Annotated in this window: 60 protein-coding genes (1 of these 60 only partly in view); 34 read left to right on the top strand and 26 right to left on the bottom strand. The window is 48.6% G+C overall.

Annotated elements, in window-relative coordinates; translation table 11 throughout:
• Positions 1-58, bottom strand: the 5' portion of a protein-coding gene (locus tag ACKFKF_RS10670) for a tetratricopeptide repeat protein (protein ID WP_446867697.1). 1,892 nt of this gene lie to the left of the window's left edge; the window shows 58 of its 1,950 coding nt (coding positions 1-58); its start codon is at positions 56-58; the stop codon falls past the left edge of the window.
• A 1,203-nt stretch (positions 59-1,261) separates the two neighbouring features.
• On the opposite strand from ACKFKF_RS10670, the gene ACKFKF_RS10665 reads away from it, so the two are divergent.
• Complete coding sequence (locus ACKFKF_RS10665) at positions 1,262-2,485, top strand: sensor histidine kinase (RefSeq protein WP_446867696.1); 1,224 nt, start codon at positions 1,262-1,264, stop codon at positions 2,483-2,485.
• Positions 2,486-2,543: 58 nt separating this feature from the next.
• Positions 2,544-3,353 (top strand): DUF362 domain-containing protein, encoded by an 810-nt coding sequence (locus ACKFKF_RS10660; protein WP_446867695.1) that lies wholly within the window; start codon positions 2,544-2,546, stop codon positions 3,351-3,353.
• Here ACKFKF_RS10660 and ACKFKF_RS10655 read toward each other — a convergent pair.
• Together ACKFKF_RS10655 and ACKFKF_RS10650 are read right to left on the bottom strand one after the other, a co-directional pair.
• The gene (locus ACKFKF_RS10655; RefSeq protein ID WP_446867694.1) at positions 3,337-4,506 is read right to left on the bottom strand and encodes a fatty acid desaturase family protein; all 1,170 of its coding nucleotides are present in this window, start codon (positions 4,504-4,506) and stop codon (positions 3,337-3,339) included. The two genes, ACKFKF_RS10660 and ACKFKF_RS10655, sit on opposite strands and share 17 nt — an antisense overlap.
• A gap of 366 nt (positions 4,507-4,872) precedes the next feature.
• Positions 4,873-5,274 (bottom strand): fasciclin domain-containing protein, encoded by a 402-nt coding sequence (locus tag ACKFKF_RS10650; RefSeq protein WP_446867693.1) that lies wholly within the window; start codon positions 5,272-5,274, stop codon positions 4,873-4,875.
• A 483-nt stretch (positions 5,275-5,757) separates the two neighbouring features.
• Between ACKFKF_RS10650 and ACKFKF_RS10645 the strand changes: the two genes are divergently transcribed.
• A complete protein-coding gene (locus tag ACKFKF_RS10645; RefSeq protein WP_446867692.1) occupies positions 5,758-6,114 on the top strand; it encodes a hypothetical protein in 357 nt (118 codons plus the stop codon).
• Here the strand turns inward: ACKFKF_RS10645 and ACKFKF_RS10640 are convergent.
• The 4 genes from ACKFKF_RS10640 to hisC form a co-directional block, all read right to left on the bottom strand.
• Positions 6,101-8,638 carry a tetratricopeptide repeat protein gene (locus tag ACKFKF_RS10640; protein WP_446867691.1) on the bottom strand — a complete coding sequence of 846 codons (2,538 nt, stop codon included), beginning with the start codon at positions 8,636-8,638 and terminating at the stop codon, positions 6,101-6,103. The genes ACKFKF_RS10645 and ACKFKF_RS10640 overlap by 14 nt on opposite strands.
• 104 nt (positions 8,639-8,742) lie before the next feature.
• Positions 8,743-8,934: a hypothetical protein gene (locus ACKFKF_RS10635; protein WP_446867690.1), complete on the bottom strand. Its 192-nt coding sequence runs from the start codon at positions 8,932-8,934 to the stop codon at positions 8,743-8,745.
• Positions 8,935-9,028: 94 nt separating this feature from the next.
• Complete coding sequence (locus ACKFKF_RS10630; RefSeq protein ID WP_446867689.1) at positions 9,029-9,415, bottom strand: hypothetical protein; 387 nt, start codon at positions 9,413-9,415, stop codon at positions 9,029-9,031.
• A gap of 136 nt (positions 9,416-9,551) precedes the next feature.
• Positions 9,552-10,673, bottom strand: a complete 1,122-nt coding sequence (gene hisC / locus ACKFKF_RS10625) for a histidinol-phosphate transaminase (protein WP_446867688.1) — start codon at positions 10,671-10,673, stop codon at positions 9,552-9,554.
• Between the two features lie 413 nt (positions 10,674-11,086).
• Here hisC and ACKFKF_RS10620 point away from each other — a divergent pair, with 413 nt between their 5' ends.
• Positions 11,087-11,560 carry a hypothetical protein gene (locus ACKFKF_RS10620; protein WP_446867687.1) on the top strand — a complete coding sequence of 158 codons (474 nt, stop codon included), beginning with the start codon at positions 11,087-11,089 and terminating at the stop codon, positions 11,558-11,560.
• Positions 11,561-11,570: 10 nt separating this feature from the next.
• Here ACKFKF_RS10620 and ACKFKF_RS10615 read toward each other — a convergent pair whose 3' ends face one another.
• From ACKFKF_RS10615 to ACKFKF_RS10605, 3 genes are all read right to left on the bottom strand, one after another.
• Positions 11,571-12,311, bottom strand: coding sequence for a glutamine amidotransferase-related protein (locus ACKFKF_RS10615; protein ID WP_446867686.1), 741 nt, complete (start codon positions 12,309-12,311; stop codon positions 11,571-11,573).
• A gap of 1 nt (position 12,312) precedes the next feature.
• Entirely contained in the window at positions 12,313-12,540 is a 228-nt protein-coding gene (locus tag ACKFKF_RS10610; RefSeq protein WP_446860623.1) for a hypothetical protein, read from the bottom strand.
• A 356-nt stretch (positions 12,541-12,896) separates the two neighbouring features.
• Entirely contained in the window at positions 12,897-13,445 is a 549-nt protein-coding gene (locus ACKFKF_RS10605; protein ID WP_446867685.1) for a hypothetical protein, read from the bottom strand.
• Positions 13,446-13,671: 226 nt separating this feature from the next.
• Between ACKFKF_RS10605 and nrdJ the strand changes: the two genes are divergently transcribed.
• The 4 genes from nrdJ to map all read left to right on the top strand — a co-directional run bounded on the left by nrdJ (position 13,672) and on the right by map (position 17,749).
• On the top strand, positions 13,672-16,002 hold the full coding sequence (nrdJ, locus tag ACKFKF_RS10600; protein WP_446867684.1) for a ribonucleoside-triphosphate reductase, adenosylcobalamin-dependent: 2,331 nt from the start codon (positions 13,672-13,674) through the stop codon (positions 16,000-16,002).
• Between the two features lie 124 nt (positions 16,003-16,126).
• On the top strand, positions 16,127-16,405 hold the full coding sequence (locus ACKFKF_RS10595) for a hypothetical protein (protein ID WP_446867683.1): 279 nt from the start codon (positions 16,127-16,129) through the stop codon (positions 16,403-16,405).
• Positions 16,406-16,452: 47 nt separating this feature from the next.
• On the top strand, positions 16,453-16,869 hold the full coding sequence (locus ACKFKF_RS10590) for a hypothetical protein (RefSeq protein WP_446867682.1): 417 nt from the start codon (positions 16,453-16,455) through the stop codon (positions 16,867-16,869).
• Between the two features lie 118 nt (positions 16,870-16,987).
• Positions 16,988-17,749, top strand: coding sequence for a type I methionyl aminopeptidase (map, locus tag ACKFKF_RS10585; RefSeq protein ID WP_446867681.1), 762 nt, complete (start codon positions 16,988-16,990; stop codon positions 17,747-17,749).
• 8 nt (positions 17,750-17,757) lie between these two features.
• On the opposite strand, the gene ACKFKF_RS10580 is transcribed toward map, so the two are convergent.
• Positions 17,758-18,786 (bottom strand): CHAD domain-containing protein, encoded by a 1,029-nt coding sequence (locus tag ACKFKF_RS10580; RefSeq protein ID WP_446867680.1) that lies wholly within the window; start codon positions 18,784-18,786, stop codon positions 17,758-17,760.
• Positions 18,787-18,971: 185 nt separating this feature from the next.
• Between ACKFKF_RS10580 and ACKFKF_RS10575 the strand changes: the two genes are divergently transcribed.
• Together ACKFKF_RS10575 and argJ are read left to right on the top strand one after the other, a co-directional pair.
• Complete coding sequence (locus ACKFKF_RS10575) at positions 18,972-19,763, top strand: alpha/beta hydrolase (protein WP_446867679.1); 792 nt, start codon at positions 18,972-18,974, stop codon at positions 19,761-19,763.
• Positions 19,764-20,185: 422 nt separating this feature from the next.
• Positions 20,186-21,427, top strand: coding sequence for a bifunctional ornithine acetyltransferase/N-acetylglutamate synthase (gene argJ / locus ACKFKF_RS10570; protein ID WP_446867678.1), 1,242 nt, complete (start codon positions 20,186-20,188; stop codon positions 21,425-21,427).
• A gap of 364 nt (positions 21,428-21,791) precedes the next feature.
• On the opposite strand, the gene ACKFKF_RS10565 is transcribed toward argJ, so the two are convergent.
• A complete protein-coding gene (locus ACKFKF_RS10565) occupies positions 21,792-22,391 on the bottom strand; it encodes a DUF4126 domain-containing protein (RefSeq protein ID WP_446860614.1) in 600 nt (199 codons plus the stop codon).
• A gap of 139 nt (positions 22,392-22,530) precedes the next feature.
• Between ACKFKF_RS10565 and ACKFKF_RS10560 the strand changes: the two genes are divergently transcribed.
• Positions 22,531-23,817 (top strand): Glu/Leu/Phe/Val family dehydrogenase, encoded by a 1,287-nt coding sequence (locus tag ACKFKF_RS10560; RefSeq protein ID WP_446867677.1) that lies wholly within the window; start codon positions 22,531-22,533, stop codon positions 23,815-23,817.
• An 86-nt stretch (positions 23,818-23,903) separates the two neighbouring features.
• Here ACKFKF_RS10560 and ACKFKF_RS10555 read toward each other — a convergent pair whose 3' ends face one another.
• A complete protein-coding gene (locus tag ACKFKF_RS10555) occupies positions 23,904-24,323 on the bottom strand; it encodes a hypothetical protein (protein WP_446860612.1) in 420 nt (139 codons plus the stop codon).
• A 387-nt stretch (positions 24,324-24,710) separates the two neighbouring features.
• Between ACKFKF_RS10555 and ACKFKF_RS10550 the strand changes: the two genes are divergently transcribed.
• The 5 genes from ACKFKF_RS10550 to ACKFKF_RS10530 all read left to right on the top strand — a co-directional run bounded on the left by ACKFKF_RS10550 (position 24,711) and on the right by ACKFKF_RS10530 (position 29,736).
• Positions 24,711-26,714: an amylo-alpha-1,6-glucosidase gene (locus ACKFKF_RS10550; protein WP_446867676.1), complete on the top strand. Its 2,004-nt coding sequence runs from the start codon at positions 24,711-24,713 to the stop codon at positions 26,712-26,714.
• Positions 26,715-26,937: 223 nt separating this feature from the next.
• Entirely contained in the window at positions 26,938-27,615 is a 678-nt protein-coding gene (locus ACKFKF_RS10545) for a LabA-like NYN domain-containing protein (RefSeq protein WP_446860610.1), read from the top strand.
• Positions 27,616-27,789: 174 nt separating this feature from the next.
• Positions 27,790-28,512 carry a pyridoxine 5'-phosphate synthase gene (locus ACKFKF_RS10540; RefSeq protein ID WP_446867675.1) on the top strand — a complete coding sequence of 241 codons (723 nt, stop codon included), beginning with the start codon at positions 27,790-27,792 and terminating at the stop codon, positions 28,510-28,512.
• A 90-nt stretch (positions 28,513-28,602) separates the two neighbouring features.
• A complete protein-coding gene (locus ACKFKF_RS10535; RefSeq protein ID WP_446860608.1) occupies positions 28,603-28,929 on the top strand; it encodes an MgPME-cyclase complex family protein in 327 nt (108 codons plus the stop codon).
• Positions 28,930-29,067: 138 nt separating this feature from the next.
• Positions 29,068-29,736, top strand: coding sequence for a hypothetical protein (locus ACKFKF_RS10530; RefSeq protein WP_446860607.1), 669 nt, complete (start codon positions 29,068-29,070; stop codon positions 29,734-29,736).
• A gap of 16 nt (positions 29,737-29,752) precedes the next feature.
• Here the strand turns inward: ACKFKF_RS10530 and ACKFKF_RS10525 are convergent, their stop codons facing one another.
• The 3 genes from ACKFKF_RS10525 to folD all read right to left on the bottom strand — a co-directional run bounded on the left by ACKFKF_RS10525 (position 29,753) and on the right by folD (position 32,177).
• The gene (locus tag ACKFKF_RS10525; protein ID WP_446867674.1) at positions 29,753-30,217 is read right to left on the bottom strand and encodes a divergent PAP2 family protein; all 465 of its coding nucleotides are present in this window, start codon (positions 30,215-30,217) and stop codon (positions 29,753-29,755) included.
• A gap of 77 nt (positions 30,218-30,294) precedes the next feature.
• Positions 30,295-31,221: a geranylgeranyl diphosphate synthase CrtE gene (gene crtE / locus ACKFKF_RS10520; RefSeq protein WP_446867673.1), complete on the bottom strand. Its 927-nt coding sequence runs from the start codon at positions 31,219-31,221 to the stop codon at positions 30,295-30,297.
• A 101-nt stretch (positions 31,222-31,322) separates the two neighbouring features.
• Positions 31,323-32,177, bottom strand: coding sequence for a bifunctional methylenetetrahydrofolate dehydrogenase/methenyltetrahydrofolate cyclohydrolase FolD (gene folD / locus ACKFKF_RS10515; protein ID WP_446860604.1), 855 nt, complete (start codon positions 32,175-32,177; stop codon positions 31,323-31,325).
• Between the two features lie 215 nt (positions 32,178-32,392).
• Here folD and ACKFKF_RS10510 point away from each other — a divergent pair, with 215 nt between their 5' ends.
• The 3 genes from ACKFKF_RS10510 to recG are packed head-to-tail and all read left to right on the top strand — an operon-like array spanning position 32,393 to position 35,754.
• A complete protein-coding gene (locus tag ACKFKF_RS10510; protein WP_446867672.1) occupies positions 32,393-32,800 on the top strand; it encodes a hypothetical protein in 408 nt (135 codons plus the stop codon).
• Positions 32,797-33,273 carry an NUDIX hydrolase gene (locus ACKFKF_RS10505; RefSeq protein WP_446867671.1) on the top strand — a complete coding sequence of 159 codons (477 nt, stop codon included), beginning with the start codon at positions 32,797-32,799 and terminating at the stop codon, positions 33,271-33,273. The genes ACKFKF_RS10510 and ACKFKF_RS10505 overlap by 4 nt, the downstream gene beginning before the upstream one ends.
• 24 nt (positions 33,274-33,297) lie before the next feature.
• Positions 33,298-35,754: an ATP-dependent DNA helicase RecG gene (gene recG, locus ACKFKF_RS10500; RefSeq protein ID WP_446867670.1), complete on the top strand. Its 2,457-nt coding sequence runs from the start codon at positions 33,298-33,300 to the stop codon at positions 35,752-35,754.
• Between the two features lie 155 nt (positions 35,755-35,909).
• Here recG and ACKFKF_RS10495 read toward each other — a convergent pair whose 3' ends face one another.
• Together ACKFKF_RS10495 and ACKFKF_RS10490 are read right to left on the bottom strand one after the other, a co-directional pair.
• A complete protein-coding gene (locus tag ACKFKF_RS10495; protein ID WP_446861340.1) occupies positions 35,910-36,134 on the bottom strand; it encodes a DUF6887 family protein in 225 nt (74 codons plus the stop codon).
• On the bottom strand, positions 36,124-36,309 hold the full coding sequence (locus tag ACKFKF_RS10490; protein WP_446861345.1) for a DUF6888 family protein: 186 nt from the start codon (positions 36,307-36,309) through the stop codon (positions 36,124-36,126). Before ACKFKF_RS10490 ends, ACKFKF_RS10495 begins: the two co-directional genes overlap by 11 nt.
• Before the next feature lie 95 nt (positions 36,310-36,404).
• On the opposite strand from ACKFKF_RS10490, the gene ACKFKF_RS10485 reads away from it, so the two are divergent.
• Positions 36,405-36,944 carry a peroxiredoxin gene (locus ACKFKF_RS10485; RefSeq protein ID WP_446867669.1) on the top strand — a complete coding sequence of 180 codons (540 nt, stop codon included), beginning with the start codon at positions 36,405-36,407 and terminating at the stop codon, positions 36,942-36,944.
• Positions 36,945-37,066: 122 nt separating this feature from the next.
• On the top strand, positions 37,067-37,510 hold the full coding sequence (locus ACKFKF_RS10480) for a hypothetical protein (RefSeq protein WP_446867668.1): 444 nt from the start codon (positions 37,067-37,069) through the stop codon (positions 37,508-37,510).
• A gap of 22 nt (positions 37,511-37,532) precedes the next feature.
• Here ACKFKF_RS10480 and ACKFKF_RS10475 read toward each other — a convergent pair whose 3' ends face one another.
• Positions 37,533-38,372: a prephenate/arogenate dehydrogenase gene (locus ACKFKF_RS10475; RefSeq protein WP_446867667.1), complete on the bottom strand. Its 840-nt coding sequence runs from the start codon at positions 38,370-38,372 to the stop codon at positions 37,533-37,535.
• Between the two features lie 113 nt (positions 38,373-38,485).
• On the opposite strand from ACKFKF_RS10475, the gene ACKFKF_RS10470 reads away from it, so the two are divergent.
• On the top strand, positions 38,486-40,069 hold the full coding sequence (locus ACKFKF_RS10470) for a pentapeptide repeat-containing protein (protein WP_446867666.1): 1,584 nt from the start codon (positions 38,486-38,488) through the stop codon (positions 40,067-40,069).
• Between the two features lie 129 nt (positions 40,070-40,198).
• Here the strand turns inward: ACKFKF_RS10470 and ACKFKF_RS10465 are convergent, their stop codons facing one another.
• Complete coding sequence (locus ACKFKF_RS10465) at positions 40,199-40,345, bottom strand: hypothetical protein (RefSeq protein ID WP_446867665.1); 147 nt, start codon at positions 40,343-40,345, stop codon at positions 40,199-40,201.
• Between the two features lie 221 nt (positions 40,346-40,566).
• On the opposite strand from ACKFKF_RS10465, the gene ACKFKF_RS10460 reads away from it, so the two are divergent.
• The 10 genes from ACKFKF_RS10460 (at position 40,567) to ACKFKF_RS10415 (ending at position 50,266) form a co-directional block, all read left to right on the top strand.
• Positions 40,567-41,160, top strand: coding sequence for a DUF1517 domain-containing protein (locus tag ACKFKF_RS10460; protein ID WP_446867664.1), 594 nt, complete (start codon positions 40,567-40,569; stop codon positions 41,158-41,160).
• Between the two features lie 87 nt (positions 41,161-41,247).
• Positions 41,248-42,102 carry a hypothetical protein gene (locus ACKFKF_RS10455; RefSeq protein ID WP_446861332.1) on the top strand — a complete coding sequence of 285 codons (855 nt, stop codon included), beginning with the start codon at positions 41,248-41,250 and terminating at the stop codon, positions 42,100-42,102.
• 397 nt (positions 42,103-42,499) lie between these two features.
• Positions 42,500-43,534, top strand: coding sequence for a phosphate acyltransferase PlsX (plsX, locus tag ACKFKF_RS10450; protein WP_446867663.1), 1,035 nt, complete (start codon positions 42,500-42,502; stop codon positions 43,532-43,534).
• A gap of 41 nt (positions 43,535-43,575) precedes the next feature.
• On the top strand, positions 43,576-44,574 hold the full coding sequence (locus tag ACKFKF_RS10445) for a beta-ketoacyl-ACP synthase III (protein ID WP_446867662.1): 999 nt from the start codon (positions 43,576-43,578) through the stop codon (positions 44,572-44,574).
• A 334-nt stretch (positions 44,575-44,908) separates the two neighbouring features.
• A complete protein-coding gene (locus ACKFKF_RS10440; RefSeq protein WP_446867661.1) occupies positions 44,909-45,286 on the top strand; it encodes a hypothetical protein in 378 nt (125 codons plus the stop codon).
• Positions 45,287-45,303: 17 nt separating this feature from the next.
• Positions 45,304-47,628, top strand: a complete 2,325-nt coding sequence (locus ACKFKF_RS10435) for an NACHT domain-containing protein (protein ID WP_446867660.1) — start codon at positions 45,304-45,306, stop codon at positions 47,626-47,628.
• 352 nt (positions 47,629-47,980) lie between these two features.
• The gene (locus ACKFKF_RS10430) at positions 47,981-48,238 is read left to right on the top strand and encodes a YgiT-type zinc finger protein (RefSeq protein ID WP_446867659.1); all 258 of its coding nucleotides are present in this window, start codon (positions 47,981-47,983) and stop codon (positions 48,236-48,238) included.
• Positions 48,239-48,400: 162 nt separating this feature from the next.
• Positions 48,401-49,282: an ACP S-malonyltransferase gene (fabD, locus tag ACKFKF_RS10425; RefSeq protein ID WP_446867658.1), complete on the top strand. Its 882-nt coding sequence runs from the start codon at positions 48,401-48,403 to the stop codon at positions 49,280-49,282.
• A 24-nt stretch (positions 49,283-49,306) separates the two neighbouring features.
• Positions 49,307-49,945 (top strand): lysophospholipid acyltransferase family protein, encoded by a 639-nt coding sequence (locus tag ACKFKF_RS10420; RefSeq protein ID WP_446867657.1) that lies wholly within the window; start codon positions 49,307-49,309, stop codon positions 49,943-49,945.
• Positions 49,946-49,960: 15 nt separating this feature from the next.
• Positions 49,961-50,266, top strand: a complete 306-nt coding sequence (locus ACKFKF_RS10415; RefSeq protein ID WP_446867656.1) for a DUF2288 domain-containing protein — start codon at positions 49,961-49,963, stop codon at positions 50,264-50,266.
• A 210-nt stretch (positions 50,267-50,476) separates the two neighbouring features.
• On the opposite strand, the gene ACKFKF_RS10410 is transcribed toward ACKFKF_RS10415, so the two are convergent.
• The 5 genes from ACKFKF_RS10410 to murG form a co-directional block, all read right to left on the bottom strand.
• Entirely contained in the window at positions 50,477-50,947 is a 471-nt protein-coding gene (locus ACKFKF_RS10410; RefSeq protein WP_446867655.1) for a hypothetical protein, read from the bottom strand.
• Positions 50,948-50,961: 14 nt separating this feature from the next.
• Entirely contained in the window at positions 50,962-51,168 is a 207-nt protein-coding gene (locus ACKFKF_RS10405; protein ID WP_446867654.1) for a hypothetical protein, read from the bottom strand.
• A 101-nt stretch (positions 51,169-51,269) separates the two neighbouring features.
• On the bottom strand, positions 51,270-51,677 hold the full coding sequence (locus ACKFKF_RS10400) for a hypothetical protein (protein WP_446867653.1): 408 nt from the start codon (positions 51,675-51,677) through the stop codon (positions 51,270-51,272).
• Positions 51,678-52,041: 364 nt separating this feature from the next.
• Positions 52,042-52,518, bottom strand: coding sequence for a hypothetical protein (locus ACKFKF_RS10395; protein ID WP_446867652.1), 477 nt, complete (start codon positions 52,516-52,518; stop codon positions 52,042-52,044).
• Positions 52,519-52,579: 61 nt separating this feature from the next.
• Positions 52,580-53,698, bottom strand: a complete 1,119-nt coding sequence (murG, locus tag ACKFKF_RS10390) for an undecaprenyldiphospho-muramoylpentapeptide beta-N-acetylglucosaminyltransferase (protein WP_446867651.1) — start codon at positions 53,696-53,698, stop codon at positions 52,580-52,582.
• A 350-nt stretch (positions 53,699-54,048) separates the two neighbouring features.
• Between murG and ACKFKF_RS10385 the strand changes: the two genes are divergently transcribed.
• Both ACKFKF_RS10385 and ACKFKF_RS10380 read left to right on the top strand, forming a co-directional pair.
• Positions 54,049-54,399: a hypothetical protein gene (locus tag ACKFKF_RS10385; protein ID WP_446867650.1), complete on the top strand. Its 351-nt coding sequence runs from the start codon at positions 54,049-54,051 to the stop codon at positions 54,397-54,399.
• A gap of 159 nt (positions 54,400-54,558) precedes the next feature.
• Positions 54,559-55,425: a nuclear transport factor 2 family protein gene (locus ACKFKF_RS10380; RefSeq protein WP_446867649.1), complete on the top strand. Its 867-nt coding sequence runs from the start codon at positions 54,559-54,561 to the stop codon at positions 55,423-55,425.
• A gap of 8 nt (positions 55,426-55,433) precedes the next feature.
• Here the strand turns inward: ACKFKF_RS10380 and ACKFKF_RS10375 are convergent, their stop codons facing one another.
• The gene (locus tag ACKFKF_RS10375; RefSeq protein WP_446867648.1) at positions 55,434-55,760 is read right to left on the bottom strand and encodes a hypothetical protein; all 327 of its coding nucleotides are present in this window, start codon (positions 55,758-55,760) and stop codon (positions 55,434-55,436) included.
• Between the last annotated feature and the right edge of the window lie 193 nt (positions 55,761-55,953).

The raw sequence follows: 55,953 nt of genomic DNA, 5'->3' as shown, positions 1-55,953 counted from the left end.
GACCGATCGCGACGGCGCTGCTTTTGTACCACTGTTTTAATCGCTGAATCACACTCATATTTTAGAAGTCTTTCGGTCAAGCTTTCAACTGTAGTCGTCGTCAATTACACTCGGAGATCACCCAGAGAATTGTGATCAAAAGCTGTTGTTCTAATAGAAGCCAATCCTGGTTGAACTGTCATCTGAGATTGTAGCCATTAGCTTCTCATTTATCGTTTCACTCACACTTTATGCGCCCTCGATCGCACAATAAATCCTTGACATCTTCACAATCAATTTCATTCCCGATAAGCGATGTGATTCTGACGGCTCTTGCCTTTCTATCTTGATTTTGATCTCTGTAGCCAGATAGCCCCAGCCTTCCAAGACCAACCCATCCGACGCGAACAAGAACACTCTCAACGTAGAAGCGGCTGACTGGGAGACCTGTCAACCCGACTGTAAACGAATGAATTAGCGCGATCGTTCAGCAATGGAACTACCTGTGGTTTAGGGTGGTTTTTACAAATAGCCTTGTTGCAAAATACACACTTATACCAAATCAACGGTTACTTGCTACAGATCCTCGCCTCTAAATCCCCCAATTCTGGCTACGGTGTACACATAAGTCGTTGTCGCTTCGTTTCAGTCGGTTTCAGCCCCCTAAATCCCCCAGGTTGGGGGACTTTGACAAAGGAAAGATTTCCAAAGTTCAAAGCCAGGACGACGGCTCAAAGTCCCCCATTTTTGGGGGATTTAGGGGGCGAAGGATCTCAGCAATGACAGATTGATCGACTTGGGTGTACACGGCAGCCAATTCTGGGGGGCTTTGACTAAGTTTGACTGATGAATTGGTTGCAGCTTATTTTCAACTTGGTATTACATTCTCGATTTCTTAGTAGCGTCGGGAATTTTTGCTTTCATCTGCGATCCTGAACGAAGGTGGTCACTTCAATCTATCTGACCTTGGCGATCGCCCATTCTGCACTGAAGAAAAAAGGCTAGAGCGCACGCAAAATTGGAACTTCCTACAGGACGATCAGCAACGCCTGATCACTAGAAATCCAAAGATTAGCGAGAGTGCTTCATCGCATTAATTGACCGCAGATCAGGACATTTTTAGCCAAAAGGTTGATAATTCGCGTCAAAAACATCTATCTTAAGCTAGACTCTACACTTGCCCTCTGGAGAGGTGTATGATTGACTTCTCTCTATCTCTTTATATCGCTCCCCAGAGACAGCTCATCAGGTCAGCTATTTTGCCGCCAGCGAGAATTGAATGATGACTGATATTAGCCAACAACTCACAGAAAAAGCGGATAAGATCGTCGAAGAATGGGTGAAAGCGGTTTCTCAAGATCGACGCATTCAAAGTACCGATCGCTTATCGCCCACCGCTGTCCGCGACCACATTCCGGTAGTGCTAAAAGCGCTGTCAACCGTTCTCTCGCGCACCGAAGAAAGTAACGTCGAGTCTCTAGCAAAGGCTAGCTTAGAGCATGGAGCGCTGAGGGCAGAACAGGGGTTTGACCCGACAGAGATTGCGCGAGAGTATCACTTATTGCGATCAACGATCGTTTCAGCGTTGCAAGACAATCTTCTCAGTGATTCAGTTACGAATGTGATTCGGGCTTTTGTATTGATCGATGCTGTGATCGATGAAGCGATCGCCCAGTGTTTCAAAAGCTATGTGCGAGAGCGGTTACAAGAACTAGAACAACTCCAAACCCAGTTAACGCTGACCAATCAAGAATTAAATCGTCTCGTCAGTGTCAGCCAAGACAATCTTTCTTATCTCGCCCACGAACTCAAAACACCGCTCAACTCCATTATTGGCTATTCAGAATTAGTACTACGTCAGCAGAAAAAGTCTGAGGTCAAAGATAGCATTCCTACACTGGATCACCTTGAGCGAGTGCTTCGCAACGGTCGGCAACTGCTGCACTTAATCAACAATGCGTTAGAACTGTCACGCTACGAATCTGGGCAAATGCAGCTTAATCTGACGCGGGTTGATGTGCGATCGGTGATTGATGCGGTGTTAGAAGTGATTCAACCGCTTGCCGATGCTAAAAATTTGCAGTTGATTGTCGATGTAAAGGCACCGATTTTGATGGTGACCGACGCGATGCGCCTACAGCAAATCCTGACCAATCTCTTGAGCAATGCTGTCCGCTATACCGAAAAAGGAACCATTACGATCGCTTGCCAACTCCACGATTGCGATTGGTCAATTACCATCCGTGATACTGGGATTGGCATTTCTCCTGAAGACCAGAGTCGAATTTTTGAGCCTTATGTCCGAGTCGTATCAGCCGATCACTCTCACGTCCCTGGTAGTACTGGATTGGGACTGGCGATCGTCGCTCGATTAGTGAAGCTATTACAGGGAAAGATTTCTCTCACTTCAGAAGTCGGAGTTGGTTCAACGTTTGTGGTTTCTTTGCCGATCGCTGTTAACGAGTCAAAAAAAGTCCTTTGTACAGGGATGAGGGATGAGGGATGAGGGATGAGGGCTCTGAATTGAGTGCAATGATTGGTTTGTGATATTCAGTTCAATTTGTATGCCGACTCAGATTTCTGCGCCTGTTCAGACTGCATCTGCTAAAGATTTTGTTTATCAGCCCCCTGCGATCGCTCACAATGCCAAACGGATTTTGGTAAAACCCAATCTTGGCTATCCTATTGGGCCGCCTGTGACGGTGAGTATGGGCGTTTTGAGGAGTGTGCTGTCGGCGTTGCGGCTGGCGAGTCCCCAGGCTGAAATTTTGATTGTCGAGGGCGTTTGCTCTCCCGTTAGTCTGGCTGATATTGCCGGAAAGAATGGACTATATGCGCTTCTCGATGAGGGAATGCAGCTATTGGACGCAGATGCGCTGTCGATCGTCGAGTATCCCAATCTTTGTCCGACTCCGGTTCGGTTTCAGACGATGTGGGCCCCTGCTCTTTTGCAAGAAGTCGATTGTCGCATCACTGTCGGAACCTTTAAGCGCACGATACTGAAAGATCAGCCTCTCATTTCTGCGTCACTAAAAAATCTCTACGGACTCTTTCCTCGCGCCAAATACAAAGCCAGGAGCGCCAATTCACGCGGACAACTGCATCGCCCCTCGGTGCCGCAAATCTTACAGGATGTCTATTTTTGTATTGGGCATCTGTTTGATGGAGCTGTGGTGGATGCCGATCGCCGTTTGATGAGCCACGATTGGAAACCTGACAAGGGAACCGCGATCGAGGTTGGCAAAGTCTTTTTTGGGGACGATTTGGTAGCGGTCGATAGGGCTGCTTGTCAGGCGACTAAAGAACCGATTCCTGACTATTTAGAAGCCATTGAGCAACATAGAAAACAGGCGCAGATTACTCAACCTGATTGAGCGGACAGGAAATAGAGGCTTTCCCTGACCAATTTGTAAAGGTATTGCTATCTCGATAATGACGAGGAGTGTGCATCAACAAGCGCCAAGCTTCTCCGGCGTTCAAGAGATTATATCGCTCAGGATAATGAGCTTTCAATAGTTCTTGAACCATCGGATAGTAATCAGAATTCATGCCGGGGAAAATGTGATGTTCTGTATGGTAAGAAAAGTTTAAATGCAGTCGATCGAATAGCTTAGGAACTCGCAGCGAAACGGTATTAACAAGTGGATCATTCACACTCGTCATCTCACACAGCAAATGGTTGGTGAAGATGTAAAACATCGCTCCAGCATAACCAATGGCGATCGGAAGAAAATAGCCCAGCAGCAGTTGCTTTAAGTCAAACTCTAAATAAGCAATCACGCTGAAATGAATGGCAATGAGTACAAAATATTCCTGTGCGATCGCCCACCGTTCTTTTGGGCTGACCGTCAAAGCAGCCGGAACATACTGAACCGATTTGCGATTAAACAAAACAACAGCCGTAAGATTGCGAAATCCATGAACGCCCCAAGCGCTGACCATTCCCATCACTAAACCCAGGGGACTCACCTCAGAAGAAGGCACAAACTGATTTTGAATCCATTTGCCCCAGGTGTTGGGCTGCTCATAGGTGTAGCTGCGATCGGGATCAGCGATCGAGTTTGTTTTATTGTGGTGTTCTCGATTGTGAACGGATTTCCAGAGGGTAGGTGGCATCCACCAAACTGCAAGTGCCAGTAGCGTAACCCCATGACTAAGACGAGAATTTTTGATCACGCTGCCATGCATCAAAGCATGAACACTAAATAGCAAGGCAATCACACTGTTGCCCATAATCAGCGCGATCGGTAAAAACAGCCCTAGTAAGCGAATGTCCCAATCATTGAGCGTGGCGGCGATCGTCCAGCCTACTATCAAAATGACTAAATTAGCGAGCAAAATCGTTAGTTTGCCTGGGTCAGGAGCGAATGCTTCATCTGGAAGAAGAGGGCGCAACGCTCTAGCATACTTTGCCTGGTGGATGAGCGGTTCGTGAATCAAAGTTCTCAACTTATTGATAGCCTTAAATGCAGTGGAAACTTCTTGCTCAATCGGTTTAGTCTTTTCAGAAGCAGATCTAAAAAGCAAAGCTAGAGTCTGTTTAAACAAGTTTGGGGCAGCAACCTGATTTAGCTGCCACCCCATCAATAGAGTTCTATAGCAATCCTATTTGAGTTGTGAGCGGCGGCTAGTGATGAGGGGTTAGTCGTAGATCGCTAAGAACTAATCGCCAAAAACCCGCCCTTTAAGGACTCTCATACCCAATCAATTTGTGAACGCTACAGATCCTTCGCCCCCTAGATCCCCCATTCTGGGGGACTTTGAGAATCCGAGACTTCTTTGGCTTGAAGTTTCCCACAAGTAGGGGATTTAGGTTGCTCTCCAAGATCTGTAGCACTCAAATATCAATTTGGCATTACAACTGATTTAGGACTGCTAGATACGATCGCCCAACTATGCAGGAATCAGCACAGTATCAATGACGTGAATCACGCCGTTATCAGCCGCAACATCCGGTGTTGTCACGGTGGCATCATTGACTTTGACACCACTGGAAGCATCAATCTTCACATCTGAACCTTGGACAGTGGTCGCTGACTTCAGCTTTACCACATCAGCCGCCATCACTTTGCCTGAAACAACGTGGTAGGTGAGGATTTGCGTCAGCTTGGGGATATCCTTGAGCAGTGAATCTACGGTGCCTGCGGGAAGTTTAGCAAACGCTTCGTCAGTCGGTGCAAAAACGGTAAATGGGCCAGCGCCTTTGAGGGTATCTACTAAACCAGCAGCCTTAACAGCAGCGACTAGAGTGCCAAATGAACCAGCACCAATGGCAGTATCAACAATGTCTGACATAAATTTACCTAGCTTGTGTGTCTGTAGCAAAGGTAACGTAATTTTGTAAAGAAAAGTGTCTAATTGCTCATGTAACTGTCTTAAGACATAGAAATTGCAAGGATTGGCTTCTAGCGCAGTTAGCGAGGCTAAGTCATCAGGTTGTATTTCAGATGTTTTTAGTTAAAAACATAAAAGAGCGCTTTAAAAAGATCCGTGTTTTCGCGAGTTTCTTAATTTTGGTTTAAGGATTTTAATCAGAAGCTTATGTAATGTTGACTATCTATGATCGCTTAAACTCCCTCTACACCAAGGTTCCAGAAGTTAAGCTGGACAATATAAAGATTGTCTAACGGCTTCCCGCATCTCAGTGTTTTGCAGTTAAGGTGTGACAAATGTAACTGAGAATTTCCCCAATTTACAGAAAAAAGAGAGAAAAATTAGTTACGCCCCTAGGTGCTTTACCATTACCCATCGCGCTCATTTACCGAATTGTTCTCTGCCATGTCACATATGCGCCGCCATTTTACGCCTGCTACTCGTTACTACATTCGCAAACTTTTACAACAAAACCTCGATCGACTGATCTTTCCAATGTTGGACAGGGGCATCAGAGCCGACGACACCAGCAATGTAAGAGAAATTTTGACCAGCTTATATGTCAAAGAATCAAAAGTCGATTCGATGATCCTTGAGTTAGAACGGCTGGCTTTGCTGCATCAATCTCTCAATCAAGCGAGTGTCAAAAATCAGCAGGATTTGCAAAAAACGGAAGCTCAAATTTTTGGCTTGTTAGGCTGCGAAATCAAAGCCTCTTTTTTAGAAACGCTGACGATCGGCTTTCAGTTTACGCACCGCTAACCAGTTGTCGAAAGGCCACTTCTCCCGAAATTGTGTCAAACGATCGGTCGGTGGCCGCTTCTTTTTGGTAGCTTGGGTTGAGGTCGATCGCTTGTTTTAGACTCTCGACGGCTGCATCAATTTTGCCTTGTCGGGCGTAACAGGTGGCTTTGTTATAGTGAGAACGCGCATAGTCTGGCTTGATTTCCAACGCTTTATTGAAACTGGAAATGGCTTCCCGATCGCGCCCTAGTTGAATCAGCGCCACTCCCCGTTTGTCCCATGCTTTATAGGAATTGGGCTTGAGCCGCACGACTTCGATAAACGAGGTAATCGCTTCTTGATGCTGGTTTAACTCCTCTAGCGCCAAGCCACGATTCATCCAGGCTACCGAGTCGTCAGGTTGAAACTGCACCGCCCGATCGAACGACTCAAACGCCGCTTGATTGCGTCCCAACATTCCCAACGCCACGCCTCGATTGACCCAGGCCTCCGAAAATTCGGGCTTTTGTTTCGTGGCTTTTTCATAGGACGCGATCGCCTCTTGATAGCGTTTTTGACGACTGAGCATAAGACCATGACTGACCCAGGCTTTGTAGTGAGTGGGCTGAAGTTCGATCGCTTTGGTAAATGCATCAAACGCATCTTTGTCTCGACCCACTTTTTGCAGCGCCAATCCTTGTTGATACCAGATGTCTGCGTTGTCGGGCTGAATTTCGAGGGCTTGCTCATATTGCACGATCGCCGCTTGATACAGTCCTTCCGAAAACAGCGCATTCCCCCGATTTAAGCAAGCCTTTGTATCGACAAACAGATTGGGATGAATGGATTGCAGCAGTTCGATTTGTTCGGCGAGAGCCTGAGTTTTTCTCTGAACTTTGGTAACGGTGGCTTCGGAAACGGGAGAAGCTTCGGCAAGCTGTTGTAGGATGAGTTCTTTTTGCTCTTGGGCGGTTGATTGCAGTTCTGTCAGTTGGGCTGAAAATTCGGATTGTAGCTGTCTGAGAGTCTGTAGGGTGGATTCTTTTTCAGTGTTGGTCTGCGATCGCAGTTGCACGACTTGATCAGAGAATTCGGACTCGATCGTTTCTAAGCGTTTGAGAATCAGGTCTTTTTTCTGATGAAACTGTGTCTGAGCTTCTGCTTGAAGTTGAGCAAGCTGAGGTTCAAAATTGGACTTTAGCGTTTCTAAGTTTTCTAAAAGTGAATCATTGCGGCGTTGGGCAGTTGATTGAAATTCTACTAATTGAATATTGAATTCCTGTTCCGACTTTTGTAGATTTTGAATTAGCTCCGACTTTAATTTATCCAGATCTTCTAGTGATAAATTCTTCTGTTTTTCAGTAATTTCTTTGAATTCAGAAATTCTAGTGTTGAATTCTTGTTCCGACTTTTGGATATTTTCAAGAATGTTTTCTTGCTGTTGTCGGATTGTTTCTCTCAACATTGTAACTTCAGGAGTCACTTCAGCAACCAGCGTTTCCAGATTCTCTAACATAGCATCTCGACGCTGTTCAACAACCTGTTGAGTTTCTGTCAATCGAGCATCCAAAGTCTGTTCAGATTGCCGGAACTTTTCGAGAAGATTTTCTTGCTGCTGTTGAGTCATTTGTCGCAGGGTATCCAGTTCTGGAACAAACTCGGCTGCAATCTGGCTCAGATTCTCTAGCAGATCGCTTTTACGTTTCTCGATCGTCGCTCTCAGCGTTGCCAATTCTGTGTCAAACTCTTGCTCAGACGATTCTAAACCCTGCAAAACTCGCATTTGTTGGTGCTCAACCGAGGACTGGAGCGCGACAAGCTGAGGCGCAAATTCTGAAGCCAACAATCTCAAAGCGCTGAGCGTCGAATCCTTTTGCTGCTGTGCTGTTCCTTGCAGTTCCACAAGATTAGATTCAAAGGTTTGTTCTGACTGATCGATCGACCGAAGCGATCGTTCCTGACGCTGTTGGACTGTTTCCTGCACTTGAGCAAGCTGAGTCACAAATTCAGCATCTAATTGCTCTAATTTTTGCTGATAGCTTTTGAGTTGAGTCGCAAAATCTGTGAGAACTTGGCTTTTTGACTGAGACAGCTCGGCTCCCAATCCTGAGAGATTCTGCTGTTCGCGATCGATGTTTTTTTGTAGTCCACTTGCCGCATCCTCCACTGAGTCAGCTACCGCTTCCAACTCGTGCAAAATAGCTGTCGCATCTTCTCGCGTCCGCAAAATCTGCCCCTCTAGCGCCTCTAATCCTGCAACCTGACCTTTGACCCGCGTCGTCACTTCTTGAATGACTGCCCGACGTAGAATCCAGAGGGTGGCGATCGCGCCTCCGACCAGCAAAATCAAAATAGTCAGCAGAATATTAAACAACGCCGTCATCTGAGCCAGAGACTGACTGACATCCGCTTGACTAGAAGGCTGAGACGTTTGCGCCACCTTGATTTGAGAAGATGGCTCTGAGGGTGTCGCGCTCACCACTTGACCTGACAGACAGCAAAGCGAAAGAACCACCCCACTTTGCCAAAGAACTGTAGAGAACGCTGGATTGCGGTACTTCATTGAGAAAATCCTCGTCTGTCAGCCAATTTTAATTGATTAAATCACCTCTTCCAGGGTAATCAAAATTTGGTCAGATGCTCGAAATCTAGAGCGGGGACTTACTCTCAGTCGGTCTCATCCAAACTCTCTGCACCCTCCACTTGAAATTTGAGCAGGCGATTTTCGTAGCGACGATTGCGACGGCGACCTTTTGCGGGTGTGGCGCGTTTGCCATCGCGTTTGTCGTGGACGATGTGATTGAGGTCTTGGGCATCATCCCAGTCCTGCAAATCGCCGGGTGAGGTTCGCTTAGTCATGAGTTGGCTGCCATTTCATCAAAAGAAGGCAGAACGAAGTGCTAAACGTCCTACCTTTCTCCGTAAGTTTTACAGGAGTCTGCATCATGGCAAACTACTCTGCTGCGGTCTCTTCTGACGTTTCTTCTGCCACGGCTTCTGGCTCAGGTTCGGGAGCGGGGGCAGCGGGTTTGACGGGTTTGGGGCCGCGCATCAGTGCCAAATTAACAGGCTGTTTTGATTCTTCACGATCGCCCCGTTTGCCTTTGCGGTCTGAGCGACGGTCTCCCCGGTCTTCGGTACGATCGGAAGAACGATCGGCGGTGCGATCAGCGCGTTTGGGGGCGGGCGGCGGCGTAGAAGATCTGGGTGCAGAATTTTGGGGCGCAGAATTTTGAGATTCTGAACTGTGAGACTCTGAGCTTTTAGACTCTGAAGGTTGAGAACTGTCGCCAGCAGGAGCGGACTGACGTTCAGATTTTTTGATGGGACGTTCTACCATGTTAATTTTTGTTGACTACTTTGCACGATACCTTGTTTTGGCACCTCCTGAACCGCTTTTTGGGCACTTAACTTTTGCGCGACTTTACGGTTATGCAGAAGTTTGGATTTTAGAGGCTAGATCCTGGATTTTCAGTCTAACGTCCAATGTCCAAGGTCTGGCTAAGAGCTTTGACTAAAGTTTCATTTTGCTCATGAGTGCCGATCGTGATGCGGAGTTTGTCGTCTAGTCCAGGTTGGTTAAAGTAGCGGACGAGAATGTTTTGAGCTTTGAGGTGTTGGTAGAGAAATTCTGCATTGGGCTGGGGAGGCTGTACCAGGAGAAAATTGGCTTGAGAATCCCACACTCGAAAGTTGAGGTGTCTCAGGTCGGCTGCGAGTCGAGTTCTAGAAGCTTTGATGCGATCGACACAAGCATTTTTGTAGCCCTGATCGAGAATGGCGGCCGCTCCGACAGTACAGGCGATCGCGTCGATGTTGTAGCTGTCTTTGACTTTGAATAGTTGACTCAACAGGTGAGGCTGTCCGATGCCAAAACCCAGACGCAATCCCGCGAGAGAATAGCCTTTGGACAAGGTTCTGATCAATAAAACATTCTCAAATTCTTTGACCAACTCTAGAGCATTCGTCTCAGCAAAATCGACGTAGGCTTCATCAATTACCAAAATGCCCGTCAGATGAGCGGCTAGTTTTCGCAGATCAGCGATCGCCACTCCATGCCCCGACGGGCTGTTAGGCGAAGCGACAAAGGTAACGGCTCCCTGAGCAGCAATCAAGCTTTCTAGCGACAATTCAAACCCTTCCCCGTAAGGAATCTCGACCACTTCGGCGGCTTGAATGGTAGTCAGCGTTTGATACAACACATAGGTCGGCGTGGGGTAGACCACTTTGCGTCCCGGTTCTGTACAAGCGCGAATCACGATATTCAACAAGTCATCGCTACCGTTACCTACAATGATTTCATCGGGTGAAATGTCTAACACCTGACCTACCGCTTGTCTAAACTCATTTCCATAAGGATTGGGGTAACGTCTGAGCCATTCACCGTCGATCGCGCTTAAAGCCTCGATCGCTTTGGGTGACGGAGGATAAGGATTCTCGTTGCTGTTGAGCTTGATGATTCCGCTCCCGTGTTTGGGCTGTTCACCAGGCTTGTAGCCAGCCATTGCTTGAATGTTAGAACGAAAATAGTCAGCCATTGCGATCGGGTGATGAGTTTGACTGTAGACATTGGACTGTAGACATTGGACTGTGGACACTAGACAGGGGAGCATTTGAAGTTTCTAGTCTAAGAGGATGTTTGAAAAGTGTTTCTTCTAACGTTTCAGAGTTTCGATCCCCCTAAATCTCCCTTCAAAAGGGGACTTTGAGCCGTCGTCATGGCTTTGAACTTTGGAAATCTTTCCTTTGTCAAAGTCCCCCAAACTGGGGGATTTAGGGGGCTGAAGCCGACTGAAACGAAGCGACAACGACTTGTGTGTACACGGTAGCTTTTTTAAGGGGGGCTAGGGGGATCTCCAGACGATTTGATACGTTTCAAGCATCCTCTAAGGTTTACAGTCTAAAGTCTCTGGTCTAAAGTCCGAATAGATATTTTCTTGGCAGGATGACAGTCAGTAAATCATACTAGCTCTGTTGAATATATTATTGAGCGCTCATCAAAGGTAAGCAAATGTTTCTGAAATTAGGGTCTCGGCTGTTGTTGACCTCGATCGTACTCACAAGCCTGATCACGCCTGTCTTAGCACAAGTTGAAAATTCCACTTCTTACAGTCAACAGAATGTTGCACAATCTAAACAAGTCAATGCTGATAAACGTTCTTACACGCTAAAAAATGATGACTGGACGATTACGATCGGTAACACGAATTCGTGGTCAGGTGTGAATGGCACTGGAAACCTCACTTACCGGGGCTGTGATACCCAAAATCGCTGCCTCAACTTAACCGGGGGACGAGTCACCTGTCGCGACGGAATCTGTCGAATTGGCTGGCGAAATCGAGACTACTCCTACGTTTTAGAAGAGCCGATGGACAACCCCGATCTCCCCACAGCGCCCGGATCTAGAACCGTTCTGATTGTCCGCAAAGGCGCAAAAGTAATCCTACGCGCCACAGGATTTACCAGCGTTGCCAATAATCGTTAGAACGCGATCGTCAGGCCAAAAGAATACGATCGACAAACTTCTCAATCAGTTGATTGGCGATCGGTGTTTCTTGCAACTCGCTCAACATTTGCTCTAAAACTTCTGGGTGATCAAAATAGCGATTTTGGTAGCGACGAATTCGGATTGCCAACTCTTGAGCATTCATTTCGGGGTGAAACTGAAACGCATAAAACGGTCTGTCTGGAATCTTGAAAGCGTGATAGGGGCACTGATCGGAGGATGCGAGTAAAACTGCATTTTGAGGTAACGCGATCGCTCGTTCTTTGTGTCCTGATACGGCCCAAAATCCATCCGGCACATCACAAAACAATAAATCATGCGCGGCCGCTGGCGTTAACCAAAGTGGATACGTTCCCACTTCCATCTTGTCTTTGTCTACAATCACTTTTCCACCCAGCGCTTCTACCACTGCCTGAAACCCAAAGCAGGATGCAAAAACAGGAATGCGCTGATCGACACAGTGAACCAAAAGACGCTCGATCGCAGGCACAAACCTGTACACGTCAGGCTGAGTCACCGAAGCGTCGCTAGATCCGCCCACAAACAATGCATCAAACCCATCGAGCTGCGTTACCTCAAACTCAGGCGTTTTATAAACATCCAGCACCGAAAACTGATGAGCTTCTAAGCGACTGTAATGTACAAACGCATCAAACTCTTCCTGTCGAGTCAGGCTGTCATGACGAATTTGCAGCAGCAGAATCTTTAAGTCAGACCGATGTTTTGTCAAGCTACAATGCCTCAAATTGTGCAGTAAACCCCTCTAACAACAGGCACTCATCTTGAAATGATTCGGCCTCATCCACATTCTCGATCTGAAACTCCATAATGCGCCGCTCGTCGTCTTTCATCTTCTTGCTAGAGAGCGATTTTGCCCCATATTTGGCGACGATCGCATTAAAGTCTTTAGCATAGGTACGCCAACTATCCGCAGAACAGTAAACAATAACTCGCCACATAAAAACTTCTGTAAAAGGACGAGTCTATTGTCGCATTTGCGATGAGAAAATTTTGGACTCCCAACTTTGGACTTTGGTTTAATATCAGCTTGATCTTTCATAGCTATAGACTCTCAAACTCCCCTCCCTACGGCTTCCCCCCTAATCGAAGGTGTGATTTTCTGGCTCCCCGCCTGACTAAGGAAGGGTTGGGGGAAATCGAAGATCCATTGCATCTAATGCATCTAAGAAGTGATTTGTGTAACGCTCTGATTTGTGTAACGTTCAAATGGCCCTATTTGTAATGCAAAAAGAGCCGACTAAATTCATCAAAAAACGATCGCTAAATCAACCTATAAATCAAATCAAAAGCTGATCTAACGAATAGATTCAACGACTTTGACCGCTTCTTGTGGACTAATATTGCGGCAGCGATTCAGTGCTGGGTTAACATCTGCCCCTGTAAATCGATAAAACGGGCCGCTTCCTATCCAGTTTGACAATAGAGTAGACCGATTGGCCGAACCAAATCTGCCCAACTCCAGCGTGGTTTTGCCATAGGTCAGATTGTTCACTGGAAAGCTTTTTTCACCCGATGGCAGGTCGCCAATTCCGCCGCTAGTGGCTTCGATCGCAAAGCAAAAATCTTGTGAAGTGTCGCGACCAGACTTGCGATAAATCATCAGATACCTTAGTCCGCCAATTCTCGCGTTGCGTTGGGCGTTGACCTGAATTTCGTCTAATCGAAACCCCAAAGGCACGTAAGAGAGGGACGCAGCCTTGAGTCCGGTGGCTTTGAGAATTTGCAGTTGGGCTGGGCTAAGTTGAGCGTCTGGGTTCGGTTTAGCAGATTGAGCGTGGGCGGTTCCAGTCGTCATCACACTGAGGAAGATCGCTGCCTTGACAAAGTTCTGATAATTTTTCATCTTCTGCAAAAAGTTTAGGATATCCGATCTATTCCTGGAGTGGATGCTGTTTTCGGGCGTTTTTTGAAAATAGGTTTATACTCGATCGACAAGTTAAGTTAGTTCACTTGAACTAGCGAATGATCACAAAACCTGATCAATTCCTTGCCGAATTTAAGAACTACATATAGAGTAGTAAGACATCTTTTTGTCACCCCAACGCTATATATGAGACAGGGAGTCCCAAATGGTTCGAGACATTGAACGAATTAGACCCAGAGACCTTTCAGATCCAAATGTCCAAACTTCAGGACAGCTAAACGGGCAGTTTCCCCCATCGGCACCTGCTGCAAACCCTGTCTTTTATCGTACCTACAGCCGCAAAATTGCTGACGATCGCCGTGAATCTTGGCAAGAAGTCAGCGATCGCACCATTCAAGGACTCGCCGAACTGGGACAGTTTACCGCAGAAGAGCGCAGTCTGATCGAGAAGATGCAGCAGTCGATGCGCTGTCTACCGTCTGGACGCTGGCTGTGGGTGGGCGGAACGGGCTGGATCGCTAAACCCGAAAACTTCTCAGGCTCCTACAATTGCACCAGTACCAATGTGACCGACTGGCGATCGTTCGGCTTGATGATGGATCTGGCCATGATGGGATCGGGGACAGGTGCCGTTTTAGAACCCAAGTACACAAGCCAACTTCCAGTCATTCGCAATCGCTTGAAGATTCGATCAGTTAGTGAAATTGGGTCTCAGCCTGTCGATCAGCGTCAAGACCAGACAGAACTCTTTGTCAAAGGCAATCAGGTGACGATTCGAGTCGGTGACAGTCGTCAGGGTTGGGTGGCTTCTTACCAGAGCTTATTAGAACTCTCAACCGACGATCGCTTCACCAGTGATGTAGAAATCATCGTTGACTTGAGCCATGTCCGCCCCGCAGGTGAGCGCCTCAAAGGATTTGGCGGTGTGGCTAACCCTGTCCGGTTACCGGGACTATATGAACGCTGTGCTACGGTTCTCGATCGGGCGATCGGTCGTCAACTCACGTCTGTCGAGTGCTGCATTCTCATTGACGAAGCCGCCGCCTGTGTCGTGGCCGGCAATATTAGGCGCTCAGCGGGGATGCGTCAAGGCAGTAGTGAAGATGTAGAGTTTGCGGGAGCGAAAGATAACCTTTGGCAACAAGATGCTGAGGGCAATTGGCGAATTGACCCCGATCGCGATGTTCTTCGCATGGCCAATCACACTCGCGTCTATCATCATCAGCCCACTGAGCAAGAATGTATCGATGCCGTTCGCAAGCAGTTTTACTCCGGGGAAGGCGCGATTCAGTATGCACCCGAAGCGATCGCTCGCTCTAACGCAGATATTCTCACCACACTGGAACTAAAGACTGAGTTTCTACGGGCTTATAATGCAGGTCAAGGGCAACAATGGATACAAGAACATTATCCAAAAATGCCGACTCAAGAATTAGAACATCGGCTGGGACGCTACGGACTTAACCCATGTGGGGAAATTTTGGGAGAAAATTTTCACTGTAACCTTTCTGAAGTTCACCTCAATCAGCTTGATCCGTTTAACTTCAACGAACAAGAAGAAGCCTTTACAGCGGGTGCGTTGTCGGTTGCGGCATTGTTGAACCACAAGTTTAATGAGCCTCGCTATCAGTATTCTCGTGAGCTTGATCCGATCGTCGGCGTTTCCTTCACCGGACTTTTCGATTTCTTTGTGAATGCTTTTGGCGTGGAGTGGCTGCGCTGGTGGGAGGCGGGTAGACCTGATACGGTCACGGGCTTACAGTTCAAACAAAAAGAACAGGAGTATCTAACGCGCTGGCGAGAAATCGTGCATCAAGTAGTTGGAGAGTATTGCGATCGTCACAACCTGCGTCGCCCCAATCGCTGCACCACCGTCCAACCTGCCGGAACCAAATCGCTGCTAACGGGCGCAAGTCCTGGATGGCACCCGCCCAAAGCCCAACGGTTCATTCGTCGGATTACGTTCCGCAAAAACGATCCGGTAGCGATGGCTTGTCTAGATTATGGTTACAGCATTGTCCCTTCCCAATCTGACAAAGACGAAGCGGGTAACTTGCTGAATGATCCGTTTGATCCGCGCTGTACTGAGTGGTTAGTTGAAATTCCGGTCGAAGTGCCTTGGGCCAGCATTCCAGGAGCCGATGAGATTGAGATCGAAAAGTTCTCAGCGATCGCTCAGATGGATTTCTATTTGCAAGTTCAGCGCTACTACACGGCTCACAATACCAGCGCAACTATTGAACTTCGCGAAGATGAGATCGAAGCGTTGGCATCTCGAATCTATCAAGCGATCGACCAAAACGAAGGCTACATCAGTGCTGCATTGTTAGCGCGATTTGATGCACCTTTCCCCCGGTTGCCGTTTGAGAAAATCGATCGAGCCACCTTTGAGCAGCTTCAACAACAAGTGCTTTCACGCCAGAAGACGACCGATTTCTACACGGCTCTGACTCGCTACGATTCGGGTGAAGTGGTCGCCGAAGGGCCCGCCGGATGCGATAGCGATAAGTGCATGATGCCTGAGAAGAAAGGTTAGAGCGATCGGTTTTGTAGCCAGGAATATTGGTATTAGGGTGGAGGTTCTCAATGAATGCTTCACTCTTTTTTGTAGAGAGCGATCGCTAATAAAAACCGTCTACGCAGCAAATGCTTACATCTCTATGACCTCAGACGATAGCTATCTCGACCCCTACGAGAGCATTCTATTCAACAGCTATACAGAAACTGAGATTGAAGAGATAGAAAGCTTAGTGACAGCTTGGGACAAAGCCACTTATCCGACTGTAGCAGCCAGCATTGTCAGACATGCCAACAAACATGGTTTTCAAAACGATTATCTAAGATACTTAAGGAAAGCGGCCAGCTTCAACAAAAAAGGCGCTCGTAAAAAGGACTTGCCCGATCGCGCGGTTCGCTGGAACAAAGGAAATCAGTTTTGATTGAGCGAGACGGCAAAATTGTCACCTACGGCGAGAATGATTAGCGTATGCAAAATCTAGAATCGGTACTGCCAAAAGTGAGTGATTCTGCACTCAAGCAAATTCGAGAAATGTCCGATCGCTTAGACAGTCACTACCAAACCATGAAAGCTGAACGTCAAGCGTTAGCCGAGTGGGAAGAAACGCAAGAATTCTCAATTTTGGGTTTGCTTGAGCTTTACAGTGGTGATGTTCAAGGATATGCCGAACAAGCCTTGACAAACTATCCTTTAGACAACCTGCAATCTGTAATTGAACATCTCAAGCGATCGAATCTGCTCGAAAATCCTGACTTTGCAACCTGGTACTTTTCTGATACAGCCTTTCCGATCGTCAGACAGTACGCAGAGTTGATCGACCATCTTCGCTTGTTGCTGCTGGAATATTTTAGCCAACCCCTTCAGACAGCTACTGAGAAATTCTGAACCTTGAGGCGAGTATTTTAGCGATCGAGGTCCCATCGCGTTAGATAATTGAGAGAAGTCGATCGGGCGCAGGCAGGTGGTCAACCCGTCCTCGACTATCAAAGCTAAAATAACTCCTATGGAACAAGAAGTCATCACCCTCCTCTCTAGCCGCGAAATTGACAAAATGCGTCGTGCCGGACACCTAGCCGCACAGCTACTCGACCACCTCGAACCCCTCGTCAAACCCGGCGTGACGACCCTGCAACTCAATGACGAAGCCGAACGCTGGACACAGGCACACGGAGCCAAAAGCGCACCCCTCGGCTATCACGGCTTTCCCAAATCGATCTGCACCAGCGTCAATGAAGTTGTCTGTCATGGCATCCCCAACGCCAAACAAATTCTCAAAGACGGCGACATTATCAATATCGACGTAACCCTGATTCTCGACGGCTACCACGGCGATACCTCCAAAATGTACCTCGTCGGCGAGCCGTCCCCTTTGGCCAAACGACTCGTCGAAGTCACCGACAAATGCCGTCATCTAGGGATCGAGCAGGTCAGACCTGGCGCAAAAATCGGCGACATTGGGGCAGCCATTCAGGAATATGCAGAGTCTCAAGGGTTCTCCGTAGTGAGAGATTTTGTGGGTCACGGCATCAGCAATATTTTTCACACCGCGCCTCAGATTCCTCACTATGGCAAACGCGGCACGGGTAAAAAGCTGCGTCCCGGAATGGTCTTTACGATCGAACCCATGATCAACGAAGGCACCTGGGAAGTCGAAGTTCTCAAAGACAAATGGACGGCCGTCACCAAAGATCGTAAACTCTCAGCCCAATGCGAACATACGCTCGTCGTCACGGCAACCGGGTATGAAATTTTGACGCAGAACTAGACGCTGAACTAAGAGAAAGTAGATCCTGCTACCTGGGGAGCATTACATAACTGTCGCAGACTGGATCGAAACTCTGCATCTAGATAGTGACTTTGCAGAGTTTGCCACTGTTCGCAGGCATGAGCAACATTGCGATCGAGATGTCGAGCCACCGTCGGACAAGTCTCTGTCAGAGAAACCTGTAGCTGAGTCGCTAGATAATCTTGCAGCACTGCGCTGTCTTGAATCTGCCCCAACACTTCTTGAATGGTCTTAAATTCGTCAACCTGAGCAGCGTAGCGATCGTCATAAAAATCGACAAACAGTTCGGTTTGATAGCGTACCCGCTTCATCTGTTTGCGAAGATCGTGCAGCGTTGAGCTGTGTTGATTGAGAAATTGCCCGATCGTCTCAGGCTGTAGTGGAGGAACTGTGGCTTTGCCATTTTCAAAGGTGACCCCGACGAGCCAAGCAGGATGCAGCAGCGTTTTGCTAATCAACGGCAACAATAGATCAGGTAGCACTTCTAGAATCGGCAGTTGAGCGATCGCATCGTATTTAGGCTTGTCTAACCAGTGATCAAAGGCATCTTTGAGATCTTGGTATTTACTACTTTTTAGGGTCTGTTTTAGCTGGTCAAAATCCTGTTTGCGCTGCTTGTGCATCTTTTTGAGCAACGTGGTCAATTTTGACTGTTCTGCTTTGGGCAAATCTGTTTGCTGTTGAGCTTCGAGCGCTGCGGTCAACACATCCAGATCGCGAACCGCTCCAAGGGTTTGAGCAATTTTGGAAAGACGACGATCTCTTTGAGTTACCCGCAAGGGGTCGCTGGCGGCTGTGGGCAACTCGATCGCAAACCCAAACACTTGAATTGCCGTCCGCAACCGTCGAATTCCCACCCGCATTTGATGCAAATATTCTGGATCTTTGTCTTGCAAAACGTCTAATTCGTGTTTGACAAATTTTTTGAAATGTTTAGCGATCGCCTGGTAAGCAAAGTTCTCTAGCGTTTCCTCTTGAGCAGGCTTTTGCATTGGCTTCTCTAGGGTTGTCTTCATAGCTGTCGGTGTCTATCATCATCTAACAGGATAAGAGAACGCTAACCTCTTAATCTTCCTGCTAATGGGATAACTCCTTAAAAACAGGGGAGAATTAAAGACTGATTGGAGAATTTATTAGTTAGAACTGATTAGTTAGAGTTTATTAGTATTTAAGACAAGAATAGGGATATGTGAGACTAGCGATGCAGCTTGAACTGATTGTCCGATCGCCTGAAGGTAACAAAAGTGGCCAAAGTGTTCTATTTATTCACGGTGCCTATCATGGCGCATGGTGTTGGGAAGAACATTTTCTAGATTATTTTGCTCAGTCGGGATATTTTGCCTACGCGCTCAACTTGCGAGGACATGGAAATAGTGACTCAAGCTCTCAAAAAGTTAGTTTTAGTGAATATTTGGAAGATATCGATCGAACAATACAAAAAATTGAGAAACCGACCATTCTAGTAGGTCATTCACTGGGTGGGATGCTGGTTCAAAAATATATTGAAAAAAACTCTGTGCCTGCCGCAGTCATCATGTCTACAAGTACACCGTCAGGATTGCGTGCCGTAGGACTTCGCTTTCTTCGCCTTTATCCTGCTAAAACAATTCAAATGCTGTTGACTTCTAACCCAGATGTTTTGTGGCATTCTTCACAAGTCATTCAAAGCTTTTTCCTACCCAACAAGCTAACCGAAGAGGAAAGAAATCAATATAGTCAGAAAATTGTAAATCAATCTGAATCCGGATATTTAATGTTAAAAGAGCTAACGTCTCTAAAGTTTAATCGCCCTGTAAAACCTCAGCAGGTATTAGTCATTAAGGGTACAAAAGATCCCTTAGTTCCAGACAAGGAGTGTACAAAGATTGCTAATATTCACCACACAAAGCCTATCTTGCTAAGCGACCTTTCTCACAATCTAATGTTGGGAGAAGATTGGAGGATTTCGGCAGACATCATTTTAGAATGGCTCCAATCTCAAGGTCTAAATTAGGGTTACATGCCTGGTTGACCTAGGATGAGTTCAAAACTGGTTGCAGTCGCGGAACTCGATCGCCACAGACCGAAACATCCTCTTTTGAAAGCGCTACCATAAAACGAGCAGATTTACACTCAATCTAGAAATTCAGATAGCACCTAGCACATAATTTCTACCGAAAAAACACTGGTTTTTATTTGTTCTGTGAAATTTTCGCGAGAAAATTATGTAATTTTGACAAAGAATTGCTTGAGGGGTTTCACCCTACACCCCAAAGGTGACATACTGTGTTCAGTAGATGCACCCTGATGACAGGGGGAGTTGCGAGATGCGACCCTCCCTTTTTTCTTATCTATCGGCTTTCTGAAATCATCCTCTACCCCTTTGACTTGATATAATCCGCTCTCATGGCTCGATAAGGGAAGGGAGATAGGATTATGGCAGATTGGCAGCAGGTTTCGGGTGGGGTGACAGCCCCCAAGGGATATCGATCGACAGGCATCACCGCAGGACTCAAGCCGTCCGGTCTCCCTGACTTAGCACTGATTGTCTCTGATGCAGACGCGATCGCTGCCGGGGTATTCACCACTAGCCAAACGAGAGCGCCTGTCGTCGATTATTGTCGAGAACGCCTTCAGGCAAAGTCGATCGCCCGCGCTATTCTCTGCAACGCCGGACAGGCCAACGCCGCCACCGGGACTCAAGGCATGATCGACGCGCTAGAATCTGCCCAACTCGTGTCTCAAGCCTTAAACATTTCCTCAGATTTAGTCTTGCTGGCCTCGACGGGCGTGATCGGGCAGCGGATTAAAATGGATGCCATTCGATCGGGCATTCCCCAACTAATTGCCACCTTGAGCGAAACGGGTTCGGAGACGACCGCTAGAGCTATCATGACGACGGATTTAGTCCCCAAAACGATCGCTTTAGAAACGATGATTGGCGATCGTCCCGTCCGGATGGGAGGCATTGCTAAAGGGTCAGGCATGATTCACCCCAATATGGCAACGATGCTGTCTTTTGTCACTTGTGATGCGGCGGTGTCGTCCCAACTGTGGCAACAAATGCTGAGTCGAGCCGCCGATCGCAGCTTCAATCAAATCACCGTTGATGGAGACACCAGCACCAATGACACGCTGATTGCTCTGGCCAATGGTCAGTCTCGCACTCCCGCTATTACCGAAATGGGAGCCGATGCCGACAAGCTAGAAGCGATGTTGACAGAAGTGTGTACCTACTTAGCGAAAGCGATCGCGCGGGATGGTGAAGGTGCCACCTGTCTGATCGAGGTGCAGGTTTCGGGGGCCCCAGACGATGATGGTGCTCGGCAAATTGCCAAAACGATCGCAGGGTCTTCTCTCGTCAAGTCCGCAATTTTTGGTCGCGATCCCAACTGGGGGAGAATTTCGGCCGCTGCGGGACGGGCAGGCATCCCCTTTGAGCAAAGCGAACTTCAGATCAAGCTGGGCGACTTTTTGATGATGCAAAACGGACAACCTCAAATGTTTGATCGTCCTTCTGCCAGCGAGTATCTCAAACAAGCCGCCGCCGGGGCCTATCTGCAAGAAGACACCGTTCTCATCTCAGTCAGTGTCGGCAACGGATCAGGAAGCGGCAAAGCTTGGGGCTGCGATCTTAGCTACGACTATGTGAAGATCAACGCAGAATACACGACGTAGGAAGGGATGAGGGATGAGGGAGAACTTCGTTCCGCTTCGCGATGAGGGATGAGGGATGAGGGAGGAGGGATGAGGGATGAGGGAGAACTTCGTTCCGCTTCGCGAGGAGGGATGAGGGATGAGAAAGGTGAATTGACGTTAAGACTCAGAATTCTTTGGAATTGTTGAATTCAATGTAAATTTAGGCTCAGTTCAACGAACTCCTTCGCTTCAGCCTGACATTTTAGGGCAAGCGATCGACACAATCTCTCCAAAAACTCCTAAAGAACTTGAGAGACACATCAAGGAACTAAGCCCACGGTGAATCTTCATCCTACAGACTAGCAAGACCAATTCCTCCCTCCTCCCTCCTCCCTCTTCCCTCCTAATCCGGGTCTTGCAAATACCGCCGAGGATTGCCCTTTTGTCCTGGTTGCGCTTGCTGACGATACCAGCGCTGCCAATTTTTGGAGCTGCGAATCGCTAACCAGAGTAACAGTAGGGCAATAATTCCCCCTTGGCGGGGCGCATCAAAGGCAAATAGTACCAGCGCGACACACAGAATATCTTGGAAAAAAATAATCCACAAAGGTAAACCGCTCAAACGGTAAAACCAGCCAACCTGCACCAGTTGTAAGACTAGCGCCAGCAAGCCTCCCACTGCCCCCAACAGATTAGACAACCAGCCGGGAACATCTGTTGCCTGGGCGATCGCCATTCCCATCATTGCCCCCACCATCGGACTGAGCAAAAGTTGAACGATTTGTAGCGATCGCTGTCCAACGCGATTCTTTGATGCGAAGATTTCCAACAGCGACCAACTGACCAGCACACCCAGCACGATCGGCGGCGACAGACGAGACAAAATGGGCACCCGCGACCACAACTCTCCTCCAAAGACGAGACCAATGACCAGCAGCGGTAGGGCAATTCTCATTCCTGCGGCCGCCGACGCAGAGAGAACGGCCAGGAGAAGTTCAATCATGGGCTAAGAAGGGTTATCAAGAGGGGCAGACAGTTAAAGCCGTTTGGGGGCGACGAACTTCAGGAATCGTTTCTTCATCATGAAGGAACCTCATCTATCTTTGCATTTGCTTTCTAGATAAGCCGGAAAAATAACAGTTATGGCAGATTCTCTCTTATCGGATGCGGCTCGACAGTTAGAACGGGCACTAAAGTACACTTCGGTTTCTGAGGATACGATCGAGTCGCTCAAATTTCCCAAAGCCAGCCTTACGGTTTCGATTCCGGTGCGAATGGATGATGGGTCGCTGAAGGTGTTTCAAGGTTATCGGGTTCGTTATGATGACGCTCGCGGGCCAGGTAAGGGAGGCGTGCGCTATCATCCCAACGTTTCGCTCGATGAGGTGCAGTCTCTATCGTTTTGGATGACGTTTAAGTGTGCGGCGTTGAGTTTGCCGTTTGGGGGCGCAAAAGGGGGCATTACGGTCAACCCCAAAGCGTTGTCTCGACTTGAATTGGAGCGGTTGAGCCGGGGGTATATTGACGCGATCGCTGACTTTATTGGCCCCGATGTCGATATTCTGGCTCCCGATGTCTACACCAACGCGATGGTTATGGGCTGGATGATGGATCAATACAGCATTATCAAGCGGCAGCTTAGTCCCGGCGTGGTGACGGGCAAGCCGATCGCAATGGGAGGCAGTCTAGGACGGGAAGCGGCGACGGCGATGGGGGCGTTTTATGCGATTGAAGCAATTTTGCCGAAGTTCGATCGCGTTCCACAAACCACAACCGTCGCTGTTCAAGGGTTTGGCAATGCGGGAGGGACGCTGGCGGACTTGCTATTCAAAGCGGGCTACAAGGTGGTGGCGGTCAGCGATTCTCAAGGCGGAATCTATGCCAAAAATGGGTTAGATATTCCCAGTGTGCGCCAGTTCAAAGATTCGACTCGTGCAATGAAAGCCGTTTATTGTGAAGGGACGGTCTGCAACATTGTGGATCACGAGGTGATTACCAATGAAGAACTGTTGGCGTTAGACGTGGATATTCTGATTCCTGCTGCCTTAGAAAAGCAGATTACAGAAACAAACGCTCCCGCAGTCAAAGCCAAACTAATTTTTGAAGTGGCCAACGGGCCGATCACCTCTGCCGCCGATCCCATTCTTGAAGCTAAGGGAATTTATGTCTTTCCTGACATTTTGATCAATGCAGGAGGCGTAACCGTCAGCTACTTTGAATGGGTGCAAAACCGCAGCGGCATGTACTGGACGATCGGCGAAGTCAACCAGAGCCTTCAGCGCAAAATGATCGACGAGACAGAACAAATCTGGACTATCGCGCACACCCACTCCATCCCCATGCGGACGGCCGCCTACGTTCACGCTTTAAATCGACTAGGAGAAGCGATCGATGCCAAAGGTACCCGCCTCTACTACAACGCCCACTAAAGATACAACGCCCACTAAAGGCAATAGACTCAAGACATAGGACATCAAATGCTGTTCTGCCTGGAGTCTAAAGTCCAGAGTCCCGTTTAATTTTGAGGTGCGATCGACAAGGTGTAAGGATTGCGTCCCTGGGCACGATCGCCCACATAGACTTGATACTTTCCTTTTGTCCAGCGTCCTGGAATTTCGATTTTGCCACCCGATAGGCTATCAGCTTGCACACAGAAGTTTTGCCCTTGCGATCCGGTAATTAGTAGCGTCGGTTCGCCTGATCCCTGAAGGCTAAAGCGAAGATTGGCATCAGCCGTCACCTGGATAACGTGATTGGGCGTATTGTTAATAAACCCTGCACAGCTTGCATCTTTTTTAGGGCCGCCAGAAGTTCCATTCAGGGTCATGGTTTGCGAGTTTGGAGCGATCGCAACTGTTTGACTCACTGCAAGATTTCCTATTGCCAAAACAGCGGCCAGCGCAGTCGGAATTGTTGCCCAACGAGATAGTTTCATCGATTTCACCCCCAACAGAGACGAGACTTAATAGATTTAGTATCGCAAGCCACGAAAGTCCTTAAGAGCCGAGTTGTTACTGTTTGTGAAGTGTCACGGGGAAGGAGCGCCAAGCCTTTACACAATCAGGGTTTTCATACCAGTTCATACTTTGATGCTGCGGACTTTAGACTCTGGACTCTGAACTTCAGATTTTGGACTTCAGATTTTGGACTTCAGACTTAGACAAAACAGCATTAGAGCCTAACGCACATTCCTTTATTTCTTAAGACGACCAAAGTTCTCGGAGGTTTCTAATGAAAACATCGTGAAGGCTAAAAAAGATTACGCTATCTGAGATGAAAACACGATATTAGTTTTGAGTAGAAGCTTCCTAACCCCATCCCCATGAACGACCTCGACATTCGAGAATGGCTACTCACTAACGGGCTAGGCAGCTTTGCCAGTGGCACCATTTGTGATGCGCGTACTCGCACCTATCATGGGTGGTTGATGGCGGCGCTTGATCCCCCCGATCGCTGCACGCTACTGCTTTCTCACATTGATGCCAGTCTAGAAATCGCTGGATTTGTCTTCTCACTGGGGACAAACTTTTGGCATGACGGTACGGTGTCTCCAAAAGGGGAAATGCTGCGATCGTTCTCGCCTGATCCGGTGCCGACCTGGGTTTGGCAACAAGATGACTGGGCATTGACTCGTCAGATTCTCATGCCCTACGGGTTACAAAAGCAGGATCAAGAAGCGTCTGGTTTACCTGAGTTTAGTCATCGTGTGTTGATGCAATATCGCTATCAGGGGCAAAAAGCAGCGGTTTTGAGATTGCGTCCTTTGATCGGCGATCGCCCCCTTCATCAACAGCAACACCAATCCCCTGATCTGAGCTTTTCTCAACTGGTCGAGCCACACCATCTGAGTTTGCAATCGATGCGGCCGGGTCAAGTCGGAACCCCGTGGCAACTTTGCTGGAGTCAAGGACAATATCAGCCTGACAGCGTTTGGTACTGGAATTTTCACTATCCCGAAGAAACTCAACGCGGTTTAAATGATTGCGAAGATCTCTATAGTCCAGGATACATTTCAACCAGACTGCACGCCGGAGAAATGATCACATTAGAAGCAAGCGTAGGATTGACAGCCGAATCACTAAAGCTCACCAGCGAAACGTTTGATCGCGAACTCCAACAACAAACCGATCGGATTGCACCCTTGACTGACACAGCCTCATCAAACTTTCAGAAAAAACTATTAGAAACGAGCGATCGCTTTGTCGCCTTTAGAAGCACAACCGGAACGCCAACGCTCATTTCGGGTTACCCCTGGTTTAGAGATATCGGACGCTTTACCTTAATCTCACTTCCTGGATTAGCCCTGACGACACAACGCTATTCACTGGCGCGATCGCTATTAAAAACACTCGGACAATACTGCTATCAAGGGCTGATTCCCAATGGCTTTGCCGAACCTGACGGAAAGCCCATCTACAACAGCATCGACACCTCACTCTGGTGGATCGAAATGCTCGGACTCTATCTAGAAGCCAGCCAAGATTGGGACTTTCTCACTCAACAGTACGGCGTAGTCAAACAAATCTACAAATCTTTTACAGCCGGGACGCTTTACAACATTCGCATTGATGCCTCCGATGGACTGGTGATTTGGGATGATGCCACGATCGCCCTCACCTGGATGGATGCCCGCGTCCACGATCGACCCGTCACTCCCCGTCGAGGCAAACCGATCGAAGTGAATGCGCTCTGGTATTCTGCGTTGTGTTGGGCCACTCAGTGGGCTACGGCTTTGAGTCAATCGGATACCACCAATGCTGCCCTCGTCAACCAAGCCCGTCGCTATGCCGATCAAGCCAGTCAGGTAAAGCAGTCTCTTCAGCGATTTTGGAATGCTGATCGCAGCTATCTATTTGACGTGATCACCCCAGACGATCGCAGCGACCCAACCCTTCGACCCAATGCAGTTTTGGCCCTGTCGCTTCATCACTGTGCGTTTTCTTCAGACCAGGCAAGACAGATTTTGCAGGTGGCCCGCGATCGACTCCTGACTCCCTATGGCTTACGAACGCTTGACCCCACTGATCCCAATTATCAAGGACGCTATGAAGGCGCGGTCTGGACGCGAGAATTGGCTTACCATCAGGGCACAGTTTGGAGTTGGTTACTCAGTCCTTTTTTGCGGGCATGGAATCATTTTTATGCGGATTGTCCCCTGCCATTTGATTGGCAGCCGTTGCAGACTCATCTAGAGCAGCAGGTTTGTTTGGGCGCGATTTCAGAATTGTTTGATGGCGATGCACCGCATCTACCGAGAGGAGCGATCGCCCATGTCGGCACCATTGCCGAACTTTTACGCTGCTTAGACGAATGCACAGACTTCTAACCAAGTTTCATTTCATCCAAAAATGTTGCGATAAATCAAGAGTGATTGCTGGGTTGATCAACTCAAGTCAATTGTCAGGAAATCATGTTAAAAACTAAAAGAAATCTTAAATTCTTCTGCTTTTGAATCACTGCGCGGTAGAGAGCCTTTCCCATCGTTTTACTTGAGCTTGATCGCCCCAAAACCAGGAGCAATCCGCAAACTCATTCACCCGGAGGCTGTTATGTCGGGACTCATTCCCAGACCTCAGAGAGAGCGTCACTTGCCTAACTTAGATCATTGGAATGAGCCGTTTGAGCCAGAAGTAGCGGCTTCTAGCAGGGTGACGAATGCCTCTCAGGAGCACGACCGCGTGGTGGTGTTGGTCGATGGCTCTAATCTGTTTTATGCAGCATCGGTCTTGAGTGTTGGCATCGATTATGCAAAACTTCTGCAATTTTTAGTTGGGGGGCGGCGACTGGTACGGGCTTACTTTTACACCGGAGTCGATCGCAGTAACGAAAAACAACAGGGATTTTTACTCTGGATGAGCCGCAACGGATATCGCGTCGTTGCTAAAGAGTTAATTCAGTTTCCAGATGGCACTCGTAAGGCTAATTTGGATGTTGAAATGGCGGTCGATATGTTGAGGTTGTCAGGTTGTTGTGACACGATCGTTTTGCTTAGTGGAGATGGAGATCTCGCTTATGCAGTCAATTCGGTTAGTTATCGGGGCGTGCGGGTCGAGGTGGTGAGCCTTTACTCAATGACCAGTGACAGCTTGATCAATGTGTCTGACCTCTACACCGATCTGGCAACCATCAAAGACCAAGTTCAGCGAGAGGAAAGCGATCTCTCCGAGTTACCCTCCAGGGGTCGCGAATCTCAGTCACCCACCTGGCTAAATATTCGTCGTGATTGAGTTCGATTTGCTCTTGTTTATTAATGTGAATTTGATGGACGCGGCTTCGGTGTTGACGGCTTCTGCCCCCCAAGCTGCCAATTTTGGGAGACTTTAAGAGTGACTTGAATTGATCGTTTTAGCTACGATCGTAGATGCACTAAAATCAAGATCGAGCCTTTTGGAGAAAAGAAATTGCCTACTCTCGGCGTTAACATTGACCACATCGCCACTATTCGTCAAGCACGACGCACTGTAGAGCCTGACCCCGTTGCGGCCGCCGTCCTCGCAGAACTAGCCGGGGCCGATGGCATCACCGTTCATCTGCGCGAAGACCGTCGCCACATTCAAGACCGGGATGTACGGCTGTTGCGTCAAACGGTGAGAACTCATCTCAATCTAGAAATGGCAGCGACCGATGAAATGGTGGCGATCGCCCTCGATATCAAACCCGATTACGTCACCCTCGTCCCCGAAAAGCGTCAAGAAGTCACGACCGAAGGCGGATTAGACATTGCAGGGCAGTGCGATCGTATGCAGCAAGTCGTCGCCCAACTCCAAGACGCTCACATTCCGGTCAGTTTATTCATTGATGCAGATTCTCACCAGATTGCAGCCTCCGCCGCCACAGGCGCAAAATTTATCGAACTCCACACCGGACAGTATGCCGAAGCTCACAGCGAGTCCGATCGCCAAAAAGAATTAGAACTCTTAGCCAAAGGCTGTGAACAAGCGATCGCCGCTGGCCTGCGCGTGAATGCGGGACACGGTTTGACTTATTGGAATGTTTTTGCGATCGCAGGTCTCCCAGGCATGGAAGAATTGAATATTGGACACACGATCATCAGCCGGGCCGCCCTGGTCGGGTTAGAACGAGCCGTGCGCGAGATGAAACAAGCGATTCGAGGAGAACTTTGAACATGAAGATCTTGGCTTAGAGATTCGTTGAACCTCACACTCAAACCGCCCAACTCATCCTTTTGCCCTCCAAGCTACAAATTTAAGCAAATGACGACTTACTATTACGTTTTGGCCAGCGAGAAATTTCTCATCGACGAAGAACCGATCGCAGAAGTGATCAAAGAGCGAACTCGCAACTATCGAGAAAACGAAAAGGAAATTGATTTTTGGCTAATTCGTCAGCCTGCCTTTTTGGAAGCGCCCGAATTGGCATCCGTCAAAGCTGGCTGTCCCCAACCCGCAGCGGCGATCGTGTCTACCAATCCTCAATTCATCACCTGGCTAAAACTGCGATTAGAATACGTGATCACCGGGCAGTTTGAGGCTTCAGAAACCATTCCTCAACCGCTTGCGTCACTGTCTTCTGTCTCATAGGCGCTTCGGATTTTAGAGATTAGATTTTAGAGATTAGATAGAAGCTCATCGGTAAAATCACTCAAACCCGTCCGACTAAATTTGAAACAAATCGCCTGAGACCGTCTAAAATCTAGAATCCAAAAGTCAAAACTCACTATGACTCGATCGTTACAGGTATTTCTCACAGTTGCAGGGTTGGCGATGACTGCCACAAGCACGATGGCGCAGACCTCCTATCCTCAGTGTCAGCCCCCCAAGTCCGGCGAGTATCTGTTATTGGTTCTCAACAAAACTTCAGAAACCCAGTCCAAAGTCCGGAGTGTGTTGCCCAACAATGCAGATGCGACGGTCTGTAACTACCTGGAAAATGTGGTGACTCGTGTGAGTGGCTTTAGTTCGGTTGAGACGGCTAACTCGTGGGCCCAATACCTCACCCAAACCGTTGGACTCCAAGCCTTTGTCGCCCGCTCAACTCAGACTCCGACAGCGACTCGCCCCCCCGAACCTGCACCTCTGTCGGCCAAAGCCTCTGATCCATCGACCTACAACCCTCAACCGCTTGGGACTGGATATGCCGTCTTGGTCAGTTACTTTGATCGTCCAGAATTGGCGGGGCAAGTCCAGCAGGCATTGAGCAAAGAAGTGGGTCTGGTCTCTTATGGTCAGCGTCCCTATCTGTTAGCCATTCAAACGACGGATCAGGCGATCGCTAACTCAACTTTACAGAAACTCAGCGATCGCGGCTTTTGGGCGATGGTTGTCGATAGCCGTCGCGTCACCCTTTTGAGATCTGCGGTGAGTGTGCCTGCGATCGGCGGCAGATAGCTTTACTTCAAATTATTTACTTTAGATTAAAGACAAACTCGGCGACACAAGAAATCGCAATTCCCAAAATCGAGCCGACAATCACCTGAACGGGCGTGTGTCCGAGCAGTTCTTTGAGCCGTTCTTCAGTAAATTGATGTTCGCCCTGAAAGAATTCGTCGATCATCTGGTTGAGAATTTGTGCCTGCTTTCCGGCTGCCCGTCTCACACCCGCCGCATCATACATGACGATAATGGCAAACACGGTGGCGATCGCAAACTCACTGCTGGCCCATCCCGATGTCTGCCCGACTCCTGCCGCTAGCGCTGCTACCAACGCCGCATGAGAACTGGGCATTCCACCACTTTCGACCAAAACCTTCAAGTTAACCTTCTGATTGACGACTAACTCAACCAATAGCTTTGTAGCCTGAGCAATCAAACACGCGACGAGAGCGATCAGCAGCACTCGGTTGTCTAAAATGGTGCCAAAGTCCTGCATAGGGGGGAGGGATGAGGGATGAAAGGGTTTGGTGGGTTGTTCAGTTGGTTTGAATCGGCACTTTTTATCGGTAGTTCTTAGTGGGTTCGGGCGGTGATAAAGTCCGCGATCGCCATCAGAGGTAGGGCGCGATCGCCAAATCCTGATACGTCTGACTTGGCCTGTTCGACGAGTTGTTGGGCTTGCTTTTTGGATTCGTCGATGCCCCAAAAGCTGGGATAGGTAGCTTTTTGAGCGCGCAGATCTTTGCCGACTGATTTGCCCAATTCTTCTTGAGTGGACGTGATATCTAAGACATCATCGACGATTTGAAAGGCTAGTCCGATCGCTTGAGAATATCGAGTCAATTTCTGAACATCTGTTTCGGAGGCCCCGGCTAAAATAGCGCCACTGACCACCGAAGCTTCGAGTAAAGCGGCCGTTTTGTGGGCGTGGATGAAATTGAGCGTCTCAATCTTGACATCACAAACGCCTTCACAATGGAGGTCAACGGCCTGTCCGCCGACCAGCCCCGCAGCCCCGACGGCCCGCCCCAATCGAGCAATGACTTTGACGAGACGATCGGCAGGCACGTTCTGAGTTTCTTCCGCAATATGCTCAAAAGCGTAAGCCAGCAGCCCATCGCCCGCCAAAATCGCCACCGCTTCGCCAAAAACTTTGTGGTTGGTCAATTTGCCCCGCCGATAGTCGTCATCATCCATCGCAGGCAAATCGTCATGAATCAGCGACATCGTGTGAATCATTTCTAACGCGCAGGCGGTTGGCATCGCCATATCGATCGTTCCTCCTGCCAATTCGCACGTTGCTAGACAGAGGATCGGCCGTAGCCGCTTTCCACCGGCCAGCAGAGAGTAGCGCATCGCTTCGTAGATCTGCTCAGGGTAGACGATCGGAAGCGAGCGATCGAGGGCCGCTTCTACCTTTTTTTGTCTTGCCGCGAGATAAGCCCGCAGATCAAACTGAGGCGCTTGTTTAGAAAACTGTGTTCCGTCCGTCACCACCATTAGAGTCCCTCCTACTGAGCCTTGCTTCCCATTGGGCAAATTTTGCATTAGAGATTTTATAAAAATGAGAAAGGTGAAAATTAGTTTTTAGTTCTCAACCCTCAAAGCTTTTGCGAATAGCTCCACACTGTATTGTGCAACAGCATGGTAACAGTCATCGCACCCACCCCACCCGGAACAGGCGTTAAGTATCCTGCGACCTGCTGCACCGCATCAAAATCGACATCTCCAACCAGACGACTTTTGCCCGTCGCGTCAGTTACGCGATTGATCCCCACATCGACCACCACGGCTCCCGGTTTGACCATTTCGGCTGTGACCAGGTTTTGCCGACCGACTGCTGCGATCAAAATGTCAGCACTTTGGGCGATCGCCGTCAGGTCATGAGAGCGAGAATGGGCGATCGTCACCGTCGCATCCGCCTCCAACAACATGAGTGCAATGGGTTTCCCCACCAAAATACTACGCCCAATGACGACCGCTTGTTTGCCTTTACAATCAATTTGATATTCTTCGAGCAGCTTCATCACGCCGGCGGGTGTACAGCTTCTCAGCCCCGGTTCGCCGCGCAGCAGTCGCCCTAGATTAAAGGGATGCAACCCGTCTGCGTCTTTGTCGGGATTGATTTGATTGAGCAGAGCGACACTATCGAGGTGATCGGGTAGCGGCAGTTGTACCAGAATGCCATCGACGCGATCGTCCTGGTTTAATTCTCCGATCGTTTGCGCTAATTCTGCTTGAGTCGTCTCGATCGGAAAGTGTTTGCCAAACGAGGCGATCCCCACGGCTGCACAGGCGCGTTCTTTGTTTCGCACATAGGCGGCGCTGGCGGGATTGTCTCCGACCATCAGTACAGCCAAACCGGGAGGACGATTTTGAGCTTGCAGGGTTTGCACCTGTTGGGCTAACTCGGTCTGCATTTTTTGGGCGAGGGCTTTACCGTCGAGGAGAATCATGGGGATGAGGGATGAGGGATGAGGGATGAGGGATGAGGGATGAACTTAGAATTGGGAGGTTTGGCTGAATGCGGGTGATCTTCCGCTCAGTTTGGCAGATTTGGACTACCTTGTAATGGGTTGCTGGATTTGACTTTGGGTGTGGCGATTCGATCGCCAGCTTTGATTGTAGATGTCCCGGATTGTGAGTTAAACCATTTGAGGCGGTGGGGGTTATGCGATCGCTCTTCTCGGTCTTCTCTTGTGTTGGGCTGGTTTTTTTGGTGGGTTGTGGGTCTCCTCAAGCGTCTGAGCCAGTTCAACCGGGGGCGGTGTTTTCTGTGTTGGATTTTGGTACGACCAAGATCAGTGAGATTCAAAAGGGTAAAACGAATTATACGGTGCGGTTGCAGGGCAAAATTGTCGCTCAAGCGCCGCTCCTGGGTCAACGGGCTTTTGAGCTTCAAGATGCGACGGGGAAGATTTGGGTTGTGACAAAAGAAAAGCTGCCAGTGGCGACTGAGGTGAAAGTGACTGGAAAAGTTCGCTATCAGAGTATTCTGCTAGACGGTCGGGAGTCGGGCACGGTCTATCTTGAGCAACAGGGAGCCGTTGAGGTCGTTTCTGTGGGTAAAACTTCATGAATCGGATTGACGACTTTGCAGCCGCACCAGATGAAACTCGCGTCCAGGTCGCGATCGCCATTCTTACTCGTGAGAATCAACACTGTGAAAATCAATTTCTAATGCAGCTACGCGATGATGTGCCCAATATCGTCTATCCCGCTCATTGGGGCATGTTTGGCGGACACTTGGAACCCGGAGAAACACCCGAAATCGCCGTCCAGCGGGAAGTAGTCGAAGAGATCAATTATGTAATGCCGATCGTTCAGCGGTTTGGCTGCTATGTCGATGAGAAGGTGATTCGCTATGTATTTTATGCGCCGCTCAAGGTGGAGTTGTCAGAGTTGACGCTGATGGAAGGCTGGGACATGCAGCTACTGACTCGCGAAGAGATTCGGCGAGGGGAACGGTATAGCGATCGGGCGCAGCAGATTCGACCGTTGACTCAAGGGGCGCAGCGAATTTTGTTAGACTTCATCGAGCAGGCAGATTAAAAGTAGTACAAATTGTCTAATTCGATGGATCTGGTGAAGTTGCAAAAGGCTCTTGCAGTTGAGGCGGAGCATGGATTCAATAACCTGGAGGGGAATCGTTACCACTTCAATGAATTTTTGCGCCTCAACTTGAGTGAACCTGCGGCAGATCTGTCTGTCGATCGCCAAAAGTGTCAAGAAATTGCCCAAAAGTTTGCAGGTTACGCCGATCTATCTTTTTCTGAACGACAGCATTTGGTGGCTGAGACCAGACGATTTCTGTATCAAGTTCACAAAGACACCACTCACAGCAAAACGGCAGAATCTTCCCATTCACCAGACCCAAAACCCCCGATCAAAACGCCCAAAACGGCTCCGGTTGCGGAAGTTAATCGCGATCTTTCTCTCGACCAAAAATTAACGTATCTGCCCGGAATTGGCCCAAAAAATGCCGAGAAACTGGCGAAGTTGGGGCTGTACACGGTGCGGGATGTGCTGTATTACTACCCGCGTGACCATGTGGACTATGCGCGTCAGGTGAGCATCCGAGAATTGCAGGTCGGCGAGACGGTGACGTTGGTGGGAACGATCAAAAGCTGTAGCTGTTTTACCAGTCCGCGCAACAGTAAGCTGACGATCGTCGAACTTGTGATTCGTGACAGCACAGGTCAGATGAAGATCAGCCGATTTTTTGCGGGAGCGCGTTACAGCAATCGAGGCTGGCAAGAACAACAAAAGCGCCAGTTTCCTGTCGGGGCCGCGATCGCTGCATCCGGTCTGGTCAAAGAAACCAAGTTTGGTAAAACGCTCGAAGATCCGGATTTGGAAATTTTGGATCACTCAGGCGATGCGATTGATTCCCTGACAGTCGGGCGGATCATTCCTATTTATTCGCTGACCGAAGGGGTGGGTGCTGATCTGGTCAGAAAAACAGTCGTCGCCTCACTTCCAGCCGTTTCCAAACTTCAAGAAGCGCTGCCTCCCGGACTGCTTGATCACTATCAGTTGATTGGATTAGCGGAAGCGATCGCTCACATTCACTTTCCCCCTGACAGCGAGAAGCTGGCGGCGGCTCGACGGCGGTTGGTGTTTGACGAATTTTTCTATCTGCAACTCGGTCTGCTCAAGCGACGACAAGAACAGCAGCAGATTCAGAAAAGCGCGATTCTGGCTCCCCAAGGCGAACTGATTCACCGATTTACGGAGAGTTTGCCCTTCCAATTTACAGGCGCACAGCAGCGAGTCATCAACGATATTCTGAATGATTTGCAAAAGCCCAGTGCGATGAATCGATTAGTTCAGGGCGATGTCGGATCGGGAAAAACGGTCGTAGCGGTGGTGGCGATTTTGGCGGCGATCGAGGCAGGCTATCAAGCCGCATTCATGGCACCGACTGAAGTTTTGTCAGAACAGCATTACCGAAAATTGGTTGGCTGGTTCAATTTACTCAATCTGCCTGTGGAGTTGCTGACAGGTTCGACCAAGGCCGTCAAACGTCGCGAAATTCATGCCCAACTCGAAACGGGACAGTTGCCGCTTTTGGTGGGGACTCACGCCCTGATTCAGGACACTGTGAACTTTCAGCGATTGGGCCTGTGTGTGATTGACGAGCAGCATCGATTTGGCGTTCAACAACGCGCCCGACTCCAGCAAAAAGGCGAGCATCCCCACGTTTTGACCATGACGGCGACTCCCATTCCTCGCACGTTGGCCTTGACCCTGCACGGCGATTTGGATGTGAGCCAGATTGACGAATTACCTCCCGGCCGCAAGGCGATTCAGACCACTGCGCTGATGGGACGCGATCGCCCACATGCCTACGATTTGATCCGGCGAGAAATTGCTCAGGGTCGCCAGGTTTACGTCGTCTTACCGCTGGTCGAAGAGTCTGAAAAATTGGATTTGAAGTCGGCGATCGAAGAGCATCAAGAACTTCAAGAAAAAGTCTTTCCCGAATTCAAAGTCGGCTTGCTGCACGGACGCATGACCTCAGCCGAAAAAGACGAATCGATCACCAAATTTCGCGACAACGAAACTCAAATTCTCGTCTCAACCACCGTCGTCGAAGTCGGGGTAGACGTTCCCAACGCTACCGTCATGCTGATCGAACACGCCGAACGATTCGGATTGTCACAATTACACCAGCTTCGAGGGCGAGTCGGTCGAGGGGGATCTCAGTCGTTCTGTTTGTTAATGAGCAGTTCTAAAGCAGAGACGGCAAGACAGCGATTAAATGTATTAGAACAGTCTCAAGACGGCTTCTTTATTTCTGAGATGGATATGCGATTTCGCGGGCCCGGTGAAGTGTTGGGAATGCGTCAATCAGGGCTACCAGATTTTGCTTTAGCCAGTTTAGTCGAAGATCAAGACGTTCTAGAAGTGGCACGAGAAGCCGCCGAAAAAGCGATCGCCAAAGACCCCAGCCTCGATCGTTTCCCCGCCATGAAAGCCGAATTGAACTATCGATATCAGCGCCTAATGGGTGGCGCAATTTTGACTTAAAGTTAAGCCTGTTTTGGTTTCTTCTCAAGAATTGGGCGAATCATTTCAAGCTGCTGATGCCATTCCTCTTCGGTTTTTGGAGGATGAAATAAAACAGCTTCCGAATCAGGACTGCGCCGAGAAAAAAAGGATTCGATCGCGTCCCTCTGTTTTGATTAGGGCGTATCTCTCTGTTTTTTCAATTGCTTTTCAAGCTCTACCTTGAATACTTCCTCTTGTTGCTTCCATTCTTCTAACGTTTTAGGTGGAGAAAACCAGGTTGCTTCTGAATCAGGACTGCGCCGAGCAAAGAAAGCTTCCATCGCGTCCAAGTCATGTCGGTTTTGGAGAATGTAAGCTCTCAACTCTTTCCAGGACATCGCATCGTAATTAGGCTTCATTAACAAACCTCCACTGTCCATCACGGGGAATAATGATTTGAAGTTCTTCACCTGCGAAGATATAAATCTCACCTGTAAGCTGATTAAATCGAAAGACTTCAATGTTTTTGAAGTAGTTTGACAGCATCTGACAAATGTAGACGCTGGTAAAGTTCTGTTCAGCAGTCGGTAAAATGGTTCGCTCCTCAATTTTGACACAATCATTTTCTCTGGTTCTGATCGTCTCGGTACAGATGTAAACTTGTGTTAAGTTCTCTTATTTATATAACTATGAACCGTCGATCGCTCCTCACTCTCCTCTTTTCCTGCTGTCTCATTTTGCTGGCTGTGGTGCCTTCTGCGCTGGCAATGGGGGGCAAACTTCCGTCGATTAACGAGCCTGCTCCAGAGTTTGCGCTGCCCACAAATACCGGAGACGGTCAGATTTCGCTGGCAGACTATCGAGGCAAATGGATCGTCGCCTACTTTTACCCCAAAGATTTCACATCAGGCTGCACGATCGAAGCCAAAAAATTTCAGCAAGATTTACCGAAGTATCTCGATCGCAACACTCAAATTTTGGGTATCAGTGCCGATGATGTCGATTCTCACGCCGATTTTTGCGATTCTGAAGGGCTAAAATTTCCGCTTTTGGCCGACACTACAGGCGCAACCAGCAAAGCTTACGGCTCTTGGATGGGCGTTGTCTCATCGCGTCACACCTTCATCATCGATCCCGCAGGCACCCTCAAAGCCACCTTCACAGGCGTAAATCCGATCGTCCACAGCCGCGAAGTCCTGGCTAAACTAGACGAACTCCAGAAAGGCTGAGAAGCGATCGCCCAGAATTTTTGCCACAATCTGTAAAGGTCTCCTCCCTCTTCCCTCCTCCCTCTTCCCTCTTCCCTCTTCCCTCTTCCCTCCTCCCTCTTCCCTCCTCCCTCCCTCTGCCCATGTCGTCCCAAAACCCAAAAGAGCGGCTGGAATTTGCCGAACCCACCCCATCGCCATTGGTAAGATTGCGAGACACCGAACGATCGCTGCGCCTCAAAACTGTGGAAACGATCGCCCCCCTCCTCCCCTCCGAAACCGCGATGAATTTGGGAGAAACTTCGCAAGCCGCCGACGAGTTTTTGGACGAACTGGCCAAGGTTGACCTCGACACCATCACCGACGCAGAACTCAAACCCGCTCGCATTATGGCAGGCTTGACCTTCACCGGGTTTAGCGGATTGATGATGATGTTTTTACTCGTCTATCTGTCTAATCTGCACCCCGAATTGTCAGCCGTTGCTCAGATTCAAGCCTTTTGGTATCAATATGTCTGGTTCATCAGTCTTGGCGTTGCAGGATTAGCAGTCTTGGCACGAGAAGCCATGCGCCCCCCAGAAGATTAGCCTACAAATTCAAGCTACGAATTTAGTCTACGAATTTGGGTCGATCGCGCTGACTCTGACTAAGAATTTCCTCTAAAGCCGCCCAATTTTCCTGCTCGATCGTTCCAATAATCTGATCCAGCTTGTCTCGATAAACGGAGATCGATCGCAGCACTTCAACCGTATTGTACTGAGCCATCATCACCCCCAATTCTGGATTGCCGCCCCCCACGCGACTGGTATCCCGAAACCCAGAACTTGCCAATGTTTGGGCGAGTTTCAATGCGCTGGAATCTGACTCGCTGGTGCAGGCTGCAATCAAACTGGCGCTGACCATCACAGGCAGGTGAGAAATCCAGGCGACCGCCCGATCGTGATCCGCAGGTGAGCAGTGATAGAGACGGACTTGCAAAGGTTTGATGATCGATTCGACTAGAGCGATCGCATCTGGGGGCGTGGTTTCAGTTGGCGTGAGAACGTAAGGACTTCGGGCAAATAGTCCGTGCTGGGCCGCTTCGATGCCACTTTCTGCGGTGCCTGCCATAGGGTGTCCGCCTACAAAATTTTTCCACAGCGGCGAGATGTCCTGAACAACAGATTGTTTGACTGACCCCACATCGGTTAATACTGTGTTCAGAGAAAGATACGGAATCAACTGTGTAACCGTGGTGTAAAGATGGGCTAACGGTGTACAGAGGAAAATCACGTCCGTGTCTGCTAAAAATTTAAGGTCTACTCCCGCATCATCCACCGCTCCTCGCGTTACGGCAACCTGACAGGTTCGTTCTTGACGGCTGACTCCCAAAACTTCGTGACCCTGCGATCGCAGATCTAACCCCAGCGATCCCCCAATCAAACCCAATCCTACAATGCCGATTTTCATAAATGAAGATACGATTTCCCACCCCGTTATACAGGCTAATTCTGATTTGGATCTGGGTACGTTAACTCCAGCTAAACCGCAAATTTTCGGATATTTGGTCAAAGAGAATCTGAATGAAAGCTGAGGAAGTTCTTGAAAAGTATGGTGCAGGGTCAAGGGCGTTTTCTACCCTCAATCTCCGAGAAGCCAACCTCAGTGGAGTCAACCTGAGTGGAGCGGATCTCAGTCGCGCCGACCTGAGTATTGTCAATTTTACGGGTGCAAATCTCAGCCAAACCAACCTCAGTCAAGCCAACCTCAGCGTCGCCAAACTCAACGGCACTAATCTCAGCAGAGCCAACCTCACGGGCGCAAATCTTAACGTGGCAAACCTGACGCTGGCAGACCTGACGGGAGCAGACCTGACAAGCGCCCAATTGATCAAAGCCGAACTGACACGAGCCGAATTGAGCGGAGCCACCCTCAAAGGAGCCAATCTCAGCAATGCAGACCTGAGAGACACCAAACTGCGATACGCCAACCTGAGTCACGCAAATTTGAGTCGGGCCGACTTGCGCCATGCCGTTTTAACCTCCGCCAATCTAGAGCAGGCAAATCTGACGAGCAGTGATCTCAGTGGTGCTGATCTGACGGGCGTAGACCTCACTCAGTCCGAACTCAGACAAACCAATCTGAGCCGAGCCAACCTTCAAGGCGCAAATTTATCAGGGGCAAATTTACGGTGGGCTGATTTGAGCGGGGCAGATTTGCGGTGGGCCGATTTAAGCGGGACAAAGCTCAGTGGCGCAAATTTGACGGGAGCCGATCTCAGTCATGCCATTTTGCTGGATGCAACCCTGGTACATGTGGACTTAACGCGGGCAAATTTGGCGGGGGCTGATTGGGCCGGGGCCGATTTGAGTGGTTCGATGATGACGGGGGTTAAATTACACGCCGTTCCGCCTTATGGAGTCAAGACCGAGGGGGCGACTTGCCGCTGGATCGATCTGAGTTTGAATGGCGATCAGAGTCGGGTCTACCAATTTTTGACCGATGACTGTCGCGAATATTTTAATGAAACACCGCCGACGGTGCAGATTGTGGTGGACGATCGCCTCGACACCGATGGTCACTGTGGGTTGGCCGTTACATATGAACAAATTGCTCGACAGTGTGGCGCTTTGACCCCTCCCCCCAATCTGACTGTTCGCCGCCGTCGCACGACGCTAACCTTTGAGCTAGAGCGAGACGAACAACTCTTCATTGCTGCCTACGTTGCGATATTTCCGTTTGATGATGCCAAGTTTGTTCAGAAAAATATTTTGGAGTTGATGCAGCAAATCCCGACGCAAGAGATGCACAACGGTTTGGGTAACGGTTCGAGTAACGGGTCAAGCATTCTGCGGCAGTTTCAAAAACTCGTAACTCGCTTGAGTCAGCAAACCCAGCAGGTAGACAGCGTAAAACTTTTGCAATCGATCCCGATCGCCATCAAAAAAATCCCCTTCTTCCAATCTCCGACCAAAATTACCCTACTCAACTCCAACAATCAAGCCCTGACGATCTATCACAATCCCCAGTTTGGCAAGCACTCCATTCCCTCCTCCAAAACAGAGCCAAGTCTAAATCTGCCGCCTGTGAGAAAGTTTGAGTTACCCAGTGTCGAGCAAGCGATCGGCTTCATCAAAGGATTTCATCAATCCGGAAATCGAGATTGACGTGAATTCGATGGGGTTTCTACGCTTCGTTGTTTGGCGCTTCTGTCCCCAAGCTGCCAATTCTGGGGGACTTTAAGACCAATGACCAACCCAATACCGACGCGCCCGTGCCTGCTGCAACCAAAACAATTAGAGTCGAGCGGCATAAGCGACCGTTGAAAGCGCATCTGACGAAAGGACTGCCCACGCTGCTGAGTTGCTTAACCGTTCTTCTGCATAGGCACTAGTAGGAAGCGTTTTGCCCAATAACAGTTGCTTGACTTGAGAAAAGCCCATGAGAAGGAGTCACCTGAAATGTAAAAGGTAGTGCGAACTGCATCTTGAGAAGGCTCAATGGCGCGATCGTGGCGATCATAGACCGATCTGAAGACTTCTAAAACATCTCTCCATTTTGGATCGGTATTCGCTACCCTACGACGGATATGGTCTGCACCGCGAATTAGTACAGTAGAAGAATGTTCTGAGTAAACTCTTTTATTTCAAGCGGGGTGAGGTGGATGAGTCTACGCGATCGCTTTAATCAATTTAGTGGTAAGACTCGCTTTGTGGTCTGCCGTCTATTCATTCACTTGGCGGGCAAAGAAGTCGCTCCGCTGTTGGGCGTTCTCAATCAAGCCGCGCGAGACGCAGTAGAGTCAGAAGGCGATATGCAAACCCTGGGCGAAGGACTGGTCGAACTCTGTCAAAGCCTGTTGCAATATCAGACCTACTGGCAATCAGCAGCCAACGAAGGCGATGTGTTTTGGAGCGAGGGAGAAGCAGGCGACTATGTAAATGAGTTGTTTACCGACTCTGCCCAGCGTTACATGAGTGCCCCAGAATTGACAAACGAGGCTGCGGATGATTTGGCGCTTCCGGTGACGCAGAACCTGGTCGTCATGATTACGATCGCCAGCGAAGGAGAAGTCCCCGATTTAGAAACCGACCTTGCCAGCATCAGCGCCCTGGGAACTGGACTCAAAGCCCTGATCAATCTGCACTATCAGGAGCGCCTCCGAGCGGTTCAGGTTCACTTTTCACCCGCCAGCCTTGGAGAAGAACTCACATCTGACCAGCTTTTAGAGTTTTTTCCAGAATTAATTCCCCTGTAACCGCCACACTTTCTGTTAAAGGTTGCTCTATTAAACTTTTGTTATCAGCCCATGAACTCACAACCCTTTATTAATCGGATTCGGTCTATGTCCCGACGTTTTTTAGTTCTCTCGATGTCTCTGGCTCTGTGTTGGACGACGATCGGCTGCGGCAGTCCTAGTCTCAGTGATCCCCAATCCAGTCCCCAAGCCAATCGTGCGACCGAGACGCGCAATGGAGAAACCAAACTTCCTAATGGTCAGTATCCGCTTCAGCAGGCAACCTACAATGACGCTGATGGCGAGTATACGGTTTTACTAAGAGACACGCCTCCTGGCACACCTTCCGCTTTTAGGACGACCAATTTGCCTCTAGCCCAACTGACCCCCGAAGAAATCAAAGCGGGACAAAAAGGCTACCTCAAGGTTGAGAATAATCAAGCCTCGCTGCACATTCCTGAAGACTTCAAAATTGAGTATGTCCACAATGTCACCGAGAATGTGACCAATCCTCAAACGGGTGAGCGTCAGACAGTCGTGGTGCGTCAAGAGCCAAGTTTTTGGACACCTTTTGCGGGAGCTTTGGCAGGTCAAGCGATCGGTAGCCTCCTGTTTCGGCCTCAATATTATGTGCCGCCCGTTTATCAACCCGGTATTCCTCTCAGTGGGTTTGGTGGTTATGGAAGCAGCTACAACCAAGCAGTCAACCGCTATCAACAGCGCTATCAGGCTCCTCCGGCCGCTGTGAGAAACCGTCAAGCCTTTCGTTCTACTGGACGGATCAATTCTCCAGGCTACAGCAATCCTACAGTTCGTCGCCCTGCTGTGAGAAACGATCGCCCCACCGGATCGGGGTATGGTTCCAGCACTCTACGCCGCTCTAATGGCTCAACCCCCAGTCGAGTCAATCGCCCTAGCTCGTTTGGTAGTGGTCGATCGCGTGTGGGTGGTAGAAGACGGTAGGAGAGGGATGAGAAAGGGATGAGGGATGAGGGACGAGGGATGAAGAAGTTTGGTGTGGGTTTTGATCCCCGATCACCTTCTTCAATAATCTACGTTACGAACGTGAAGCTGATCTGCTTTGTTTGATAAAGACAACCCAGGTGGCTTGCTGAATATACAGAGAACGCCGATCGATTCCTAAAAACTGGGGAACGATTGGCGTTTTTAGTTGTCGATCGCGCCCAGCAAAGACCAAAACCCTGTTTAGCTCCTCCCTCCTCCCTCCTCCCCGATTTTCTTGCAACATCGCTCCCCATTCAAGCGAAGATGGTAGACATCAGCCGACCTCTCAAAGAATTGTCTCTCTGTGGGAATGTCATCTGAGATAGAATTTGTAAGGTTTTTATAAACTGAGCCAATGGGATCAACGCAGGTAAGAATTGCAATTGATGCGATGGGCGGCGATCATGCCCCTACCGAAATTGTGGCTGGCGCACTCAGGGCACAAGCAGAACTGGGAGTCGAAGTCTTGTTGGTGGGCGATCCCCAGCAGGTTGAGGCAGCCTTAAAGCAACACACGCAGACTTCTACGATCGAGATTGTGCCGTCAGAAGGGACGATCGAAATGTCAGAAGAACCGCTCACCGCCCTGCGTCGTAAACCCAAAGCCTCGATTAATGTGGCAATGGATCTGGTCAAGAAAAAGCGGGCCGATGCGGTCGTCTCGGCAGGACATTCGGGGGCAGCGATGGCGGCGGCCTTGTTGCGGTTGGGCCGACTTCCGGGCATCGATCGTCCGGCGATCGGGGCCGTTCTCCCTACGCTAATCGCAGGTAAACCTGTACTGATTCTGGATGTGGGCGCAAACGTAGACTGCCGACCCAAATTTCTTGAACAGTTTGCCCTGATGGGAACGATCTATTCTCAATACGTGTTGGGCAACACTGAACCCAAAGTCGGATTGCTAAACATCGGCGAAGAACCCAACAAGGGCAACGAACTGGCCCTACAAACCCATGAGATGTTGCAAGAAAACCCCCAAATCCCCTTTATCGGCAACGCAGAAGGGCGAGATGTGCTGTCGGGCAATTTTGATGTGATTGTCTGTGACGGCTTTGCGGGAAATGTGCTGCTCAAGTTTGCTGAAGCGGTGGGCGAAGTGGCCTTGCAAATTCTGCGCGAAGAGTTGCCCAGAGGTCTGCATGGGAAAGTGGGGGTCACCTTGCTGCGTCCCAATCTCAAGCGAATCAAGCAGCGCATGGATCACGCCGAACATGGGGGCGGTCTGCTTTTGGGCGTTGCGGGAATCTGCATTATCAGTCACGGCAGTTCTCAAGCGCCGACGATCTTTAATGCGGCCCGGTTGGCAAAAGACGCGATCGACAATCAGGTTCTCGATCGGATTCGCTCTAGCTATGAGCAGGCTGCGGTCAGCACTCAATCGGATAGCTAGAACGCAGTTCGTCAGTTCCTCGTCACGATGGAGAAAAGATTTTGGAACAGTCAGGCGTAGGGATTGCAATTACCGGGAGTGGCTCGGCGACTCCTAGCGTGTCCCTTAGTAACGAGGCTTTGAGTCAGGTTGTAGAAACGTCGGATGAGTGGATCGCCTCTCGCACCGGAATTCGCCAACGCCGACTCGCAGAACCCGGATGTTCGCTGGTCAAGCTGGCAGTCGAGGCGGGAAGGGGAGCGATCGAGATGTCCGGCCTTTCCCCAATGGATCTGGATTTAATCATTCTCGCAACCTCGACGGCAGATGATTTGTTTGGCAGTGCGAGTCAGATTCAAGCCGAGTTGGGTGCGTCTAAAGCGGTGGCGTTTGATCTGACGGCCGCTTGTTCGGGGTTTGTGTTTGGCATGGTGACGGCTTCGCAGTTCATTCGCACGGGCGTTTATCAAAATGTGCTGCTGATTGGGGCGGATGTGCTGTCTCGCTGGGTTGATTGGTCAGATCGGCGGACTTGTGTGCTGTTTGGCGATGGAGCCGGGGCGGTGGTGATGCAGGCTAATTTGCACGATCGCCTATTAGGGTTTGAACTCCGCAGCGATGGCACTCAAAATAACTGCTTGAATCTGTCGTATCAGTCTCAGCCCAAAAACCTGACGGATGATGTCACCATCAATCAAGGGACGTTTCACCCAATTACGATGAACGGGCAAGAAGTCTATCGCTTTGCCGTCAAAAAAGTGCCCGAAGTGATTGAGAAAGCGCTCTTTCGAGCCAATCTTGAGGTTGAAGAAGTCGATTGGTTGCTGCTGCATCAGGCCAATCAGCGCATTTTAGATGCAGTTGCCGATCGCCTCAAGATTCCTTCGAGCAAAGTGATCAGCAATCTTGCAGAATACGGCAACACGTCGGCGGCCTCAATTCCACTGGCGCTAGATGAAGCGGTTCGGCAAGGCAAGATTAAGGAAGGGCAAACGATCGTTACTTCTGGCTTTGGCGCAGGTCTAACTTGGGGAGCGATCGTCTTTCAGTGGGGCAGATAGGAGGGTGAGGAACAATGGCTAAAGTAAGAGTCATGCCGCTGAACCCCTAGTGAGGTGGCAGTCGGAATGTGAGTGGTAGGAAGAGATGTCCAAGAAACCGGAAGTTCTTGGTTGGGACGTAGTTGAAATGATATTGTCGGTGTGGTGCGTTCCATTTGTTTAAAGGCACCCTTACGGGTAATGCCTAAGCTAGGTTACGTCACGCACTCTGGAAGAGGCAAATTAACGTATCGCTAGTTAATAACTGGTGACTTAGATTCCTTGGCTATGGTGTAATTTGATCGATTTCTTTCCGTTGCCTCTTTGTGGAATTAGACAATTAAGGAGATGAGTTATGGACCCTATTTCTCTTATTCTTGTAGCATTGGTAGCTGGTGCAACAAAAACGGCTGGTGGTGTAGCTCAAGATGCCTATGATGGCTTGAAAGCTCTGATTAAGCGTAAATTTGAGAGCCAAGGTAAATTAGATTCAGCTACTATTCTGGATAAGTACGAGGAGAAACCTGAAAAGACGAAACCCCTTTTAGAAGATGAATTAACCGAGGTTGGTGCTGACAAGGATGAAGAAATTATTAAGTTGGCTCAAAAGCTACTGGAACAATTGAATCCTCAAGAAGCAGCGGCAGGCAAGTTTAATATCGAGATTTCTGGGGGTACAGTTCAGGGGTTGACACAGCAAAATACTGGAACAATAAATCAGAACTTTAATTAATCAAAATGGCTTAATAAATGACTGATGATAATTCTGCCAACCGTATCGAGATATCTGGGGGTCAGGTTCAGGGATTTATCCAAGAAAATCACGGAACTGTCACTCAAAACTTTATCACCCAGGTATCTGAATTAGTCAGCGGGCAAGCATCCGTGACAGAAGATTTGACTCGGGAGCAATACCGACAGAGAACAGTTCTGCTCAGTAAAGTCAAAGACTTCTGGATCAAAGGAGTTTTAGAAAAATCATTGGAAATGATTGAACTCAGGCTGGAAGAGCGACCAGATTTAGTAGAGCGTCCGTTTACTGGTTTTGAGGAACTATCTGAAGAGTCTAGAGAGAGTTTGCCTACAAGGATAGGCGCGACTGAGTTCTTTGACCAAATAGGAGACGGACGAACTCTGTTAATTCTAGGGGAGCCTGGTTCGGGCAAAACTACTACTCTCCTGAAGCTGGCACAGAATTTGATTGCTGGTGCCGAAGAAAATGTAAATCGGCTAATTCCAGTCGTATTTAACCTATCTTCTTGGAGACTTAAGCGACAAACGATAGCAGATTGGCTTTTAGAGGAACTTTGGAGCAAATATGGAGTTCCCAAGGCTGTTGGTAAAGATTGGGTTGAACAGCAAAAACTAATACTGCTGCTGGATGGTCTGGACGAGGTAAAGGCTGAAGATCGGGAAGCCTGTGTCCAAGCTATCAACCAACTTATGGAAGATAATGGACAGACTGAGGTAGTGGTGTGTAGTCGTATTGCAGAATACGAAGTCCTCTCTGCCCGTTTGCGATTACGGGGTTCGGTCTTTATTCGCTCTCTGACTCCTGAGCAGATTAACGACCATCTGGACAAGGCTGGTGAGCAATTGCAAGCAGTAAGAACTTTACTTCAGGAAGACAGTGCACTTCAAGACCTAGCCAAATCACCCCTAACACTTAGCGTGATGACTTTAGCTTATCGAGGCAAGAAGGTTGAAGAACTGCCTCAGACTGGTTCAATCGAAGAACGCCGTCAACATTTATTCGATTCTTATATTAAAAGGATGTTCACTCAGGAAAAAATTGGTAAGCCCAGAGAATATAAATCTCCATATCAGAACCCTCAGACTATAGTATGGCTAACTTGGTTGGCGCAACGCATGTCCAAGGAATCACAAACTGTATTTCTGATTGAGAATTTACAGCCTAGATGCTTGAGAACAAATTTACAAAAATTACTCTATGTACTGGCTGTCCCACTATTTATATTTTTGACTTTCAGTGTCTTAAATTTCTTCGTAGCTTTTCCAGTCACAGAAAACTACTATTCCGAACTCGAAAAAATTGAGTATTTCAAAATTTTATATTCTTCTAACAACTTGATTCGTTTCACAAGAAACCCCTATTTTTCATTTTTAATGATGATATTTTATTACTTTATTTACTCTTTTGTGATGGCATGGAAATTAATAGTTGATAAACCCTTTTTTCTATGTAGATGGGTTAGGAATATCGCGAATATTAGCTCTCTAAGAAGTATTTTTTTGATTAAACATCTTATTCCTTTAGGAGATTTGCTCAAATTATATTATGAGCTTTTGATCCGCAACTATTTTGACCCAGACATAGTACCAATTGAAGCTGTCAACTGGTCATTGAGTAGTGCAGTAAAAACTTTGACAAGAAATTTAATACCGTTGTCAATTCTCGGAATTATACCGATTGTGGTCAGTATAATCCTTATAATCCTTGGTGGATTTGTTGGGGTAATTACACACTTCAATCAGATCTATTCAATTCAAATAGATCTTTTCATTTTAATAGTTGGCTTAATAGTTGGCTTAATAGTTGGCTTAATTCTCTGCTTGCTTCTCGCTTTGCTTCTCGCTTTGTTTTCTGTGATAGCTTTCGGTCCTGCTGTCTTTGTTTTAGGTGGTATTAGTATAGAAACATCTGTAGAAAAGACAATGTTTCCTAATCAAGGAATTTGGAAGTCAGCAAAGAACATTGTTGTTCTTAGTCTTTTAGGAGTTTTTTTCGGGGTTGCTTCTAGTATTTCTATGATGTGGCAGTTCTTGATGCCTGTAGGGATCGAGCAAAAGCCAACGTTAACTATGCCAGAACTCTCGCTTTTGATATACATGATGTTGGCAACAGCTATACCTCTTGCACTTCTAGCAGGTGGAGCTTGCATTAAGCACCTTGTTTTGCGGATTATTCTATATCGTAATGGCTATATACCCTGGAACTATTCCTCTTTCCTTAATTATGCCTCTGATCGTATTTTTCTGAGAAAAGTGGGTGGCAGTTACATCTTTATTCACCGGATGTTGCAGGAGCACTTCGCACGCATGAATTCAATTTAGGTAGATTGGGTTGAAATACCCAAAATTAAGATTCCATTCGATTTTGGAAAGAATATGGAGTAAATCAGATTATCACTCACAAGACCTTTGAAGTAGATTTATTACAATTTATTGTTGAGCGATCATAGTCCTGTCGGTAAGCAATGCGGCATAACACTGCGTTGGTGTGGACGGAACAGAGGTTATCAAGGAGAGTTTAAGGTTGTCTGCCGCCGCATAACTTAGCCGTTAGGCTGCAAATCTCAAGCAAGGCCTGATTGCAAGGAGAGTACACTGTGGATAATGATGAAATCGTCAGTCGGTTGACAGCTTATCCAATTGGTGAATAGTCGTTTTAGAGAGGCTTTAAAAAATGGAATGCCCATGCTGCAAAGCTCAGATGCGTCGAGGCACCGCTCCTTTTAGCATTGATCGAAAGGGCTATCATGTTTCGTGGGATGCAATTCCTGCTTGGGTTTGCGATCAATGTGGCGAGTCGCTGTTTGAAACGCATGAAGTCGATGTGATTCAAGAGGCGCTTTCATTTCTAGATCGCGAAACGTTGGCGCTGGCTGGTTATTCGTCACGTCAGCAGCCCAACAACAATCCTGCTGCACCAAGACGGGTATAAGTTTGTCAGTAGAGTACAAATTTTTTGCGTTCGGTGAGGGGAAGCGTTAGGAACCTCCTTCATGTTTTGATAAGTACAAAGGACTTTGAATAGGCTGTAAAATTTAGAGCGTTGAACGACCTTCAAAATCCAGAATTTGAAGTTTTTACTGATTAATGGCGAATGACTAAAACAGCGTGGGTGTTTCCGGGGCAAGGGTCGCAAGCGATCGACATGGGCGTTGATTTGCTTGAGATTCCAGAGGCAAAAGCTAAATTTGAACAGGCGGATCAGATTCTCGGTTGGTCGGTGGCTGAGGTGTGTCAGAGCGCAGGCGATAAGGTGTCTCACACGCTGTATACGCAGCCTTGCCTGTATGTCGTAGAGAGCATTTTGGCGGACTTGCTCAAGGCAAAAGGTCATCAGCCTGATTTTGTCGCAGGTCACAGTCTAGGAGAATACACTGCCTTGTATGTGGCGGATGTGTTTAGCTTTGAAGACGGACTGAAACTGATTCAGCGTCGCGCCGAATTGATGGATAGCGCCTCGGATGGCATGATGGCAGCATTGTTGGGGTTCGATCGCACTCAACTCGAAACCGTCATTGATCAAACTGCTGATGTGGTGTTAGCAAACGACAATAACGCCGGGCAGGTCGTGATCTCTGGCACACCCGTAGCGGTAGAATTTGTTCTCACTCAGGTTAAATCTAAACGGGCCGTCAAGCTAAATGTCAGTGGGGCGTTTCATTCGCCGTTGATGGCAGAGGCGGCGACGCAGTTCAAATCAGTATTGGATGCAGTTGAGTTTCGATCGGCTCAAGTGCCCGTTTTGTCGAATGTCGATCCGTTGCCCAGCACCGATGCGGCCGTTCTCAAAGATCGCTTAAATCGACAAATGACAGGAGCAGTGCGCTGGCGAGAAATTTCGTTACAGCTACCCCAGGAAGGAGTCGATCGCGTGGTCGAAGTCGGGCCGGGTAAAGTTCTCACGGGCATTATCAAACGCACTTGCCCCAATCTGGTGTTAGAAAATGTCAGCACTATGGCCGAATTCCCTCAATAATGGGAGCGGTGGTTGCTAAAAACTATGCCAAACGATCGTGAACCCTTCATCAGCCTTTTTCTATACCACCTGTTCAAATGGTCAGTGGTGAGTCCTGCGCTGCATCTCTACTTTCGAGGGCGGATTCATGGAGCCGAGCAGGTGCCCAAACGCGGACGCTTGTTAGTGGTGAGCAATCATGCCAGCGATTTTGATCCGCTGCTGCTGTCTTGCTGTGTGGGCCGTCCGGTTGCCTATATGGCCAAAGAAGAATTGTTTCGGGTTCCGGTTCTCAAGCAGGCGATTACAGTTTATGGAGCGTATCCGGTCAAGCGGGGGGCGGGCGATCGTTCTGCGATGAAAGCAGCCATTGCCTCGATCGAGTCTGGTTGGGCGACGGGCGTTTTTTTGGATGGCACTCGCACGGCTGATGGCCGTATTCAAGATCCCAAACTGGGTGCCGCCTGGATCGCTGCCAAAACTCAGTCACCGCTGTTGCCTGTGAGCTTGTGGGGGACTGAGCAAATCTTTCAAAAAGGCTCTGCCGTTCCGCGTCCTGTCCCCCTTACGGTGCGGATTGGGGAATTGATTTTGCCACCAGAGTCGAGCGATCGCGCCCAGCTCGAAGCCGTCACTCAGCGCTGTGCAGCAGCGATTAATGCATTACACGATTTAGGACGATAACAGGACACTTTGAGCATGTCAGATTTGAAAGCAGAACTCACAGACTCGATCGATCAAGCCGAGTGGGAATGGTTGATGCCTCATGCTGAACGGGACGCGGTGATCATCGTGGCTGCGGGATTAGCACTGGTGGATGTGGGGGTGGCGATCGTCAATGACAATACAAGCTCTGTCCAACACTGGATTGCAGAAGGGCTGTTATATAAACCTTCTCCCCAACAAAAAGCCGACTGGAATCTCAATCAAACCAAACGATTTACAGCGCTAATTGTTCAACCCTATGTACTGATTCAGGAAGATACATCTTCAATTAGCGAGTAGAGAATGTCTACAATTTTGCTCGGCTGCTGTCATTGAGCAATTCATTCGTGCGTTGTCATTGTTCTGCCCTAATTAAATAGAAATGGTTTGACACAAAGAACCATACTGTCTAGCGATTCTAGTCAGCGGCCGTGAGTACGTTGCGCCTAACACAGATAAAACCCTGTCAGTCCGTACACTGGGCTTGTTAGACTGAACCTGCTCTCAGCCCTAAATACTACTCAAAGCCTTTGCTAAATTTTGCTGAAAACCTTCCAAACCTCCTTGATCTTTCCAATATTGATTAAACTGATACATCTTGTCATGCTGATCCAGACGATGAGCAGAACCATCTTGAGGAAGACTTTCAATCCCGAAAATCTCTCTTTGATGAGGTAAAGCGTACCAATCAAAACCTATGGGCGGCATCCAAATCGCTTGTACAACTCGATAAGCAGCCCATTCATCATCATTACCATAAACGTGATTATCTAACATCTCAACGATATGGGTGACCCTGGCTTGCTGTACGAGAATCATCCAATCCCCCTTTTGAGGGTCTGCAAGATTGGAATCACTGTTTGACTTCCAATGTAACTGAAAAATTCTCGGCTCCATCATCTGAATATCATTTTCTGACTGATACGCCCAACCCTTATCAGGCTTGACGTTCTTCAACCATTTGACTTTTGAGAAATCCATAAATATTTGAATACCTACTCTACATCAACAACTACAATCAAATTCCAAACGAGGGCGTTTCTTTTTTCAATATGAAAATGGCGAATCTCTTTAACTATTTTGCCATCGTGAGATGAACCCAACAATTGATCCATCCACGCTGTGATTGCCTTGATTTGATCGCTAACATTTGTAGCCTTCGCCGCAGCATGACTATCAATGTAAAGAACTCGCTGTGACATGTAACCTCCACTAAAATGTTATTAAGCCTGACTAAGCATTACAGTTCCCAGAAGATTCATTAGTCTAACTCAGTTTTGTTATGTTTGGGAAGATTATGCCCTCACACCTTATTTGTTTCACTAGAACAATCCTTTGCCAGAGCTTCTCCAATTTCTTCAAAACTCTTTTTAATATCGCTCCTTAATTTCTCTGGTTCAGACAACACTCCAAGAACAAATACTCTACTCTCTACATTTTCTGGAATCTGTTCCTTTACATAATTCAATCGGTTTTCATCTTCATCAAAATCAATCAGCAAAGCAATCATTCTATCTGGATACTGTTGCAGTGTAAAAGCATACTGATGAATAAACCTTTCTACTACATCTTTCCATCCTCTAGCCTCTGGTAAAACTTGAATCACACGGCTGTTGAGGCTTGGGTCAAGCAAAAAACCGATCGCAACCTGACGATTTGCGTCATCTTCTGGCAACACAAGAAGGTGCGGCTGATACTTGTCGATACTCATAATGCGATATCACCCAAGATCAAAGTGTCTATTAGATCGCCTTCGATAGGTATGTCACTCAGCACTCTAACTAAACGTGAATTCGATGAAATCCTTCGCTGCCGTTACAAATCCGGGCAGCCCCTAAATCCCCCACAAGTAAGGGACTTTGAACGAAGGAAGTATCTAATAGTCCCCCAGATTGGGGGGTTGGGGGACAGAAGCGCTGAAGACCGAAGCGAAAAACTCCCATCGAATTCACGTTAACTAAAGTAGGTTCTAGATGACTTTTGCGATCAAGTACAAAGGTGTTTTCATTTGAAAACTTGCGGATAGTCTCCTCATCATGCGAAGTTGCTAGAATTTGACCTCTATTCTCAAACGATCACCGCAATGATGTTACAAAGTGTCCGACTTCTGACAAAGAGAGATAGCTATCAGGTTCGTCCCAGAAGCAGAAAAGTGGGCCGTAGTATTTGTTAGCTGCTAAGACAACAGCACAAAGAAAGAAGCATTTTTCTCCATCAGACAGATCTTGGAAGTCAATGTTTAAATACGTGTTGTGTTGTTTCAACCGGACAATCATGCTCTTGAGGTCTTTGCCGATCAATTGATTTTGAATATCGTCGATGTCCGGCATTATCTCTCGAAGGTATTTGTCAACCTCTCTATAGGCAGCAGGATAGCGGCTGAGTAATCCAGAAAACCAGTTCCCAAAGTTTGAACCGTCTCGCCTTGGCTTCAAAGTTTCGCCATTAGAGTCTCCGGTGATCAGTCCTGGAATCGGGGACAAAATGATCAGACGTGCCAGCCAAGTCTTGAAAATATGAAGTGGGTCGCTCTCTGATTGCTCTTGAATCAATGGCAGGGCGATCAGATGCCAGTCTACCCCATCTCCCTTTCACTGCTCACACCATTGAAGATCACTCTAAAGTCAAATCAATTTGTTGGCGAATCAAGTCAGCCGATCGCTCTGCACTATCCACCACCGCAAGAGAGGCAGCTTGTTGGGCCATCTTTTGCAAATCGCTGGAATTTAATAGCGTCAGCACTTCTTTTTCTAAACTGTCTGGGGTCAAATCGGATTGGCGAAACATCTTAGCCGCGCCTGCTTTGACAAAGACCTCTGCATTAAAGGCCTGGTGATCTTCGGCTGCAAACGGGTAAGGAATCAGAATCGAAGGCGTGTGAGTGACGGCTAACTCTGTGAGGGTTCCTGCGCCCGATCGACTGATCGCCAAATCTGCTCGTCGAAACAGTCCCGCCATATTCTTGTAAAACGGCAAAGCTAGATAGTGCGGATGCTGAAGCGCTTTGGCATTGGGGTCATTGTCTCCCGTCAGATGCACCACCCACGCCCCAGACTCAAACCAGCCAGACGACGCTTCTCGAACCATCTGATTGAGCGCCACGGCTCCTTGACTGCCCCCTACGACCACAATTAAGGGAACGTCTTGAGGAATCGGCAACTCTTCTAAAGCAGCCATCTCAGACCGGAACTGCGATCGCACCGGAGTCCCCACGCAAACCGTTTTGGCACGAGGCAAATGAGCCGCCGCCGCCTCAAATCCGATCGCCACCACGCTACACCACGGCGCAAACCAGCGAGTCACCTTTCCGGGCAGAGCGTTGGACTCGTGCAAAATGACGGGCAGGTTGAGCGATCGCGCCGCCAAAATCGCCGGAGCCGCGATATATCCTCCCGTCGTAAATACGCCATCAAAATTGCCCTGTTGAAGAATCTGTCTCACCTGACGAATCGAAGCAATCAGGCGCAACAGAACCTTAAACGTCCCCAGTCCCAATTTTTGCTGAAACCCGGCGACCGAAATTGTATGCAGCGGATAGCGATCGCCCACAAGCTGAGTTTCTAAGCGATCGGGGGTGCCCAACCATTCGATCTGATAATCGGGAAGCTGCTCGGCGGTAGCGATCGCAGGAAAGACGTGCCCTCCCGTTCCGCTGGCGGCAATTAACAAACGAGGTGACTTGTCGGTAGACTGCACAGTGTTTTCTGACGGCAGATCTGAAGGGGTTTGCACAAACAAATGTAAGCGTTAAAGCAATTTTACAGCTATTTGAGAACTCCATCTTGAGAACTCCATCTGTTGTATTAGAAACCGTGGGGCTTGCATTCAAGATTAGCGGAGGGTCGGAAGGCGATCGCTTCCTTAGATGGACGTTTGAAACGTAGAAGCTGCTTTGCTTCGTTGCTGCCCTGCCCCCAGCGAGTGAAGACAACAAACGATACTTTTCCAAACATTCTCTTAAGTTCTCTAAAAAGAAATCTAGTTTTGATGAAGACACTGTTCGGTAAGTATAAGCACCATTGTTTGAAGTGCGAATTATGACTTAACTTCTAAGTAATCCAGTTATCCACAAGGAACGTCTAATGCTCTCATTGACTTTGCGCCGTGCCCTCACTGCCACTTCGTTCGCCATTCCTGCCCTCTTGATCGGGATGCAAAGTGCCCAAGCCGAAGACCTTCAGTTCACACTGCACAACCGGAGTTCTAGCCCCATCACCCAGTTTTACGTCGAGTCAACCGAACTCAAGACTTGGGGAGACAACATTCTGACCGAAACGATCGAACCTGGTGAGTCGGCAACCGTGACGATCGCAGATGGTAAAAGCACCTGTATGTATGGCATTCGTGGCACGTTTGCAGATGGCGACGTGGTAGAAGAAGAAGACCTCAACCTCTGTGAATTGGGTTCCTACACGTACAACGACAAAAAGTAAGCCGCTCGATCGCTCACCATCAATGACTAAAGTTTGCCCTGCCTCGGTGGGGCTTTTGTTTTGGCGAGGAACCCGGACAACTGGCACACATTTTTGTAAATTGAGGAGTATATTATGTGAATCCGACTGACCTTCTCCCTACTTTTTGAGCAAGTCTTTATGCGCTATGTTTCTTTGCGGTCTGCTTCACCAGTCATCTCTTTGAGATCGCTCTTCACCCCGTCTCGTCCTGCTGTAAAGCGCTGGGGATTGTTGCTTTTGACGCTAGGGCTGGTCGTCGGTGGAGAATTATTGAGCGAACGAGCGATCGCTGCCCCACCCGAAACGGCCCCTCCTCAACTCAAAGAAGCGCTGACAAAAATTGACGCAGCCGCCAACAGCAAAAATGTACAGAATGTTCTCCAGTTCTATAGCCCCAGTTTCACCCACACGGACGGGCTAACGCGCCAAACCCTAGAACAGGCCCTCACCCAGCTTTGGAAGCAGTATCCCAACATTAACTACCGGACGGAGCTAAAATCCTGGCAAACCGATGGGCGAGGCATTCAGGCAGAAACGGTGACCTATATTACAGGCACTCAAACGGTGAATGGACAGCCGTCGAAGTTGAGTTCGATGTTGCAGTCTCGGCAGCGCTTTGAAGGGCAAAAAATTATTCAACAAGAAGTGGTGTCTGAGCGCAGTCAGATTACGTCGGGTGAAAATCCTCCGGATGTAAAAATCAATGTGCCGACGCAGGTGCGTGTGGGTCAAGAATTTAGCTTTGATGCGATCGTCGAAGAACCGTTAGGCAGCGATCTCCTATTAGGCAGTGTTTTAGAAGAACCTGTGAAGCCGAGCGGTTATTTGAACCCAACCACGGTCGATTTAGAATTGCTCACGTCGGGCGGCATTTTCAAAATTGGTCGCGCCCCCAATAAGCCCAACAATCATTGGATTTCTGCGGTGCTGGTGCGACATGGCGGCATGACGATGGTGACACAGCGTTTGCGAGTGGTGGCTAATTCAGGGGTGCCAGCAAAGTAAGGACGGCTTTAGCGAAACAGCCGAGCATCTTGACGGAGTAAGCCATGCCGAGACATCACATCGGCAATTTTGTCTGTGTCTCGCAGAATGCAGGAGTTGATCCAACGGTAAAACGAGTGACCCGACAAAATTTTACGGGCGCGGACAGTTCCCAGCAGGGTCGAGAGTGCATCAAGCTCTAACCAGTTGACGGCAAAATGCAGATAGGTAGAGTACTCGTCTACGCCGACTTCATCGCTCCTGGATGGGTCAGGGGCATCTGGCCAACCCGATCGAAACTCATCGATCGCAGCCTCCACCTCATCGAGATCACAGGCACATAAAAACCAGTGCATCTGTTCATGCAAAAACACTGAGAGAAAGCGGTCTGGATCTCTAGCGTGCAGACTACCCAGCGATAAAATTGGATGGCTTGCCCCGCCGCGCCCCAAGGTCGAATCAAGACGAATCTGGCGCGTAAAGAGAAACGGTAGTTAGGGCCTATCCGAAAACCATAAAATCTGTGAGATGATGAAGGCAAGCGAGTTT

It is taken from the genome of Phormidesmis sp. 146-12, assembly GCF_052939495.1.
The sequence above is the reverse complement of the archived record's forward strand: the minus strand, read 5'-3'. Positions and strand labels throughout refer to the sequence as shown.

Bases quoted from the DNA above. Each gene is read 5' to 3' on its own strand.
- ACKFKF_RS10665 (WP_446867696.1), top strand. From the start codon at position 1,262: ATGACTGATATTAGCCAACAACTCACAGAAAAAGCGGATAAGATCGTC.
- ACKFKF_RS10660 (WP_446867695.1), top strand. From the start codon at position 2,544: ATGCCGACTCAGATTTCTGCGCCTGTTCAGACTGCATCTGCTAAAGAT.
- ACKFKF_RS10650 (WP_446867693.1), bottom strand. From the start codon at position 5,274: ATGTCAGACATTGTTGATACTGCCATTGGTGCTGGTTCATTTGGCACT.
- ACKFKF_RS10645 (WP_446867692.1), top strand. From the start codon at position 5,758: ATGTCACATATGCGCCGCCATTTTACGCCTGCTACTCGTTACTACATT.
- ACKFKF_RS10640 (WP_446867691.1), bottom strand. From the start codon at position 8,638: ATGAAGTACCGCAATCCAGCGTTCTCTACAGTTCTTTGGCAAAGTGGG.
- ACKFKF_RS10635 (WP_446867690.1), bottom strand. From the start codon at position 8,934: ATGACTAAGCGAACCTCACCCGGCGATTTGCAGGACTGGGATGATGCC.
- ACKFKF_RS10630 (WP_446867689.1), bottom strand. From the start codon at position 9,415: ATGGTAGAACGTCCCATCAAAAAATCTGAACGTCAGTCCGCTCCTGCT.
- ACKFKF_RS10620 (WP_446867687.1), top strand. From the start codon at position 11,087: ATGTTTCTGAAATTAGGGTCTCGGCTGTTGTTGACCTCGATCGTACTC.
- ACKFKF_RS10610 (WP_446860623.1), bottom strand. From the start codon at position 12,540: ATGTGGCGAGTTATTGTTTACTGTTCTGCGGATAGTTGGCGTACCTAT.
- ACKFKF_RS10605 (WP_446867685.1), bottom strand. From the start codon at position 13,445: ATGAAAAATTATCAGAACTTTGTCAAGGCAGCGATCTTCCTCAGTGTG.
- nrdJ (WP_446867684.1), top strand. From the start codon at position 13,672: ATGGTTCGAGACATTGAACGAATTAGACCCAGAGACCTTTCAGATCCA.
- ACKFKF_RS10595 (WP_446867683.1), top strand. From the start codon at position 16,127: ATGACCTCAGACGATAGCTATCTCGACCCCTACGAGAGCATTCTATTC.
- ACKFKF_RS10590 (WP_446867682.1), top strand. From the start codon at position 16,453: ATGCAAAATCTAGAATCGGTACTGCCAAAAGTGAGTGATTCTGCACTC.
- map (WP_446867681.1), top strand. From the start codon at position 16,988: ATGGAACAAGAAGTCATCACCCTCCTCTCTAGCCGCGAAATTGACAAA.
- ACKFKF_RS10580 (WP_446867680.1), bottom strand. From the start codon at position 18,786: ATGAAGACAACCCTAGAGAAGCCAATGCAAAAGCCTGCTCAAGAGGAA.
- ACKFKF_RS10575 (WP_446867679.1), top strand. From the start codon at position 18,972: ATGCAGCTTGAACTGATTGTCCGATCGCCTGAAGGTAACAAAAGTGGC.
- argJ (WP_446867678.1), top strand. From the start codon at position 20,186: ATGGCAGATTGGCAGCAGGTTTCGGGTGGGGTGACAGCCCCCAAGGGA.
- ACKFKF_RS10565 (WP_446860614.1), bottom strand. From the start codon at position 22,391: ATGATTGAACTTCTCCTGGCCGTTCTCTCTGCGTCGGCGGCCGCAGGA.
- ACKFKF_RS10560 (WP_446867677.1), top strand. From the start codon at position 22,531: ATGGCAGATTCTCTCTTATCGGATGCGGCTCGACAGTTAGAACGGGCA.
- ACKFKF_RS10555 (WP_446860612.1), bottom strand. From the start codon at position 24,323: ATGAAACTATCTCGTTGGGCAACAATTCCGACTGCGCTGGCCGCTGTT.
- ACKFKF_RS10550 (WP_446867676.1), top strand. From the start codon at position 24,711: ATGAACGACCTCGACATTCGAGAATGGCTACTCACTAACGGGCTAGGC.
- ACKFKF_RS10545 (WP_446860610.1), top strand. From the start codon at position 26,938: ATGTCGGGACTCATTCCCAGACCTCAGAGAGAGCGTCACTTGCCTAAC.
- ACKFKF_RS10535 (WP_446860608.1), top strand. From the start codon at position 28,603: ATGACGACTTACTATTACGTTTTGGCCAGCGAGAAATTTCTCATCGAC.
- ACKFKF_RS10530 (WP_446860607.1), top strand. From the start codon at position 29,068: ATGACTCGATCGTTACAGGTATTTCTCACAGTTGCAGGGTTGGCGATG.
- ACKFKF_RS10525 (WP_446867674.1), bottom strand. From the start codon at position 30,217: ATGCAGGACTTTGGCACCATTTTAGACAACCGAGTGCTGCTGATCGCT.
- crtE (WP_446867673.1), bottom strand. From the start codon at position 31,221: ATGGTGGTGACGGACGGAACACAGTTTTCTAAACAAGCGCCTCAGTTT.
- folD (WP_446860604.1), bottom strand. From the start codon at position 32,177: ATGATTCTCCTCGACGGTAAAGCCCTCGCCCAAAAAATGCAGACCGAG.
- ACKFKF_RS10510 (WP_446867672.1), top strand. From the start codon at position 32,393: ATGCGATCGCTCTTCTCGGTCTTCTCTTGTGTTGGGCTGGTTTTTTTG.
- ACKFKF_RS10505 (WP_446867671.1), top strand. From the start codon at position 32,797: ATGAATCGGATTGACGACTTTGCAGCCGCACCAGATGAAACTCGCGTC.
- recG (WP_446867670.1), top strand. From the start codon at position 33,298: ATGGATCTGGTGAAGTTGCAAAAGGCTCTTGCAGTTGAGGCGGAGCAT.
- ACKFKF_RS10495 (WP_446861340.1), bottom strand. From the start codon at position 36,134: ATGAAGCCTAATTACGATGCGATGTCCTGGAAAGAGTTGAGAGCTTAC.
- ACKFKF_RS10485 (WP_446867669.1), top strand. From the start codon at position 36,405: ATGAACCGTCGATCGCTCCTCACTCTCCTCTTTTCCTGCTGTCTCATT.
- ACKFKF_RS10480 (WP_446867668.1), top strand. From the start codon at position 37,067: ATGTCGTCCCAAAACCCAAAAGAGCGGCTGGAATTTGCCGAACCCACC.
- ACKFKF_RS10475 (WP_446867667.1), bottom strand. From the start codon at position 38,372: ATGAAAATCGGCATTGTAGGATTGGGTTTGATTGGGGGATCGCTGGGG.
- ACKFKF_RS10470 (WP_446867666.1), top strand. From the start codon at position 38,486: ATGAAAGCTGAGGAAGTTCTTGAAAAGTATGGTGCAGGGTCAAGGGCG.
- ACKFKF_RS10465 (WP_446867665.1), bottom strand. From the start codon at position 40,345: ATGGGCTTTTCTCAAGTCAAGCAACTGTTATTGGGCAAAACGCTTCCT.
- ACKFKF_RS10460 (WP_446867664.1), top strand. From the start codon at position 40,567: ATGAGTCTACGCGATCGCTTTAATCAATTTAGTGGTAAGACTCGCTTT.
- ACKFKF_RS10455 (WP_446861332.1), top strand. From the start codon at position 41,248: ATGTCCCGACGTTTTTTAGTTCTCTCGATGTCTCTGGCTCTGTGTTGG.
- plsX (WP_446867663.1), top strand. From the start codon at position 42,500: ATGGGATCAACGCAGGTAAGAATTGCAATTGATGCGATGGGCGGCGAT.
- ACKFKF_RS10440 (WP_446867661.1), top strand. From the start codon at position 44,909: ATGGACCCTATTTCTCTTATTCTTGTAGCATTGGTAGCTGGTGCAACA.
- ACKFKF_RS10435 (WP_446867660.1), top strand. From the start codon at position 45,304: ATGACTGATGATAATTCTGCCAACCGTATCGAGATATCTGGGGGTCAG.
- ACKFKF_RS10430 (WP_446867659.1), top strand. From the start codon at position 47,981: ATGGAATGCCCATGCTGCAAAGCTCAGATGCGTCGAGGCACCGCTCCT.
- fabD (WP_446867658.1), top strand. From the start codon at position 48,401: ATGACTAAAACAGCGTGGGTGTTTCCGGGGCAAGGGTCGCAAGCGATC.
- ACKFKF_RS10420 (WP_446867657.1), top strand. From the start codon at position 49,307: ATGCCAAACGATCGTGAACCCTTCATCAGCCTTTTTCTATACCACCTG.
- ACKFKF_RS10415 (WP_446867656.1), top strand. From the start codon at position 49,961: ATGTCAGATTTGAAAGCAGAACTCACAGACTCGATCGATCAAGCCGAG.
- ACKFKF_RS10410 (WP_446867655.1), bottom strand. From the start codon at position 50,947: ATGGATTTCTCAAAAGTCAAATGGTTGAAGAACGTCAAGCCTGATAAG.
- ACKFKF_RS10405 (WP_446867654.1), bottom strand. From the start codon at position 51,168: ATGTCACAGCGAGTTCTTTACATTGATAGTCATGCTGCGGCGAAGGCT.
- ACKFKF_RS10400 (WP_446867653.1), bottom strand. From the start codon at position 51,677: ATGAGTATCGACAAGTATCAGCCGCACCTTCTTGTGTTGCCAGAAGAT.
- ACKFKF_RS10385 (WP_446867650.1), top strand. From the start codon at position 54,049: ATGCTCTCATTGACTTTGCGCCGTGCCCTCACTGCCACTTCGTTCGCC.
- ACKFKF_RS10380 (WP_446867649.1), top strand. From the start codon at position 54,559: ATGCGCTATGTTTCTTTGCGGTCTGCTTCACCAGTCATCTCTTTGAGA.
- ACKFKF_RS10375 (WP_446867648.1), bottom strand. From the start codon at position 55,760: ATGCACTGGTTTTTATGTGCCTGTGATCTCGATGAGGTGGAGGCTGCG.